The 49236-nt window shown below is 64.5% G+C and carries 46 protein-coding genes, 1 tRNA gene and 1 rRNA gene; 25 read left to right on the top strand and 23 right to left on the bottom strand.

The genetic code is table 11. From position 1 onward, the window contains the following. Positions 1 to 365: 365 nt before the first annotated feature. The 3 genes from leuS to DNA98_RS15015 all read left to right on the top strand — a co-directional run bounded on the left by leuS (position 366) and on the right by DNA98_RS15015 (position 4582). The gene (gene leuS / locus DNA98_RS15025; protein ID WP_110532166.1) at positions 366 to 2984 is read left to right on the top strand and encodes a leucine--tRNA ligase; all 2619 of its coding nucleotides are present in this window, start codon (positions 366 to 368) and stop codon (positions 2982 to 2984) included. A 78-nt stretch (positions 2985 to 3062) separates the two neighbouring features. Continuing rightward, on the top strand, positions 3063 to 3701 hold the full coding sequence (locus DNA98_RS15020) for a hypothetical protein (protein ID WP_110532164.1): 639 nt from the start codon (positions 3063 to 3065) through the stop codon (positions 3699 to 3701). A gap of 44 nt (positions 3702 to 3745) precedes the next feature. Continuing rightward, positions 3746 to 4582, top strand: coding sequence for a MerR family transcriptional regulator (locus DNA98_RS15015; protein WP_110532162.1), 837 nt, complete (start codon positions 3746 to 3748; stop codon positions 4580 to 4582). A gap of 6 nt (positions 4583 to 4588) precedes the next feature. Here DNA98_RS15015 and DNA98_RS15010 read toward each other — a convergent pair whose 3' ends face one another. The 8 genes from DNA98_RS15010 to pstS form a co-directional block, all read right to left on the bottom strand. Next, positions 4589 to 4945, bottom strand: coding sequence for a winged helix-turn-helix domain-containing protein (locus DNA98_RS15010; RefSeq protein WP_110532160.1), 357 nt, complete (start codon positions 4943 to 4945; stop codon positions 4589 to 4591). 31 nt (positions 4946 to 4976) lie between these two features. After that, positions 4977 to 6089, bottom strand: coding sequence for a redox-regulated ATPase YchF (ychF, locus tag DNA98_RS15005; protein ID WP_110532158.1), 1113 nt, complete (start codon positions 6087 to 6089; stop codon positions 4977 to 4979). Positions 6090 to 6142: 53 nt separating this feature from the next. After that, on the bottom strand, positions 6143 to 6685 hold the full coding sequence (locus DNA98_RS15000) for a GNAT family N-acetyltransferase (protein WP_110532156.1): 543 nt from the start codon (positions 6683 to 6685) through the stop codon (positions 6143 to 6145). An 18-nt stretch (positions 6686 to 6703) separates the two neighbouring features. Next, a complete protein-coding gene (locus tag DNA98_RS14995) occupies positions 6704 to 7228 on the bottom strand; it encodes a DJ-1/PfpI family protein (RefSeq protein WP_110532154.1) in 525 nt (174 codons plus the stop codon). A 47-nt stretch (positions 7229 to 7275) separates the two neighbouring features. Continuing rightward, positions 7276 to 8022, bottom strand: coding sequence for a phosphate ABC transporter ATP-binding protein PstB (gene pstB / locus DNA98_RS14990; protein WP_110532180.1), 747 nt, complete (start codon positions 8020 to 8022; stop codon positions 7276 to 7278). Positions 8023 to 8118: 96 nt separating this feature from the next. After that, positions 8119 to 8991 (bottom strand): phosphate ABC transporter permease PstA, encoded by an 873-nt coding sequence (pstA, locus tag DNA98_RS14985; RefSeq protein ID WP_110532152.1) that lies wholly within the window; start codon positions 8989 to 8991, stop codon positions 8119 to 8121. Further along, complete coding sequence (gene pstC, locus DNA98_RS14980; protein WP_110532178.1) at positions 8988 to 9947, bottom strand: phosphate ABC transporter permease subunit PstC; 960 nt, start codon at positions 9945 to 9947, stop codon at positions 8988 to 8990. Before pstC ends, pstA begins: the two co-directional genes overlap by 4 nt. Positions 9948 to 10003: 56 nt before the next feature. After that, complete coding sequence (gene pstS, locus DNA98_RS14975) at positions 10004 to 11062, bottom strand: phosphate ABC transporter substrate-binding protein PstS (RefSeq protein WP_110532176.1); 1059 nt, start codon at positions 11060 to 11062, stop codon at positions 10004 to 10006. Between the two features lie 138 nt (positions 11063 to 11200). On the opposite strand from pstS, the gene DNA98_RS14970 reads away from it, so the two are divergent. The 5 genes from DNA98_RS14970 to DNA98_RS14950 are packed head-to-tail and all read left to right on the top strand — an operon-like array spanning position 11201 to position 14390. After that, positions 11201 to 11941 (top strand): metallophosphoesterase, encoded by a 741-nt coding sequence (locus tag DNA98_RS14970; protein ID WP_110532150.1) that lies wholly within the window; start codon positions 11201 to 11203, stop codon positions 11939 to 11941. Further along, a complete protein-coding gene (locus DNA98_RS14965) occupies positions 11938 to 12831 on the top strand; it encodes a hypothetical protein (protein WP_110532148.1) in 894 nt (297 codons plus the stop codon). The genes DNA98_RS14970 and DNA98_RS14965 overlap by 4 nt, the downstream gene beginning before the upstream one ends. Next, complete coding sequence (locus DNA98_RS14960) at positions 12828 to 13604, top strand: regulatory iron-sulfur-containing complex subunit RicT (protein ID WP_110532145.1); 777 nt, start codon at positions 12828 to 12830, stop codon at positions 13602 to 13604. The genes DNA98_RS14965 and DNA98_RS14960 overlap by 4 nt, the downstream gene beginning before the upstream one ends. A 10-nt stretch (positions 13605 to 13614) precedes the next feature. Next, positions 13615 to 13929, top strand: coding sequence for a hypothetical protein (locus DNA98_RS14955; RefSeq protein ID WP_110532143.1), 315 nt, complete (start codon positions 13615 to 13617; stop codon positions 13927 to 13929). Beyond that, entirely contained in the window at positions 13929 to 14390 is a 462-nt protein-coding gene (locus DNA98_RS14950) for an NUDIX hydrolase (protein WP_110532141.1), read from the top strand. Before DNA98_RS14955 ends, DNA98_RS14950 begins: the two co-directional genes overlap by 1 nt. Here the strand turns inward: DNA98_RS14950 and DNA98_RS14945 are convergent. Together DNA98_RS14945 and DNA98_RS14940 are read right to left on the bottom strand one after the other, a co-directional pair. Beyond that, positions 14387 to 15148 carry a methyltransferase domain-containing protein gene (locus DNA98_RS14945; RefSeq protein ID WP_110532139.1) on the bottom strand — a complete coding sequence of 254 codons (762 nt, stop codon included), beginning with the start codon at positions 15146 to 15148 and terminating at the stop codon, positions 14387 to 14389. The two genes, DNA98_RS14950 and DNA98_RS14945, sit on opposite strands and share 4 nt — an antisense overlap. Positions 15149 to 15171: 23 nt before the next feature. Beyond that, positions 15172 to 16404 carry a cytochrome P450 gene (locus DNA98_RS14940; protein WP_174720025.1) on the bottom strand — a complete coding sequence of 411 codons (1233 nt, stop codon included), beginning with the start codon at positions 16402 to 16404 and terminating at the stop codon, positions 15172 to 15174. A 46-nt stretch (positions 16405 to 16450) separates the two neighbouring features. On the opposite strand from DNA98_RS14940, the gene DNA98_RS14935 reads away from it, so the two are divergent. After that, positions 16451 to 17077: a hypothetical protein gene (locus tag DNA98_RS14935; RefSeq protein ID WP_129865672.1), complete on the top strand. Its 627-nt coding sequence runs from the start codon at positions 16451 to 16453 to the stop codon at positions 17075 to 17077. Between the two features lie 109 nt (positions 17078 to 17186). Here the strand turns inward: DNA98_RS14935 and DNA98_RS14930 are convergent, their stop codons facing one another. After that, complete coding sequence (locus DNA98_RS14930; protein WP_110532172.1) at positions 17187 to 18116, bottom strand: ABC transporter permease; 930 nt, start codon at positions 18114 to 18116, stop codon at positions 17187 to 17189. A gap of 13 nt (positions 18117 to 18129) precedes the next feature. After that, entirely contained in the window at positions 18130 to 19947 is a 1818-nt protein-coding gene (locus DNA98_RS14925) for an ABC transporter permease (RefSeq protein ID WP_233493240.1), read from the bottom strand. A gap of 176 nt (positions 19948 to 20123) precedes the next feature. Between DNA98_RS14925 and ubiE the strand changes: the two genes are divergently transcribed. After that, entirely contained in the window at positions 20124 to 20837 is a 714-nt protein-coding gene (gene ubiE, locus DNA98_RS14920; protein WP_110532135.1) for a bifunctional demethylmenaquinone methyltransferase/2-methoxy-6-polyprenyl-1,4-benzoquinol methylase UbiE, read from the top strand. A 30-nt stretch (positions 20838 to 20867) separates the two neighbouring features. After that, complete coding sequence (locus DNA98_RS14915) at positions 20868 to 21425, top strand: hypothetical protein (protein ID WP_110532133.1); 558 nt, start codon at positions 20868 to 20870, stop codon at positions 21423 to 21425. A gap of 150 nt (positions 21426 to 21575) precedes the next feature. Here DNA98_RS14915 and DNA98_RS14910 read toward each other — a convergent pair whose 3' ends face one another. The 3 genes from DNA98_RS14910 to DNA98_RS14900 all read right to left on the bottom strand — a co-directional run bounded on the left by DNA98_RS14910 (position 21576) and on the right by DNA98_RS14900 (position 24877). Continuing rightward, positions 21576 to 22589, bottom strand: a complete 1014-nt coding sequence (locus DNA98_RS14910) for a 1-aminocyclopropane-1-carboxylate deaminase (protein WP_110532131.1) — start codon at positions 22587 to 22589, stop codon at positions 21576 to 21578. Further along, a complete protein-coding gene (locus tag DNA98_RS14905; protein WP_110532129.1) occupies positions 22586 to 23242 on the bottom strand; it encodes a GntR family transcriptional regulator in 657 nt (218 codons plus the stop codon). The genes DNA98_RS14910 and DNA98_RS14905 overlap by 4 nt, the downstream gene beginning before the upstream one ends. 297 nt (positions 23243 to 23539) lie before the next feature. Further along, entirely contained in the window at positions 23540 to 24877 is a 1338-nt protein-coding gene (locus tag DNA98_RS14900) for a glucose-6-phosphate isomerase (RefSeq protein ID WP_110532127.1), read from the bottom strand. Positions 24878 to 24940: 63 nt separating this feature from the next. Between DNA98_RS14900 and DNA98_RS14895 the strand changes: the two genes are divergently transcribed. The 7 genes from DNA98_RS14895 to tsaE all read left to right on the top strand — a co-directional run bounded on the left by DNA98_RS14895 (position 24941) and on the right by tsaE (position 32026). Continuing rightward, complete coding sequence (locus DNA98_RS14895; protein WP_110532125.1) at positions 24941 to 27259, top strand: GNAT family N-acetyltransferase; 2319 nt, start codon at positions 24941 to 24943, stop codon at positions 27257 to 27259. A gap of 78 nt (positions 27260 to 27337) precedes the next feature. Beyond that, entirely contained in the window at positions 27338 to 27742 is a 405-nt protein-coding gene (locus DNA98_RS14890) for a hypothetical protein (RefSeq protein ID WP_110532123.1), read from the top strand. Between the two features lie 6 nt (positions 27743 to 27748). Continuing rightward, positions 27749 to 28585, top strand: coding sequence for a Fumble domain-containing protein (locus DNA98_RS14885; protein WP_110532121.1), 837 nt, complete (start codon positions 27749 to 27751; stop codon positions 28583 to 28585). 3 nt (positions 28586 to 28588) lie between these two features. Next, positions 28589 to 29410, top strand: coding sequence for an RNA methyltransferase (locus DNA98_RS14880; protein ID WP_110532119.1), 822 nt, complete (start codon positions 28589 to 28591; stop codon positions 29408 to 29410). 100 nt (positions 29411 to 29510) lie between these two features. Continuing rightward, positions 29511 to 29807, top strand: a complete 297-nt coding sequence (groES, locus tag DNA98_RS14875) for a co-chaperone GroES (protein ID WP_110532117.1) — start codon at positions 29511 to 29513, stop codon at positions 29805 to 29807. Positions 29808 to 29861: 54 nt separating this feature from the next. Next, positions 29862 to 31502: a chaperonin GroEL gene (groL, locus tag DNA98_RS14870; RefSeq protein WP_110532116.1), complete on the top strand. Its 1641-nt coding sequence runs from the start codon at positions 29862 to 29864 to the stop codon at positions 31500 to 31502. Positions 31503 to 31597: 95 nt separating this feature from the next. After that, positions 31598 to 32026, top strand: a complete 429-nt coding sequence (tsaE, locus tag DNA98_RS14865) for a tRNA (adenosine(37)-N6)-threonylcarbamoyltransferase complex ATPase subunit type 1 TsaE (RefSeq protein ID WP_110532114.1) — start codon at positions 31598 to 31600, stop codon at positions 32024 to 32026. Positions 32027 to 32044: 18 nt separating this feature from the next. On the opposite strand, the gene DNA98_RS14860 is transcribed toward tsaE, so the two are convergent. The 3 genes from DNA98_RS14860 to DNA98_RS14850 are packed head-to-tail and all read right to left on the bottom strand — an operon-like array spanning position 32045 to position 34621. Further along, positions 32045 to 33208: an MFS transporter gene (locus DNA98_RS14860; protein WP_233493237.1), complete on the bottom strand. Its 1164-nt coding sequence runs from the start codon at positions 33206 to 33208 to the stop codon at positions 32045 to 32047. Between the two features lie 4 nt (positions 33209 to 33212). After that, positions 33213 to 34088, bottom strand: a complete 876-nt coding sequence (locus tag DNA98_RS14855; RefSeq protein ID WP_110532112.1) for a P1 family peptidase — start codon at positions 34086 to 34088, stop codon at positions 33213 to 33215. Positions 34089 to 34114: 26 nt separating this feature from the next. Then, on the bottom strand, positions 34115 to 34621 hold the full coding sequence (locus DNA98_RS14850; protein ID WP_110532110.1) for a metal-binding protein: 507 nt from the start codon (positions 34619 to 34621) through the stop codon (positions 34115 to 34117). A 275-nt stretch (positions 34622 to 34896) separates the two neighbouring features. Here DNA98_RS14850 and DNA98_RS14845 point away from each other — a divergent pair, with 275 nt between their 5' ends. Both DNA98_RS14845 and DNA98_RS14840 read left to right on the top strand, forming a co-directional pair. Then, positions 34897 to 35454: a TetR/AcrR family transcriptional regulator gene (locus DNA98_RS14845; protein ID WP_110532108.1), complete on the top strand. Its 558-nt coding sequence runs from the start codon at positions 34897 to 34899 to the stop codon at positions 35452 to 35454. Then, positions 35451 to 35945: a CarD family transcriptional regulator gene (locus tag DNA98_RS14840; RefSeq protein WP_110532106.1), complete on the top strand. Its 495-nt coding sequence runs from the start codon at positions 35451 to 35453 to the stop codon at positions 35943 to 35945. The genes DNA98_RS14845 and DNA98_RS14840 overlap by 4 nt, the downstream gene beginning before the upstream one ends. A 109-nt stretch (positions 35946 to 36054) precedes the next feature. Here the strand turns inward: DNA98_RS14840 and DNA98_RS14835 are convergent. Then, positions 36055 to 36130 (bottom strand) — tRNA-Asn (locus DNA98_RS14835). A gap of 270 nt (positions 36131 to 36400) precedes the next feature. Here DNA98_RS14835 and DNA98_RS14830 point away from each other — a divergent pair. Further along, positions 36401 to 39025 carry a replicative DNA helicase gene (locus DNA98_RS14830; protein WP_110532104.1) on the top strand — a complete coding sequence of 875 codons (2625 nt, stop codon included), beginning with the start codon at positions 36401 to 36403 and terminating at the stop codon, positions 39023 to 39025. Between the two features lie 56 nt (positions 39026 to 39081). Here the strand turns inward: DNA98_RS14830 and DNA98_RS14825 are convergent, their stop codons facing one another. Then, positions 39082 to 40194, bottom strand: a complete 1113-nt coding sequence (locus DNA98_RS14825; RefSeq protein WP_129865674.1) for a tetratricopeptide repeat protein — start codon at positions 40192 to 40194, stop codon at positions 39082 to 39084. Positions 40195 to 40795: 601 nt separating this feature from the next. Between DNA98_RS14825 and pheS the strand changes: the two genes are divergently transcribed. The 3 genes from pheS (at position 40796) to DNA98_RS14810 (ending at position 44972) form a co-directional block, all read left to right on the top strand. Then, positions 40796 to 41860 carry a phenylalanine--tRNA ligase subunit alpha gene (gene pheS, locus DNA98_RS14820; protein ID WP_110532101.1) on the top strand — a complete coding sequence of 355 codons (1065 nt, stop codon included), beginning with the start codon at positions 40796 to 40798 and terminating at the stop codon, positions 41858 to 41860. 221 nt (positions 41861 to 42081) lie between these two features. After that, entirely contained in the window at positions 42082 to 44430 is a 2349-nt protein-coding gene (gene pheT / locus DNA98_RS14815; protein WP_110532099.1) for a phenylalanine--tRNA ligase subunit beta, read from the top strand. A 59-nt stretch (positions 44431 to 44489) separates the two neighbouring features. Then, on the top strand, positions 44490 to 44972 hold the full coding sequence (locus DNA98_RS14810; protein ID WP_110532097.1) for a hypothetical protein: 483 nt from the start codon (positions 44490 to 44492) through the stop codon (positions 44970 to 44972). A 46-nt stretch (positions 44973 to 45018) separates the two neighbouring features. Here DNA98_RS14810 and msrA read toward each other — a convergent pair whose 3' ends face one another. The 3 genes from msrA to rsmI are packed head-to-tail and all read right to left on the bottom strand — an operon-like array spanning position 45019 to position 47488. Beyond that, positions 45019 to 45573, bottom strand: a complete 555-nt coding sequence (msrA, locus tag DNA98_RS14805; protein WP_110532095.1) for a peptide-methionine (S)-S-oxide reductase MsrA — start codon at positions 45571 to 45573, stop codon at positions 45019 to 45021. A gap of 56 nt (positions 45574 to 45629) precedes the next feature. After that, a complete protein-coding gene (pfkA, locus tag DNA98_RS14800) occupies positions 45630 to 46598 on the bottom strand; it encodes a 6-phosphofructokinase (RefSeq protein ID WP_110532093.1) in 969 nt (322 codons plus the stop codon). Between the two features lie 38 nt (positions 46599 to 46636). After that, complete coding sequence (gene rsmI / locus DNA98_RS14795) at positions 46637 to 47488, bottom strand: 16S rRNA (cytidine(1402)-2'-O)-methyltransferase (protein WP_110532091.1); 852 nt, start codon at positions 47486 to 47488, stop codon at positions 46637 to 46639. A gap of 247 nt (positions 47489 to 47735) precedes the next feature. Here rsmI and DNA98_RS14790 point away from each other — a divergent pair. Continuing rightward, a 16S ribosomal RNA gene (locus tag DNA98_RS14790) occupies positions 47736 to 49228 on the top strand. The last annotated feature ends 8 nt before the right edge of the window (positions 49229 to 49236 follow it).

The raw sequence follows: 49236 nt of genomic DNA, 5'->3' as shown, positions 1-49236 counted from the left end.
CATCATCAGCCGCTGGATCTGTTTGCCAAACTCAATCACCAGCAACTCCTGCTCGGCTATATTCTTCCCCTCTCCCAGCCGCTCGTACTCATCCACCAACTGATGCATCCGTTCCCGTATTTCGCTCATTCCAACAGTTTAGGCTGTTTGCCTATTTTCAGGACACACCCCACCCGCGGCTATTTTTTTCTCGTGCACAAAACCGTGTTATCATGGGCTCATGAGGTTTGTGAAGCGCCTAGCGCTAGGCTAGGGGAGCCCGCGGGTTCGGGAAGCTCCCCCTACGCCCGCGTAGGGGGTTTTTTACTCCCGCGGCCCCCACACCTTCCCATAGAATGACTCGCTAGAGCCGTCTGGAGAGACTCATGAGCGACAAATACAACCCCCACGAACTCGAGCCCAAGTGGCAGAAGTACTGGCAGGAAATCGGGCTGCTCAAAGCAACCGAAGGCGGCGAGAAAAAGTCGTACGTCTTGGTGATGTTCCCCTATCCCTCGGGCGACTTGCACATGGGCCACCTCAAGAACTACACCATGGGCGACGTGCTGGCCCGATGGCGCACCCAGCAGGGCTACTCGGTCTTGCACCCCTTCGGCTGGGATGCCTTCGGCCTGCCCGCCGAGAACGCGGCCTTGAAGTACGGCGTGAGCCCCGCCGACTGGACCTATGGCAACATCCGGCAGTCGAAGGAGTCGCTGGCCCTCATGGGCATCCAGTACGACTGGAGCCGCGAGGTCACCACCTGCACCCCCGAGTACTACAAGTGGAACCAGTGGATCTTCCTCAAGATGTACGAGCGAGGCCTGGCCTACCGCAAGAAGAGCCTGGTCAACTGGGACCCGGTCGAGCAGAGCGTGCTGGCCAACGAGCAGGTCATCGACGGGCGCGGCTGGCGCAGCGGGGCCTTGGTCGAGAAGCGCGAGCTCGAGCAGTGGTACCTCAAGATCACCGACTACGCCGAGCGGCTCTTGGCCGACCTCGACAAGCTCCCGCGCTGGCCCGAGAAGGTCAAGGCCATGCAGCGGGCCTGGATCGGCAAGAGCACCGGGGCCGAGTTCGACTTCTCGGTCAAGGGCCACGACGCCAAGATCCGGGTCTTCTCCACCCGCCCCGACACCATCTTCGGGGCCACCTTCATGGTGCTGGCCCCCGAGCACGAACTGGTGGCCCGGATCACCACCCCCGAGCAGAAGGAGGTGGTGGAAGCCTACGTGGCCGCGGCCAAGATGAAGAGCGAGGTCGAGCGCCAGCGCGAGGACCGCGAGAAGAGCGGGGTGTGGACCGGGGCCTACGCCATCAACCCGGCGAGCGGCAAGGAAATTCCCATCTGGGTCGCCGACTACGTGCTCGCGGGCTACGGCACCGGGGCGATCATGGGGGTGCCGGGGCAGGACCAGCGCGACTGGGAGTTTGCCGAGAAGTTTGGGCTCGAGATCATCCGCACCGTCGAGCCCCCCGCCGGCTGGCAGGGCCAGGCCTACACCGAGGACGGCCCGGCCATCAACTCCGGCTTCCTCAACGGGCTCTCAGTCGAGGAAGCCAAGCAGAAGATCATCGAGTGGATGGAGGAGAAGGGCATCGGGGAGCGCAAGGTCAACTACCGCCTGCGCGACTGGCTCATCAGCCGCCAGCGTTACTGGGGCACCCCCATCCCCATGATCCACTGCGATCGCTGCGGCATCGTCCCGGTGCCCTACGAGCAGCTGCCGGTGGTGCTCCCCACGCTCAAGGACGTGGAGGACATAAGGCCTAAGGGCAAGAGCCCGCTGGCCGCCCACCCCGAGTTCTATGAGGTGGACTGCCCCAAGTGCGGCGGCCAGGCCCGGCGCGACACCGACACCATGGATACGTTTTTTGACTCGTCGTGGTACTTCCTGCGCTACGCCGACCCCCACAACGCGCAGCTGCCCTTCGACCCCGAGCGGGCCAACTTCTGGATGCCGGTAGACCAGTACATCGGCGGGGTGGAGCACGCCATCTTGCACCTGCTCTACTCGCGCTTTTTCACCAAGTTCCTGCACGACATCGGCATGGTGGAGGTCGAAGAACCCTTCGAGGGCCTCTTCACCCAGGGCATGGTGCAGGGCTGGACCGACGTGGGCCCGGTAGAGGTGAAGGGCCAGGAGGTCCGCTTCCTGACCTCCGAGCGCCGGGCCAAGCTGGACCTCCCCGAGACCCTCAGCCTGGAAGAGGTCAGGAAGAGCGGGGCCGAGCTGCGCCCCCACGACGACGGCAGCCTCCACTTCTGGAAGCCCGCCACCATGTCCAAGAGCCTGGGCAACGGGGTGATGGTGGGCCCCTTCGTGAAGGAGCAGGGCGCCGACATCGCCCGCATCACCATCCTCTTCGCCGCCCCACCCGAGAACGAGATGATCTGGACCGAGGAGGGCGTGCAGGGGGCTTGGCGCTACCTCAACCGGGTCTGGCGCTTGGTGGTCGAGAACCTGACCGAACTCAAGGCCCAGGGCGACCTCCATGACCCCAAGGCCCTGGGTGCCGCCGACAAAGCCCTCTACCAGAAGCTGCACCAGACCATCAAAAAGGTGGGCGAGGACATCGAGGCCCTGCGCTTCAACACCGCCGTGGCCGCCTTGATGGAGCTTTTGAACGCGATGTACGACTACCGCAAGGAAAACCCGGTCTCCCCGGTGTTTCGCCTGGCCACGCTCCACTACATCCAGCTCCTGGCTCCCTTCGCCCCTCACCTCGCCGAGGAGCTGTGGCACCGGTTCCACGACACCTCGGTTTTCGCGGCCCGCTGGCCCGCCGTGGACGAAGAGGCCCTGGTGGCCGAGGCCTTCGAGCTGGTGGTGCAGGTCTCGGGCAGGGTGCGCGGCAGGGTCACCGTCCCCGCCGAGGCCAGCGAGGACGAGATCCGGCGTATCGCCCGCGAGATTCCCAACGTGCAAGCCCACCTCGAGGGCAAACAGGTGGTGAAGGAGATCTACGTGCCGGGGAAGCTGCTGAACATCGTGGTGCGCTGACCGCCCTTGCCTTGACCCCCCTCGGTACTGCACGAGGGGGGTAATCCACTACTCAGGCGGGTACGTTATGGTGAAAACATGAAAAAGCTGCTGGCCGGGATGCTGCTTTTGGTGGCCTGCGCCCCGCGCACCCTCAACACCGACCCCGAGTACTTGAGCGCCTACGCCCAGGCCCCGCGGCTCAACGTGGCTTGCGTAGGCGAGTCCAACCGTCCGGGACCCCTGCTCGAGTACGGGTCCAACGTCTGCACCCTGGTGGTCTACCCGACGGTGGCCCGCGACGCGGTACGGGCCGAGTACACCGTGACCCTCTTCTACCGCACCCCGGTGGGAAACCTCCTCTCCCCCCGTTACGAGAACAAAACCCGCGAGATCAAAGGCGAAGCCCCCTTAAGCCCCAATACCCCAGCCACCGCGAGCTTCCCGGTGTATGTGCCGGATCGCAACTTCTTCCGGGTAACAGGCCGCATCCTCGAGGGCACTTTCAAGGTAGTGCTCTCGCTGGCCCCGGCGGCTTTGGGCAATTATCTGGGCCTCCCGATCCCCGCCATAGGCCTGGACAAGACCACCAGCGGGCTCTACGCCCAGGTCAACACCGCGATCAACGACCTGGTCAACAACCGCGACGAGGTATACGCCCTCGAGGTCAGCGCCAGGGTCTGCGGACCTCAGCTGTGCAGCCCCTACCAAACCAGCACCGTGGGCCTGCCGCGGTAGACGCAGCTTGACCTTTCCCCAAGGGCAGGCCCTACCCTGAGCCCGTGAGCGAGCCCCGCAGCAAACCCTCCACCCCCTACCTGAGCATTGGAGAGTTCTCCCGGCGCTCGCGGCTCTCCCTCAAGGCGCTGCGGCTGTACGACGCGCTGGGGTTGCTCCCGCCCGCCTACGTGGACGCGCCTTCGGGCTACCGCTACTACCGCGAAGACCAGCTCGAGCGGGCTCGGCTGATCGGCCTACTGAGGCAGCTCGCGATGCCGCTCGAACGCATCGCCGCGGTGCTCGAGCTGGAAGGGGTGGAGGCCAGGCGCGCGGTGAGGCAGTACTGGGAAGAGGTCGAAGCAGACCTGAAAACCAAGCGGGCGCTCGTTCGCTACCTCGAGGGCTACCTCGGCGGTGAAGGAGGAAGCATGCCGCAGATACAAACCCGAGAAGTGCCCCCACAGAACGTTGCGACGATCCAGAGGAAGGTGAATATCAAAGACCTCAGCCGTTTCATCGAGGAGGCGTTCAGCGAACTCTACGGCCACATCACCGCCTCCGGCCTCGAGGTGCGCGGCGCTCCGCTGGTCATCTACCATGGCCAGGTCAACGAAGACTCCGACGGTCCGGTGGAGATCTGCGTGCCCTTCGCGGGCCGCCTGGAGCCCACGGGGCGAATCCGGGTGCGGCTCGAGCCCGCCCATCATGAAGCCTTTACCCGCATCAACAAGGCCCAGGTCAACTTCCCCGCCATCCTGGAGGCTTACGACGCGGTGGCGAGATGGCTAAAAGACCAGGGCAAGCCGATGAGCGGTCCGGCCCGGGAGGTCTACTTTGCCCGCTGGGATGCCCTGGGCCCCGACGACCCGGCCTGCGACGTGGCTTTCCCCTACGCCTAGGCCCATTCAACGGCTAAGGGTACGGCCCCAGTCGGCGAAGGAGTCTTGGAAGCGGGCCTCGAGGTCGCGTAGGGCGCCCTGGCAGAACCGCTCGTAGCGCTCGAGAAAGTCCAACGCCGCCGGGGTGAGGGTGCTGCCGCCACCCCCCTCCCCGCCCGAGTGCCGTTGCAAGAGGGGAAACCCCAGCGTTGCCTCGGCCTCTTTGAGCTGCGCCCAGGCCTTGCGGTAGCTCATCCCGATCCGCTTGGCGCCGCCTTTGAGACTCCCCGCTTCGGCTACCGCCCGCAGCAGATGTATGGCCCCCGGCCCCATCAGATAGGAGCCGTCCTCGCGCTCGAGCCAGATTTTGGCCTTGGGGCGCATGGCTTTAGTGTACGTTCGACCCGTCGCGGGCTCAAACGTTGAACAAAATCAGCATCACATCGCCGTCTTGGACCACGTACTCTTTGCCTTCGCTGCGCACCCAGCCCCGTTCCTTGGCCTGGGTCCAGCCCCCGGCCTCGACAAGCCGGCGCCAGTCGATGACCTCGGCCCGGATAAAACCCCGCTCGAGGTCCGAGTGGATCTCCCCGGCTGCCTGCGGCGCTTTGGTGCCTTGGCGAATCGTCCAGGCGCGAACCTCTTTTTCTCCGGCGGTAAAAAACGTGATGAGCCCCAGGGTGCGGTAGGCCACCCGCACCAGGCGGTTCAGGCCGGACTCCTCGAGCCCCAAGGCTTTGAGGTACTCGGCGGCTTCCTCCTCGGAGAGTTCGGCCAGTTCGGCCTCGATCTTGGCCGAGACCACCACTACGTCTGCGCTCTCTTGGGCGGCATACTCCTTGACCTGGGCCACGTAGGGGTTACGGGCACCGTCCGGGAGGTCTTCCTCGGCCACGTTGGCCACGTAGATGACCGGCTTGTAGGTGAGGAGGCTCATCTCCCGGGCAGCTTTTTGCAAAAGCTCAGGGTCGGCGGCCTGGAAGGTCCGGGCCGGTTTCCCTGCGGAGAGGTGGGCCAGAAGGGGCTCGAGGACCTCGAGCAGCGCCTTGTCGTCCTTGTCCACCCGGGCGGTCTTGCGCAGCTTGTCCAGGCGCTTCTCCAGCGTGGAAAGGTCGGCCAGCGCCAGCTCGGTGTTGATGGTCTCGAGGTCGTCTAGGGGGTTGACCTGCCCGGCCACGTGCACCACGTTGGGGTCGGCAAAACAGCGCACCACATGGGCAATGGCCGCCACCTCACGAATGTTGGCCAGGAACTGGTTTCCCAACCCCTCCCCCTTGTGCGCCCCCTTTACTAACCCCGCAATGTCCACGAACTCGACGTGGGTGGGAACGATGGGAGGCACCCGCTCCCCTTTGATGAAGAGCTGTTGCAGGGCCTCGAGCCGGGGGTCGGAAAGGGAGACCACCCCTACGTTTTTGTCGATGGTGGCGAAGGGGTAGTTGGCCGCCAAGGCTCCAGCCTTGGTGATGGCGTTGAATAACGTGGATTTGCCCACGTTGGGAAGACCGACGATGCCGACTCCTAACATACCAAGCGGCCATTGTACCGCAGGAAGGCCCCGGTCTTACCCACCCAACGCCTCTAGCCCGTCCTCAAGCGTTCCCACTCCTCGCGCAGAATCCCCATCTGCACCAAGTCTACGTACTGGCCGTTGGTCCAGACCTGGCGGCGCAGCCGGCCCTCCTCCTGAAAACCGCACCCCCGGTAAGCCCGGATGGCCCGTTCGTTGTTGCCGTTGACGCTGAGCCAGACCTTGCGCTGGTTCAAGAGGCGGAAGGCATAGTCTACCAACACCCGCACCGCGTCGCGCCCGTATCCCTTGTCCCAGTAGCCCTTGTCCCCGATGCTGATGCCCAGCTTGCAGGTGCGGCTCACGTGGTCAAACTCAAAAAGAGCGCAGTGACCGATGAACTTGCCGTCTACTTCGATGCCAAAGTTGGTACCGTCCCGCCCCCCCTTGGCCCATTCCCGCTCGAAATCGGCCTTTAGGCGGGCCAAGGACTGAGGGTAGGGTGGACCGCCACCCCCGAAGAGTTCCACCTCGAGGTCGTTGTTGAACTCCCACAGCCGCTCTAGGTCCTCGGGGCGTATCGCCCGCAACATCACTTTCTCGCCTTTGAGCACATGACCAATATACTCCGCCTACCGCTCGTGCAACCCCAGGTGCTGCCGGAGCCCCGGCGGGGCCAATTGCCAGTCCAGCAGCGCCCGGGCCAGATCCAAGTAGCCCCGGGTGCTGCACACCTTGCCGTGCCAGACCAAGGGAGCCTCCACCACCCGAAAACCCCTTTCCGCCAGGGCTTCGCGGGCCAGGGCCTGGGCGGTCACCGTCCCCCCCAGATAACCCGCTTCGGCCAGGAAAAGGCTGGCGTTGGCCCCCAGAAATACCGCTTGCAGGTGCGGCCAGGCCTCCTCGAGCCAGCCCTGCAGCACCGGGTCGCGGCCCATGCGGCGCATGCTGGCCCCACCGGGAACCACCAACACCTCCATTTGGGGTCGGCCGGAGAGGGCGAACCTGGGCGTCCAGACCGCACCGGCCTGGCCCTCCAAGGAGCTTCGGGCCTTGGCGAAGGTGAAAGCCTCCAGGCCCAGCAAACGACAGACCTCGAGCGCCAACGCCGCTTCGGCCTCGAGGAAGCTGGGGGTGAGCAACACTCCTACCCGCACGGCTACATTATCCCGCAACGGCCCGATCCAGGCCGCCCGCCTCGGGCTTACCCGAAGCGTCCGGTGATGTAGGCCTCGGTGCGGGGATCCTTGGGGTTAGTGAAGAGCTGATTGGTGGGGCCGAACTCGATGAGTTCGCCCAGCAGGAAGTACGCGGTAAAATCGGAGACCCGGGCGGCCTGTTGCATGTTGTGGGTGACGATGGCGATGGTGACATGGTTTTTCAGGTCGGCCATAAGGTCTTCGATGGCCTGGGTGGAGATGGGGTCGAGGGCACTGGTCGGCTCGTCCATCAACAGCACCTCGGGCTCTACCGCCAGTGCCCGGGCGATGCACAGCCGCTGCTGCTGCCCTCCCGAGAGGCTCATCCCCGGCGCCCGCAGTCGGTCCTTGACCTCGTCCCACAAGGCAGCCTGGCTCAAAGAACGCTCTACTGCCTCGTCCAGCACCTCCTTGCGCCTCACCCCCAGCAGCCGCAGCCCGGCGACCACGTTGTCGTAGATGGTAAGGGTGGGGAAAGGGTTGGGTTTTTGGAAGACCATCCCGATCTTGCGCCGCACCTCTACCGGGTCCACCCCCGAAGCGTAGATGTTCTTGCCGTCGAGAAGGGCTTCCCCCTCCACCCGAGCCACCGGGGTGAGGTCGTGCATCCGGTTCAAGGCGCGCAAAAAGGTGGTCTTGCCGCAGCCCGAGGGGCCGATCAAAGCGGTGACCTTGTTGGCATAAATGGGCAGGGTGACGTTACCTACCCCCAGTTTTTTGCCGTAATAGACGCTGAGGCCCCGGGTCTCCATGCGAGGTTTCAGCAAGCCTGCCCCCTGAGAGAGGACCCCCGGCTCCCCCTGCCGCAATTCGTTCAGCTTCAATTCGTCCACGTTCGCCTCCACGCGCTAGTTCGTCCAACGGCGGGTAGCCCAGCGGGCCAGCAGGCTCGCCCCCAACACCAGCACCGTAAGCACCAGCGAGGCCGCCCACGCTTGCTCCTGGCGCAAGGGGGAGGGTTCGTTGGCGTACTTGTAGATGGAAAGGGCCAGGCTCTCGACCTGTTGCCCCAGGTTGAGAGTGAGAAGCTGGCTGCCTCCGGCGGTAAAGTATAGCGGGGCGGCCTCCCCGGCCGCGCGAGCAAAGCCCAGCATGAGCCCGGTGATGACCCCCGAGGTGGCGGCGGGCAACACCAGCGATAGAATCACCCGCCAACGCGGCAGACCCAGGGCCAGCCCCGCTTCGCGTACGCTCCAGGGCACCAGCTTCAAGACCCCCTCGGTAGCGCGCAGCACGATGGGCACCATGATCAAAGCCAGCGCCAAAGCCCCGGCGTAGCCGGAGAAGTGCCCGCTGGGGATCACGACCAACGTGTAGATGACCAGACCTTTGAGCAAGGCCGGGAGGCCGTTGAGCAGGTCGGAGATGATCCGCAAGGTGGGGTTGACGGGGTGGTCGGGGTACTCCGAGAGCAAAATGCCCCCGGCCAGCCCCAGGATCCCGCCGATCAAGAGGGCCAACAAGTTCATCAGCAGGGTGCCCACGATAGCATGGGCCAGCCCTCCCCCTCCCTGATCCACCGGGCGGAAGGGCTCGAGGAAAAAAGCCAAATTGATCGCCGCTATCCCCTTGAGCAAAACCGCTCCCAGCACTAGCACCAAAGGCGCGACTACAATCAGGGACCCTAGGACCAGCAGGGCCAGCATGGCCTGGTTCCACAACCGCCTGCGGCGTAGATTCCCGTCCGCCGGTACGTGGCGAGATTGTGCCCAAGCGCTCATAGGCGGCCCTCCACGCTCATGCGCTTGACGATCCAAGCGGCCAGCAAGTTCATAGCTCCACTGAGGACAAAGAGGATGAGGCCCAGCGCCAGGAGGCTCGAGAGCTGCAGGCCTTGTGCCTCGCCAAACTCGTTGACGATGGCCGAGGGGATGGTGGTGGCGCTCCCGAAAACGGTAAAGGGCAGATTTTTGTTGTTGCCGATCACCATCACCACCGCCATGGTCTCCCCCAGAGCCCGAGTAAAGCCTAGGATCACCCCCGCCAGAATCCCACCCCGGGCGTACGGCAACACCGCCATGCGAATCACTTCCCACTTGGTGGCCCCCAGCCCATAAGCGGCTTCCCGCTGGGTGTTGGGCACCAGCGCGATGGAGTCTTTGGCCAGGCTGGCCGCGTAGGGAATGACCATCACCGCCAGCACGATCACCGCGTTGGCCATCCCGATGCCGATGGGGGCTCCCAGGATCTGCGCCAGCCAGTCCGCCTCATGCTCCACCGCCCAGCCCACCACGGCTTGCTCTATCTGCCGGAGTACCGGGGCCAGCACCAGCAGGCCCCATAGGCCATAGATGACGCTGGGGAGCGAGGCCAGGAGCTCGAGCGCGTACTGCAAGGCGCTCCCCAGCCAGCGGGGGGCGTACTCCACCGCGAATATCGCCACCGCCAGCGCCGGAAAGAAAGCTAGGGCTAAGGCCGCTAGGCTGGTGATGAGGGTGCCCAGGATGAAGGGCCAAGCCCCGAAGACGTGAGCCACCGGGTCCCAGGTGGTTCCCCCTAGGAACCCCAGCAGGCCGAACGCGGCGAAGGCCCGGCTCCCGTTGGCGGCCAACTGCCAGCCGATCAAGACCACGATTCCAATGATCAGCAGGCACAAAACCAACACAACACCAGCAAATAGGCGATCCCCCAGGGCTCGGTAGAGGGGGGAGGTTCTGGTCGGAGGTTGAGCGGTCATCTCTGCTCCAACGAAGGGTGAGGCCTCCGGCGGCCCCACCCCATCTTACGCGCTCCTCAGCGGAGGGGCTGGCCGTTGTAGGTCATGGTGTTTACCAGCGCCTGGGCCCGCCTCACTACCTCCGGGGAAAGCCGCACGTAGGAAGCCCCCTCGTTGAGCTTCTGCCCCTCGGTGAGCACCCAGTTGAGGAAGCGCACCAGCGCTTTGGCCTCCTCGAGGCTCTTGGCGGTAACCTCCTGCTTTTGGTAGACGAGGAGCCAGGTCATGCCCACGATGGGGTAGCCTTGCGGGTCTTTGGTGTTGACCACCTGGTTTTGCAGGCGCAGGTCGTCCGGCAGCTCGATTCCCGAAGTGGCTTCCACCGCCGAGGCCAGGCTGGGCTTGATCCAGTTGCCCGCCTGGTTCTTGAGCGTAACCACCGGGAGCTTGTTCTCGAGGGCGTACTTGAGCTCGACGTAGCCGATGGAGCCGGGGGTCTGGGCCACGATCGCGGCCACCCCGGGGTTGCCTCGCCCCCCTAGGCTACTGAACGCAGGCCAGTTCACCGACTGCCCGGCCCCCACCTTGCTCTTCCACTCCGGGGAGATGGCCGAGAGGTAGCTGGTGAAGATAAAGGTGGTACCCGAGCCGTCCGAGCGGTGGGTGGCGGAGATCAGCTGACGGGGAAGCTGTACGCCGGGGTTGAGCGCGGCGATCCTGGGGTCGTTCCAGCGAATGATCTTGCCCAGGAAGATGTCCGCCACCGTAGCCGCGTCTAGGCGAAGCTCTTCAATACCCGGAAGGTTGAAAGTCAGGGCCACCGGGCCCAGGGCGGTGGGGATGTGCAGCACCGGGCTGCCGTTTTTCTCCTGAATTTCCTTGAGCTGGGCGTCGGAAAGCGGAGCATCGGAGGCCCCAAAGTTGACCACCTTGTCGGTGAGCTGCCGAATCCCGGCGCCCGAGCCTACCGCTTGGTAGTTCACCCGGATCCCGGTAGCTTTGGTGAAGTTGGGGATATAGGCCTCGGTGTACAGCGGGGCTGGGAAGGTCGCCCCGGCCCCGCTCAAGGTGACCTGGGCGGAGGCCACTCCGAGGAGGGCAGTAGCGGCAATAGCGCTGCTCAGTAGCTTGTTCATGCGTTCTCCTTTGAGAGGTTGCACCGCAACCTGCACGCTTCACAGCCTGCCTGTGCTTTGTCAGGAGATTGTCAGAGAGGCCGCCTGCCCCGCCAAGCGGTGGGGTTTTACCTGCTTGACAGGTGATATTCTCTTGACGTGCGGTATCTGCTCCTCGCCGACATCCACGGTAACTGGCCGGCCCTGGAGGCCGTGCTGCAAACCGCGCCCCAATACGACCGGGTGATCTTCCTGGGCGACGCGGTGGGCTATTACCCGGACGCCGACCGGGTGCTCTCCTGGCTGCGCTCGGAGGAGGCCATCGGGGTGATGGGCAACCACGACGCCTGGCTATTGCACCTTGACGATATCGACCCCGAGGAGCAGGAGGGGCCCATCTTCGAGATCCTGCGTTGGCAGTCCGAGCGCCTGTCGTTGGAGAACCGGGCCTATTTGGGTAGCCTCCCCTGGACGCGGGAAGTGGACGGGGCCTTGCTGGTGCACGGGAGCGCTTGCGACCCCTTGCAGTACGTGGATGACCTGGACACCGCTCGAGCGCACTTCGGCTGCACCCCAGCCCGCTGGAGCCTGCACGGACATACCCACCTGGCCGGCACCTTTCTGGCGCTGGAAGGCCCTAACGGGCAGTGGGTGCGCTACCAGCGCCAGGTCCACGGCAGCGAGCTATTTTTAGCCCCCAAGGCTCGAGCCCTGGTCAACCCCGGTTCGGTGGGCCAGCCCCGCGACCGCATGCCCGGCGCCGCCTACGCCGTGTGGGACAGCGACGACGGCAGCGTGCAGTTCTTCCGCGTGGAGTTCGACCTCGAGCGCGTCCTCAAGCGCATCCTCGAGGAGGGCTTCCCCCTATGGCTGTACGAGAGGTTGCTGGTGGGTAGATGAACATCCTCGGCCACGAACGCATCCTCGAGCTTCTCCCCGCCCTTAGGGCCCAGAGCTTTCTCTTTACCGGCCCAGAAGGGGTGGGCCGGCGAGCGGTAGCCCGCTGGTATGCCTGGCAGCTCAACGGGGAGCACTACGCCAGCGATTATCTGGAGATCGCCCCCGAGGGCGAGACCAAAGGGGGCAAAAAGGCGCGCAAGCCGCAGATTCTGCTCGAGCAGATCGCCCCCCGCGAAGAAGGAGGGGAGAACCTGCTGGACTGGCTCTCCACCTACCCCCGCCACCGGGCCAAGGTGGCGGTGATCGACGGGGCCCATCTCCTCAACGAACCCGCCGGGAATGCCCTGCTGAAGATCCTGGAAGAGCCCCCGGCCTACGCCCGGATCGTCCTGATCGCCCCCAGCCGGGAGCTGGTGCTGCCTACTCTGACCAGCCGCAGCCTCGAGATCGCTTTTGGCCCCCTTCCCCTCTCAATCCTGCGCCAGCTCTCTACCGACCCCGAGGTTCTGGCCTATGCTGAAGGGGCGGTGGGCCGGGTACGCTGGGCCCTCGAGCACCCGCTGGAGTTCCAAAAGTTGCTCGCGCGGGCCGAGGGGGTAATGGAGAGCCTACGCGGTGCCCGCTCCGGCCCAGCCCAGACTCAACAGGCCTTCAAGGCCTTGGGGGAGCTAGATAACGGCCTGGACTACTTGGCTCGCCGCCTGGGGGAGATCTTCCCCCCTGAATCCCCCCGCCGCCGGGAAGCGCTCGAGGCCTTGGCCCAAGCCCAAGAAGCCCTCAGCGCCTACGCCGGCGAAGAGCTCACCCACACTTGGCTGGCCCTGCGGCTGTGGCGGTTGGCGAATTGGCAAAGCGCCGGGGCTCAAGCCAACCAGGAGGCAACGAAATGAACTGTGTCGGGGTGCGTTTTTCTCACAGCCCCAAACTTTACGACTACACCTTCGACGGTGCGCCACCCCCGCCCGAGTCCTGGGTGGTGGTGCAGAGCAGCCGAGGGCTCGAGTTGGGCAAGGTACGCACCACCCCCCACCCGGGCCAGCCCAAGGGGCGCATCGTGCGCCCCGCCAATTCGGAGGATCTCGACAAAGCCGCTCGGCTTCGTGAGAAGGCGGAAGAGATCAAGTGGTGGATTAAAGCCCGGCTGCGCAAGGAAAAGGTACAGGCCAAGGTGCTGGGCTGCGACTACACCCTGGACGGATCGCACCTGGCGGTGCACTACTCGGCGGAAGAGCGCATTGACCTGCGGCGCTGGGTGGGCGAGATCGCCCGCACCGCGGGGGCCCGGGTGGAGTTCGTGGCCCTGGGGCCGCGTGATCAGACCGCCTACTTGGGAACCCTGGGAGCTTGCGGCATGGAGTCGTGTTGCTCTACCCACCTGCAGGATTTCGCCCAGGTCTCGATCAAGATGGCCCGCGACCAGCAGCTTCCGCTTTCCCCCGAGAAGATCTCCGGACCTTGCGGCAGGTTGCTGTGCTGTTTGCAGTACGAGCACCCGCACTACCAGGAACTCCTTAAGGATCTGCCGCGTAAAAACGCCAAGGTCTGCACCATCCACGACGTTTGCGGCAAGGTCGCCAAGCTCAACCCGCTGGCCGGCACTGTAGACCTCCTCACCGAAGAGGGAAGCTGGGTTACGGTGCACAAAAGCGAGCTACGGCGGTAAGCTTTCACCCATGGGCGCGCGAGACCCTAACCAGGCCTGGGCGGTATCGAACCAGCTCAAGGATTACCGCCTCAACAAGCAGGCCACCGAGGCCCACTTGGTGTTGCAGGACGGATCGATTTTGCACTTTCGTAAAGACGGCTTCAGCAGCTTTGTACAGGCCTCGGGCGGGCAGGCTAAACGCCTCGAGCCCACCATCCTCAACTTCGAGTTCGACCGACGCACCCTCAAGGTCAGCTTCGCGGACGGGAGCGGGCTCGAGGTGGCCTGGCGGGGTGGGTTCCTGGGCGGGCGGAGCCTGGATACCCGGGTTCGGGAGGCCTGATGGTCACCTTCGATATCGGCAACGTCCGGTTCATCCACCGGGTCGCCGCCGTAGTCATAAAGCACGGGCAAATCTTGCTCCACCACGGCCCGGGAGAACCCTTCTGGACCCTACCCGGTGGCCGGGTCGAGGCGGGCGAACCCGCCGAGCAGGCCTTGGTCCGGGAGATGCGGGAAGAGCTGGGCATCGAGGTCAGGGTGGGGCGTTTGATCTGGGTAGTAGAAAACTTCTTCCGGGAGAGGGAGCGCGAGTACCATGGCCTCGAGCTGTATTTTGCGGTGACGGTGTCTCTCGAGCCCTCGAGCCTCGAATTTTACGGCTTCGAGGGCCACCGGCGGCTGACCTTCCGCTGGTTTGCCCTCCAGGAGACCCCTGGTATGGACATCCGCCCGCCTTTTCTAATCCAAGGATTGCGCCGCTTGCCCCTCGCTCCGACCCATATCGTCAATGACCGGCGCTAGCCGGGTTTGGACGCCGAAAAAAGAATGCGTTTGAAGCCGTAGAAGACCGGTTTTCGCGGGAAGAGTTCGCGCAGGCGAGCGCGGTAGCCCTCCAAGAACCTTTCCTGCGCAGAGGGAGGGAGGGGCTCGAGGTAGGCGGTAAGCAAAGTTCCCTTGACCCACTCCACCATAGCCTCAGCGTCGGCCAGGACGTGCGGATAGACCTTGAGCAACACCGTGAGGTTTTCCCCGCCTAACCCGAAGAGCATCCGGGCGTAGTCTTCGGGGGGCAGTACCGGGCTCTGCCGTCCACCCTCGGGGAAATAGGCCGCGAACTCGGCGGATTCGGCCAGTTCGCGGGCCAGCCGGTGCGAGGGGTGGTCGTGGTTGGCGGGCATCTGTACCACCAACTGCCCGCCCGGATTCAGGTGCCGCCAGAGCTTGGGGAAAAGCCTCGGGTGATCGGGGAGCCATTGCAAGGCCGCGTTGGAGAAGATGAGGTCGTAGGTGCCCTCCAACTCCGCGATATCCCCCCGCTCAAAGCGCAAACCCGGACGGGTATACGCTCCGCTCCTGGCGAGCATGGAAGCGGAGTTATCCAAACCCGTCACCTCGCTATCCGGCAGGGCGTCCGCCAGCCTGCGGGTGAGTTCACCGGTTCCGCAGCCTAGATCTATAACCCGTAAGCCGGGCTTGACTTTCACGAGCTTTAATAAATCCTCGAAAGGGGCGGTGCGCTCGGCTTTGAATTTCTCGTATTGATCGGGATTCCATGCCATCCAAAGCTCCCTTTGGGGTAGCGCTAAAACTCGACCGGCATGGCCTTGTGCCCGCGGATCACGAAACCTCCAGTGTACTCCACCGGCTCCACGACCGCGAGGTGCGGCAGGCGTTTGAGCAAAGTCTGGAAGGAAGTTTGCAGCTCGAGCCGGGCTAGCGGCGCCCCGATGCAGTAGTGGATGCCCAGCCCGAAGGTGAGGTGCGGGTTGTCGGGGCGGGTCAGGTCGAGGGTATCGGGGTGGGAAAATTTGCGTGGGTCGCGGTTGCCAGAGGCATACAGCAGGGCTACCTCCTGGCCCCGCCGGAGGGGTATACCCCTCCACTCGAGGTCCTGCAACACCCAGCGCTCGAACATCGGCAGGGGGGTATCGTAGCGGAGCAGCTCTTCCACCGCCCTTTTGAAAAATTCCCCATGGCCAGCTTTGGCAGCTTCCACCGCCAGCCTTTTCTGCTCGGGGTTGCGGTGCAGGGCCAGCATGCCCGCGGTGGTGCCGTTGACGGTAGCCTCGTGCCCAGCGTTGAGGAGCAAGATACAGTTGGCCACCAGCTCGTCCTCGCTGAGCTTGTCCCCCGCCTCCTCGGCCTGCACCAGGGCGGAGATGAGGTCGTCTTGGGGGTGCTTGCGGCGATCCTCGGCCAGCGCTCGAATGTAGCGGGAAAACTCCACCACCGCCTGGTTGGCTTCTCGAGCCTGCTCGTCGGTGTAGCCGAGCTCGTAAAGCTTGACGATCTTGGCCGACCAGGGGCGCAGCAGGTGCCGGTCCTCCTCGGGTACCCCCAGCAGTTCGGCGATCACCGCCACCGGCAGGGGCTCGGCGTAGTCGTGGAGCAAGTCCATGCGGCCTTGGTCTTCGGCCCGGTCGAGCAAAGCGTTCACCATGCTCTGAATCTTGCCGCGCAACCCCTCCACCCGGGCCGGGGTGAAGGCTTTCAAAAATAGCCCCTTGAGCCGGGTGTGCTTGGGGGGCTCGTTATCGAGGATGTGGTTCTCCTGGAAATGGTCGAAGTCACGGGTGAGCGGGTTGGGTGGGGGCCAGCCCAGCTCATCCCGCGAGAGCACGTGCAGGATCGAGCGGCCCAGGCGCTTGTCGCGCAACAACCCGGCGATATCCTCGTAGCGGGTGAAGAACACTTTGTTCCACACCGGATCGTAGAAAGCCGGAGTGGCCTCGCGCAGCTCGGCCAGCCGGGGGTAGGGGTCGTAGACGAAGTCCGGGTCGTTGAGGTTCAGGTGGATCTCAGGCAAGGGGTTCATCTTATCCGTAGTTTATCGCGCAGGGCGTGTTACCCTGAGAGCACCGATGCTGAGCGCCCCCCGAGTCCTTCTGAGAATGCTCGTCGTGCTGCGGCGGCAGCCGCTGGGCATCCTGGGGTGCAGCGCGCTCGCCTTGCTCCTGAGCCTCCTCAGCCTGGGGCTGCTCTTCGGCCCCCTGCAAGTCGGGCTGGCCAAGGTGTTACTGCGGCTGGCTCGCGACGGGGTATGGGAACCCCAGGCCCAGTGGAGCGAGTTCCGCTGGAACACCTGGGTGGCCGGAGTGCTGTTTTTGGGCTTGTTCGTGGCCCCTACCCTGGCGCTGCCCATTCGTGACGATATCTCCGGCCAGATTGCGGCGTTCTTCTACCAGGGGGTGGTGGCGCTGTTTTGGTTTTATACCTTCACCCTCATGGCCGATACAAAGCGGCGCTGGTGGGAGGCGCTGCGCGAGAGCTGGCATCTGGTGCGCGACCACGGGCCTTGGGGGCATGTAGCCTTGGTGCTTTTGGCCATCCTGGGCGGCTATTTTCCTACCGGCCCCGCCCCTGACCTCCTGGGCCTGGTGATCCTGGTGCTCTTCGTGGGGCTCTCGACGCTCGGGCAGGTGGTGGCCTACCTCGAGGTCAGCCGCCCCCGGCTCCAGCCCGGGGTATGGTCGCGCGGCGATGGCTAGGCAATCTACGCCAAGCCCATTCGATGTCCGACGCCCAGCAGCGCAGGAAACCCACCGCGCTTGGCGCTTTGCGTACGACGTTAGGGCCGCACAATGCCCCAAAAATCAGTTACTTGTCGTAGGGCTTCCCCACCGCCGCCGGAGGCCGGCTCCGCCCGATGAACCCTACCAGCACCAGCATGGTGAGGATGAATGGGATGGCCTGCACCACCGGCACCGGCAGGATGTTGCGCCCGGTGAGCTGGATCGAGAGGGCCGAGGCAAAACCGAAGAGCAAGGTGGAACCCAGCACGCCGATGGGGTGCCACTTGCCCACGATCAGGGCAGCCAGGGCGATAAACCCTAGCCCAGCGCTCATCCCCTTGACGAACTGGTTGAGAAAGCCAATCGATAGATAAGCCCCCGCGATACCCGCCAGAAGGCCGGAGATGACCACCGCGACGTAGCGGGTGCGGATCACGTTCACCCCCATGGTCTCGGCGGCCTCGGGGTGTTCGCCCACCGCCCGTAACCGCAGCCCCCAGGGGGTCTTGAACAGCACCCACCAGATCACCGGAACCAGCAAAAACGCGAGAAAGACCAGAGGAGAGAGGTTTTCTGGACCTACCGAGATCAGCGGGAGGCGGTTGACCACCTCCTGCGAGCTGGTGGAGTTGTCGTAGTAGTACTCGAGCACCAAACTGGGCGCCCCCAAGGCCAGCAGGTTGATGGCGGTGCCGCTGATGATCTGGTCGGCCTTGTACTTGATCGAGGCGAGGGCGTGCACCCACGCCACCAAGCCCCCCACCGCCGCCCCGGCCAAGAGCCCGACCCAGGGAATCCACCAGATCTGGGCGTTGGGATCGGAGGCCAAAAAGGGAACCTCGAGCCGTTGGGTGACCACCGCCGCAGCCAGGGCCCCGAAGAGCATGATGCCCTCGAGGCCGATGTTGACCACCCCGCTCCGCTCGGAGAACAGCCCGCCCAGCGCGGTGAGCAGGATCGGCGTGGTCTGACGCAGGGTGGAAAACAGCAAAGCCAGGGTAAAGATTTCGTTCATTTGGCGCCTCCCCTCAACCCGCACGCCGCATCGCGGTACGGGCCGCCTCCTCATCCTTGGCCTCGGTCTCGACCTGAGCTGCTTTCAAGGGATCGGTGAAGTACCGCGGCAGCAACCCGCCCAAGGCGATGGCCAGCACTACCAACGAGATAATCACCGTCACCAGCTCGCGGCTGATGCCCAGTTGCTGGCTCAGGTCCAGCCCGCCGGTGCGGAGCACCCCGAACAAGAACCCGGCCAGAGCCACCCCCAACGAGGTATTCTGCCCCATCAAGGCCACCGCGATCCCGTCGAAGCCGACCCCTACGGGAATGGACTGCTTGAGCCGGTATTCATCCATCACCCCACCCTGCACGTAGTGGGTCGCGGCCAGCCCCGCCAGAGCTCCGCTCACCAGCATAGCCAGCACGATCTTGCGGCCCAGGTTGATCCCGGCGTACTCGGCTGCTCTGGGGGCCAACCCTGCCGCCCGCATCTCGTAGCCGCCCACGGTGCGCAGCAGGTAGTAGTGCACCAGGATCAGCACCCCCAGCGCCAACAAGAACGAGCCGTTGAGCTTGGAGGCCGCCAGGTCACGGACCAAATCGCTGGCGAGGGTGGGGCCAGGGATCAGGCCGCCCAGCGCGTACCCCAGGACGGCTGCCCCTCCGCCGAGCAGCAAGCGGCGGCCCAGATCGGCCCGCCGTAAAAAGAAAAATGTCGCCAGGCCCGCCACCAGGGCCACGGGGATGGCCCAGGAAAACTCCCCCCCAGGGGCCAGCAAGTTGATCATCAAGGGAATCTGGGCTTCGGGGCGCAGCTCGAGGCTCTTGGCCTCGAAGCCCTGGGCCTTGAAGGGCAGGTAAAGGGTATACCCGAAAAAGCGCTGCTGGTTGGAAGCCAAGAAGAACAGCAGCACCGAGGCCGCGATGTAGTTGAGCATGATGGTGTTGACCACCTCGTTGGCCCCGAAGCGGGCTTTGAGCCACCCCGCCAGCCCACCCCACAAAGCCCCGCCCAGGGCTGCCGCCAGGATGCTGAGGGGCAGCACGACCCAGCCCGGCCCGGGCAGGAAGACCCCCACGATCATCACGAAGATAGCCCCCAAAGTGATCTGCCCAGGGCCGCCGATATTGAAAAGGCCAGCCCGGAAGGCAAAAGCCACCGCCAGCCCGGCGAAGATCAGCGGGGTGGTCTGCTGAAGGCTATTGAACCAACCGGAAAGGGTGTAGATCGGAGAAAAGAGCAGCTGAAAGGAAAAGGTGATCAGGTCCAGCTTCAGCGCAACCCATTCCCGGAGGGACAAGCTCGAGCCCTCCACCCCCGGCACTCGGCCCAAGACCAGGATCAGCAACGCCCCTACCAGCACCGAAAGCAGCAGCGAGACCACCGGCACCGCTGCCCCGCGGTAGCGCACCAGGAAGGCTTTCCCCCCAGGGAGTTGCACGCGGGCCAGCAGGAGCAGGGCCAACGCATAAAAGCAGCCCAGGTAGGCCCCCAGCGAGAGGGTGAAGCGGCGCAAAGGCACCCGCGTGGCCCCTCCGGCCAGAGCGGCCTGGTTGGCGGAGTTTACCGCCTGGTAAAACAGCACCGCCTCGAGCGCAAAGAGGGCCACCCCCACAGCCCCTAAAGCGTAAAGGGCCCTCGAGCGCGAGCGGGGGTCGGGCTGCAAAAAGGCCAGCGAGGCCGCCCCCATCAATCCCGCCCAGACCCAGAAGACCGCCCCTACCCACCCCAGCCCCAGCGAGGCAGGCAGCTCGAGGTTTTGTGGATTGACCGTGGTAAAGGGGGTGATCAGGTACCCCACCCCGCCGAACTCTCGCTTGGGGACCATCCAAGGCGCCAGGGCCATGAGCCCCAGCAACCCCAAGCTCACAAGAAAAAGCCAGGAACGGGCCAAGTTTCGCACGCAAAAATTGTACTCCGCCGTCGCCCCGGCTTATAGCCTCCCTCGCAGGGGCTCCGCTTAGCCTCTTGGAATGTCTCGTAGCTCCTGCTCTTCGCCTCCTGCTGTGCTAAACTTCCCCGGTGGTGAAGGACTCGAGCGAAAAGCCAGAGGAAAAAGCCCGGGCCGTCCAGCGGATGTTCAGCCAGATCGCCCCGCGCTATGACCTTTTGAACCGGCTCCTCTCCGCGGGGATAGACCGGCGCTGGCGGTTTATCGCCGCCCAGGCCGCGCTCGAGAAAAAACCCCAGCGCATCCTGGACTTGGCCACCGGAACGGGCGATATGGCCCTCCTGCTCAAACGCCTGGCCCCCCAGGCCGAGGTGATCGGGGCCGACTTCGCCCTCCCGATGCTCGAGGTCGCCCGACAGAAAGCGCGCAGGCTGGGGCGGGAGGTCCCCTTCCAGCAGGCCGACGCGCTGGCCCTTCCCTTCCCCGACGCCCGCTTCGACGCCGTGACCATCGCCTTCGGTTTTCGTAACTTCGCCGACTACGATCACGCCCTGGCCGAACTCTACCGGGTGCTGGCCCCCGGCGGGCGGCTGTGCATCCTCGAGTTTCCCCCACCCCCCAAGGGCGGCTTCGGTGAGCTGTATCGCCTGTACTTTCAGAAGGTGCTGCCCTGGATCGGCGGGCTGGTCTCGGGAAATCCCTCCGCCTACCGCTACCTGCCGGAGTCGGTGGAGCGCTTCCCCGAGCCCCGGACCCTCCAAGCCAAGATGGAGCAGGCTGGCTTCCAGACCCGCTACCGCATCTTCAGCGGGGGTATCGTGGCGCTGCACATCGGAGACAGGTAGCCCTGCTTTTCAGCCTATAATGGAGTCAAGTTGATCGAATTCGATCCTTACCGGCACTTGGTGGAAACCCTCGAGCTAGGAAGCGACCGCCAGGCCCTCGAGGGGCCGTTCGCGCTGGCCCGGGACTACGCTAGGGAACGGCTGGGCGAACACGCGGTGGAGAACGCGGTGGCGCGGCTATGGCACGGCCCAGGCGGGCTCTACTACGAACTCAAAGCCGCCCCCGATGCTTTCTACGCCCGGCTGGGCCCAATCTTCGGCGAGTACCTGAGCCAACCCGACGCCCAGATGGTCATGTGGGACGCAGTGCTGCAAATCGAGCGCCAGGAAGCCGACGTGGTGGCGCTGTACGCTCCGGATTACCTCGAGCGCGACGAATCGGTATTTCTCTCCTATACCTTGGAAGGAATCCGCTACGAACGCGGTGAGCCGCGCTATGCTCCTCCGCTGTTCTTGCGGGTAGAAGGACGTATCGAGAGCCTGGTGATGATGCAGCTCGAGCCTACCCCCACCCGACCCGCCAGCCAGGAATACCTGATGTTCCGTCTGCCCAAAGGCCAGCCCTTGCTACCTGGCCTGCGCGACTGAGCAGCCCCCTGTGACCTTCCAAAGCCCCACCGCAGGGCGCTTTGGGCGGAGTCTCCACCAGAGCTTCGAAGGCGTTTTGCAAACCCAATAAGCCCGGTTCCCACCGCCTGGCGCTTTTCTCGGACTTTCGGGGGACGGCCTCGAGCCTTTTTATGCGCTAGGCTGGTACAGGCCGGCGTAAGCGTTCATCGCCGGGGCTCCGCCCAGGTGCACGTAGAGCACCCGAGAGCCCTTTTCGAACCTGCCCTTGCGGGCCAGGTCGATGAGCGCGTGCATGGACTTGCCCTCGTAGACCACGTCGGTGATCATGCCCTCCAGATGGGCCGCTAGCCGGATGGCCTCGAGGGTCCCCTGGTTGGGCAGGCCGTACTCCGGTCCCGCGTAGTCCTCGAGCAGGATCACGTCCTCATCGAGGATTTCGCGCCCCAACTCGACGGCCTCGGCGGTGAAGCGGGCGATCTTGAGCACCGCGGCGCGGGTTTCGGCCGGCTTGGCCGAGGCGTCGATGCCCACCACCTTGCGCGGCCTGTCCTGCGCCGCAAAACCCACGATCATTCCGGCCTGGGTGCTGCCGGTCACCGAGCAGACGATGACGTAGTCGAAGAAGACGCCCAGTTCCTTTTCCTGTTGCGCGACCTCCTCGGCGAAGCGGGCGAAGCCCAGCCCACCAAGCGGGTGATCGGAGGCTCCAGCGGGGATCGCGTAGGGCTTGCCCCCCCGCTGCCGCACCTTATCCAAAGCCCGCTGCCAGCTTTCGCGCAGGCCAATGCTGAAGCCCGCCGGGCTGAGCTCGACCTCGGCGCCCAGGATGCGCGAGAGGAGGATATTGCCCACCTGGTCGTAGATGGGGTCCTCGTAGTTGACCCAGTGCTCCTGCACCAGCAGGGCTTTGAGGCCCAGATGGGCGGCTACCGCGGCCACTTGGCGGGTGTGGTTGGACTGCACCCCGCCAATGGAGACCAGGGTGTCGCAGCCTTGAGCCAGGGCATCGGGGATCAGGTACTCCAGCTTGCGCACTTTATTGCCGCCGAAGGCCAGCCCGCTGTTGCAGTCTTCGCGTTTGGCCCAGATTTCCACCCCCAGGTGCTCGGAGAGCCTTCTGAGGGGATGGATCGGCGAAGGGCCAAACATCAGCGGATAACGGGGAAACTTCTCCAGCTTCATGGCTTCTCCTGCAAAAACCGCACCAGGCGTTGCCCGGCTTCGACGATGTGCCGCTGCAGCAGGTTGGAGGCTTGTTCAACCTCCCGCCTCCGGCAGGCCTCGAGCAGAGCGCGGTGCTCGCGGTCGGACTGTTCGCGGTGGTGCACTACCGTAAGGATCATCCGCATGTAGCGGTCTACGTTGAGGTGAAGCAGCTCGATGGTCGAAAGCAGGCGGGGGCGGTCTGCGGGCCGGTACAAGGCAGCGTGGAACTTCCAGTTGAGCTCGCTCAGGCGCCGCCCGTCGCGTTCTTGCTCGGCCTCGTCCAGGGCGTCCTCGGCTTGGCCTAGCTGGCCCTTGCCCAGCCTGGGGATGGCCAGGCGCAGGGCCAGGGGCTCGAGCACCGCGCGCATCTCGTAGACTTCCTCGAGCTCAGGTATCGAAAGCTCGGCTACCACCGCACCCCGATGCGGCTGGAGGATTAGCAGCCCTTCCGCCGCCAGTTGTCGCAGGGCCTCACGCACGGGCATCCGGCTCACCCCCAGCTCCGCGGCCAGCTCTTCCTGCCGCAAGGTCGTGCCGCCGGGGTATTGGCCTCCCAGAATGCGCTCGCGCAACTGCTGAGCAACCCGATCGGGCGAGGTGGCGGGTGGCCTGTTGGGGTTGGCGGTCATGATCAAAGTGTATCCAATGGATCCAATTTGGTCAAAGCCCTCTCGAGCCCGTCGCCGCTCCAACCTCGACGATACCTGCGGCGAGGAGCAGCGAAGCCAGCCCCAGGCTGTCTCGCCCTCGAGGAGTGGCGCGACTCGGGGTTGGTGTTCCCCTCGAGCACCGGCCACCTTGTCTGCCCCAAAGACCGCTGGAGGGGGCTTTGGTCTGGGGGTCGTCCTTGTGGCCCGTGGTCACGGGCGGTTGATCCGTGTCTTGTGGGGCAGGAGGTCGTCGGACAGGGGGCAACCTGGGTTATTTTACTCGACCTCTTCCGCCTTCAACTCCTCGGCCAACTGCTCGTACCCCTTGCGGCCCATCAAGGCGTAGGTGTACTCCTTGCCCAGCTCCACCCCCGGCTGGTCGAAGGCGTTGATGTTCCAGAGTTCGCCCAGGAAGGCGGTCTGCCACATCAGGTGTTGCAGGAGCCAGCCCAGGTGGTAAGCATCGAGCTTTTCTAAGAGGATGGTGTAATTCGGTTGCCCGGCTTTAGCGAGGGCATGGGCGGTGGCCTTGGCCTCGGCGGTGAGGAGGTCGAAGAACTTCTTCCCAAATAGGTAGTCGAGGCCCTCGAGCCCGGCCACGGCGGGGATCTCCAGGTCTTCGCTGGGGTGCTCGAGGCGCACCAAGGTAATCAGCTTATCGTGCGGTCCTTCACGGAAAAGCTGCACTTGGGCGTGCTGATCGGTGGTACCGATGGCCCGCACGGCAGTGGTGCCGCTGCGGACTGCCCGGCCCTGCCGGTCTAGCATCTTGCCCAACGACTCGTCGTGGAGCTGGACGAACCAGTCCGGCAAAAAGCGCAGCCGGGTCGAGTAGGGCATGAACACGGTGATATTCAGCCCCTTGGCGGCAGCCAGGTACTGGACGAGCGCGGTCTGGGCGGGGAGGTTTTGCTCCAGGGCGTCACGGGCGGTATGGTTGGCCTTACGGGCCCCGGCCAGCAGGTTTTCCAGGTCCACCCCCGCGAAGGCCAGCGGTAGCGTACCCACCGGGCAGGTCACGCTGAAGCGCCCGCCCACCGCCGGAGGGACGTCGAAGGCGGTGAGCCCCTCGCTCTTGGCGTAGGGGCGCAGGATACCCTTAGCCGGGTCGGTGGTGACGACCACGTGCTCCTTCCAGCCGCTGCCCAGGGCGTCCTCGAGCCACTTGCGGAAGGCCAGAAAGGCGGCCATGGTCTCGGCGGTGGAGCCCGACTTGCTGATGACGTTGACCAGCGTCTTGCGCGGCTCGAGCGAGCGCAGCAGCTCGAGGATGGGCTCGGGCTCGACGTTGTCCACGAAGTGCAGGCGCACCGGCCCCTTGCCCAAGGCCGCGTTCACGGCCTGCGCTCCCAGCGCCGAGCCACCGATGCCCAACACCACCAAATCCTCCACCCAAGGGTTGGCCTCGCGGTAGCGCAGCACCTCGCGCAGGGTCTGGGTGTCTTCGGGCACCTCGATCCAACCCAAAAACTCGGCAGGGTCGTCCTTGCGGCCCCAGAGGGCGTCGCGGGCAGCCTCGAGCTGGACGGCGTGCGCCTCCAACGCCGCCGCCAGGTCAAAGCCGTACTCTCCCACCCGCCTTGGGTGGAGGTTATGTAGCTCGAGTCTCAGCATGGCTTTATGCTACCAGGTGACCCATGGCCCTTTGGGGTTTCCGCCGTGCACAATAGGCTTATCATGCCTGAGCGCTACTATCCCGCTCCACTGCCGCAATACGGCCTCGAGCAGGGCCCCATCCTGCTCAAGGACGGGCGTACCGCCCTGCTACGGCCCGCTACCCCCGCCGACCGGCCCCTGCTGGTCGAGCTGCTCTCGCGCCTATCCCCCCAAGCCCGCAGCTTCCGCTTCTTCTCCGAGGTAAGTCCCGAGACCGGGGCCGACCTCCTGCTCAAACAGACCCCCGGTGAGGACAAGGTCGCGCTGCTGGTGCTGACGGGAGAGCCCCCTCGGGTGATCGCCACCGGGGAGTATGTACAAGAAGGCCCCGGCGCGGACTCGGCGGAGGTGGCTTTTTTGGTGGACGATTGGTTCCAGGGCAAGGGTCTAGGAACCCTGCTTTTGGAGCGCCTGGCGCTGATCGCAGCGCGGAGGGGAATTCGCCGCTTTCACGCGTTTACCCTGGCGGAAAACCGCCAGATGCTCGAGGTCTTCCGCTCCTCGGGGTTCAACGTCAAAACCGAGAGCGAATCCGGCGAGGTGGAGGTGGAGTTTGAAATCGAGCCCAACGCCACCATGGTCGAGCGCTTTGAGCTGCGCGAGCGCATCGCCACGATAGCCTCGCTGCAACCCTTCTTCCGGCCCCGGGGCGTGGCGGTGGTGGGGGCCAGCCGCGACCCCCAAAGCGTGGGCTACCGGGTGCTGGAGAACCTGGTGGGAAACCGCTTCGACGGACCGGTCTACCCGGTGAACCCGGCCGCTTCCCACGCAGCCGGGGAGGTGCTGGTGGTGGGTTCGATCCTGGCCTACCCCTCGGTGAAAGCCATACCTGGGCCGGTGGACCTGGCGGTGATCACGGTCCCGCCCGACCAGGTCATCTCCGCAGCCGAAGCCTGCGGCCAGCGCGGGGTACGGGCTCTGATCGTGATCACGGTGGGGCTCTCCGAAAGGGAGATCCAAAGCCTGGGGGAGGTTTGTCAGCGCTACGGGATGCGGCTGGTAGGGCCAGGCTCGCTCGGGATGGTACACACCCACCCCGAGGTGCGCCTGGCTGCTGGGCTGGCCGAGATGCCCCCTCGTGGCCGGCTAGCCCTCTCCTCGCAAAGCGGGGCCCTGGGGCTGGCGGTGCTGGAGTACGCCCGCGAGATGGGCCTCGGCATCTCGAGCTTTGTCAGCTTGGGGGCTAAAGCCGACGTGAGCTCAAACGACCTCATCCAGTTTTGGGAAGACGACCCCGAGACCGGGGTCATCCTGCTATACATCGAAAACTTCGGTAACCCGCGCCGCTTCGCCCGGCTGGCGCGGCGGGTGGGGCGGCAAAAACCCATCCTGGTGGTGCGCCCCGGGCGCGATCCGCGGGTGGAGGCCCTCTTCCGCCAGACCGGGGTGATCCGGGCCGACAGCCTGGAGGAGGTCTTCGATACCGCCGCCCTGCTCACCTTCCAACCCTTACCCGCCGGCCCCCGCGTGGCCCTGGTCTCCAACGCCAGCGGCCCCGGCAGCCTAGCCCTGGAAGCGCTGCGCTCGAGCGGGCTCGAGGCCACCCACTTCGACTTGGGGAGCGCGGCCACCCCCCTTCAGTACCGCGAAACCGCCGCCAAGGTGCTGGCTGATCCGGCCTATGACTGTGCGATGGCCTTGTTCGTACCCATGGGCTTCACCTCCGCCGAGGCCGTAGCCGAGGCGTTGCGGCAGGCGCTGGCCGAGGCCCGGGCCGCCGGTCTCAACAAAACCGTGCTGGCTTGCTTCATGACCGGGGGGCGGCCTCGGGTATTCGTCGGAAACGAACGAGTCCCGGTGTACCGCTTCCCGGAGTCGGCAGCCCGGGCGCTCTCGCTGGCGGTGCAGTACGCCCGCTGGCGCATGGAGCCGCCCGGCGAGATCCCGGATTTCGCCCCAAGGGAGGAGCTAGCCCGGGAGCTGGTGCGCCAGGCCGGAAAGGGGAAGCTCAACCCCGCAATGGCCCAATCCCTGCTCCAGGCTTTCGGCATTCCCGCACCACAACCCTCCCCCGCTGACGCCCCGCCTACGGCACGGCTAAACCTCGAGCTCTCGGTGCGCTGCGACCCCCTTTTCGGACCCGTCCTTTCGCTCGAGCTGGTGGACCTGCCCCTAGGCCCCCAGCTCCTCGACACCCGCATCACCCCGCTCACCGACAAGGACGCCCGGGAGATGCTGCGCGCCCTCGAGGGGCACGCCGACCTCAGCGCCTTGCAAGAACTGTTGTTGCGGGTATCGCGGTTGGTGGAAGAACTTCCCGAGGTGGGCGAGATCCGCCTCAAGCTGGGAGCCAAAGAGAACGGTTACCGCCTGGAGAAGGCCGAGGTGGTGCTGGGGTAGCCCCCGACCGATTGCAAACTCCTCCGGGGCCGCTTAGTCTCGGGGAGTCGGGCTCCGCAGGGGCCAAAGGAGGCTGAGATGGAAGGCTTGAGTGCGAAGATACTCGAGGACGAAGAGACCCTCGAGCTGATCCTGGACGACGGAAGCGAGGAACGGCTGTTGATCGAGGCGCTCGCGCTGGCCGAGGCCTTCGCCCGGCTCGAAGAAGGAGAAATTATCGATCCCGACGAGTTCGAGCTGGACGGCGAGGAACCCGAGGAGATCGAGGGCGGCCAGTCCTGGACTCAAGGAGCCCATGTCCCGGAGGAGGGTTCATACACCGCAGCCGAAGTCGAGCTGATCGAACCCAAAGGGTTGCTGGTCCTGCGGCGGCTCCTCTATCCGGGGGAAGACACCTTGGAGATGAGCCTTCCCAACGGGGCGGTTTACACCTTCGACTACCCCGAAGTGCTCGAGTACCTGCGCCCTCTCCTGCCCCGCTAGTCCCGCATGGCTGGCCTGCGAATCGGTATCGACTTCGGCCTCACCAACACCGACGTAGTGCTGGTGCACAAAGGAAAATTGCTCCAGCACTGGGTCCTGCCCCACGCTGGCCCGGCCAGCGAAGCCTTGGTGCATAAAGCCCTGGCGGCGGGAAAGCAGGAGATCAGCGAGCTCGAGGCCATCGCCACCACCGGCGGGCTCCACCGCACCCTACCCGACGAGATCGAGGGGGTTCCCCTCTACAAAGCAGGGGAAGCCGAGGCGGTGGGGCGCGGGGGGCTGGCCCTGGCGGGGCTAGAAGAAGCCCTGGTGGTCTCGGCGGGCACCGGAACCGCCATGATCGCCGCTTGGGGCAAGAAGACCCAGCACCTCACCGGGAGCGCGGTGGGCGGGGGAACCCTGCTGGGGCTCGCCAAGCTCTTGATCGGGACCAGCCATCCGCTGGAGATCGCCCACCTGGCCGCGCGGGGAGATCCCGCCGGGGTAGACTCCACCCTCCAAGACGCCATCGGTGGGGGGATCGGCCACCTGCCCCCTTCGGCCACCGCGGTCAACTTTGGCAAGGTGGGAAGCCTCCCAGGCCCACCCAAGCGCGAGGACATCGCCGCCGGGCTGGTGGTGATGGTCGGTCAGGTGATCGGGGTGGTGGCCCTGGGCGCGGCCAAGGCGGCCGGGCTGCGCGAGGTGGTGGTAGTAGGCCACCTGCCCGATTTGGAGCCGATCCGCAAAGCGATCCTAGCCGTGTGGGAGTTTTACCAGGTCGAACCCAAACCGCTCATCCCCCAGGAGGCAGGAGCGGCCACTGCGCTGGGGGCGGTGCTGGTAACCGCCGACCGGGGCTGAGCTATGCGCATCACCAGTCCGGCCAACCCTCGCATCAAGGCGCTCGCCCGTCTCCTCGAGCGCAGACACCGCACTAGCGAGCAGCGCTTCCTGATCGAAGGGGCCCGCGAGATCGAGCGGGCTTTGCAAGCGGGGATCGAACTCGAGCAGGCCCTGGTTTGGGAGGGGGGATTGAACCCCGAGGAGCAGCGGGTATACGCCGCGCTGCGGCGGGAGGGGTTAGCCCTGCTCGAGGTCTCCGAGGCGGTACTGAAGAGACTCAGCCCGCGGGAAAACCCGGCGGGGATCATCGCCTCGGCGCGAAGTCCCCGGCAGACCTTGAAGGACTACCCACCCTCCTCCAGCGCCCTCATCCTGGTGGCGGTGGGGCTGGAGAAGCCCGGCAACTTGGGGGCCCTACTGCGCTCGGCGGACGCCGCCGGGGCGGAGGCGGTGCTGGTGGCGGGCGGGGTGGACCTCTACAGCCCCCAGGTGATCCACAACAGCACCGGGGTGGTCTTCTCCCTCCGGACGCTGGCCGCCTCCGAATCCGAGGTCTTGGACTGGATCCAGCAGCATAACCTACCCCTCGTCGCCGCCACCCCCCACACCCACACCCTGTACTGGGAGGCCGACCTGCGCCCTCCCGTGGCCATCGCCGTAGGGCCAGAGCACGAGGGGCTAAGCGCGCTCTGGCTCAAGGCCGCCCAGACCAAGGTGCGCATCCCCATGCGGGGCCAGGCCGATAGCCTCAACGTCTCGGTTTCAGCGGCACTCTTGCTTTATGAAGCGCTTAGGCAGCGGCTCCTGCGGGATGGCTTGACTAAGATGCACTCAACTTTATAGTCCAGACCCTTGACAATCTGGCGGGGTCTACAAAATACTATGGTCTTGGGTTGACACTCTAAACCCACGACTGTCAATCAGCCTTAGAGGAGGACAAGTTATGGCAACCGCAACCATGCTCAAACCCCTCGGCGACCGCGTGGTGGTCAAGCGCATCGAGGAAGAGGCCAAGACCAAGGGGGGAATCGTCCTCCCCGACACCGCCAAGGAAAAGCCCCAGAAGGGCAAGGTCATCGCCGTGGGCTCGGGCCGCGTGCTGGATAACGGCACCAAGCTGCCCCTGGAGGTCAAGGAGGGCGACACCGTGGTGTTTGCCAAGTACGGCGGTACCGAGATCGAAATCGACGGCGAGGAGTACATCATCCTCTCCGAGCGCGACCTGCTGGCTGTGCTGTAAAAAGCACTGTACGTTGCCCTAAACGACGCAAGACGCAACTGAAAGGAGCACATTATGGCTAAAATGCTGGTGTTTGACGAAGCTGCCCGTCGCGCCCTGGAGCGCGGGGCCAACGCTGTGGCCAACGCGGTGAAGGTGACCCTCGGCCCCCGGGGCCGCAACGTGGTGCTGGAGAAGAAGTTTGGCTCTCCCACCATCACCAAAGACGGGGTATCGGTGGCCAAGGAAGTGGAGCTGGAAGACCACCTGGAAAACATCGGGGCCAAGCTCCTGATCGAGATCGCCACCAAGACCAACGACATCACCGGTGACGGCACCACCACCGCCACCGTGCTGGGTCAGGCCATCGTGCGCGAAGGCCTGCGCAACGTAGCCGCCGGGGCCAACCCCCTCGAGCTCAAACGCGGCATCGAGAAGGCGGTAGCGGTAGCGGTAGAGGAAGTGAAGAAGATGGCGGTGCCGGTCAACGACCGCAAGGCCATCTACGAGGTGGCCAGCGTCTCGGCCAACAACGACGCCGAGATCGGTAACCTCATCGCCGACGCGATGGACAAGGTCGGCAAGGAGGGGATCATCACCGTCGAGGAGTCCAAGACCCTCGAGACCGAGCTGAACTTCGTGGAGGGGTACCAGTTCGACAAGGGCTACATCTCGCCCTACTTCGTCAACAACCCCGACGCCATGGAGGCCAGCCTCGATGATCCGTACATCCTGATCACCGAGAAGAAGATCTCCAACGTGCGTGAGCTGCTGCCGGTGCTCGAGCAGGTGGCCCAGACCGGCAAGCCCCTCTTGATCATCGCCGAGGATGTGGAGGGCGAAGCCCTGGCCACGCTGGTGGTCAACAAGCTGCGCGGCACCCTCAACGTGGCCGCGGTGAAGGCCCCCGGCTTCGGCGACCGCCGCAAGGAGATGCTCAAGGACCTGGCCGCGGTGACCGGCGGGACGGTGATCAGCGAGGAGCTGGGCTTCAAGCTCGAGAACGCCACCCTCTCCATGTTGGGCCGCGCCGAGCGGGTGCGCATCAACAAGGATGAGACCACCGTGGTGGGCGGCAAGGGCAAGAAGGAGGACATCGACGCCCGCATCAACGGCATCAAGAAGGAGCTCGAGACCTCCGACTCGGAGTACGCCAAGGAGAAGCTGCAGGAGCGCCTGGCCAAGCTGGCCGGTGGCGTGGCGGTCATCCGCGTGGGCGCCGCTACCGAGACCGAGCTCAAGGAGAAGAAGCACCGCTACGAGGATGCCCTCTCCACGGCCCGCGCTGCGGTGGAAGAAGGCATCGTACCGGGCGGTGGCGTGGCCCTCTTGCGCGCCGTGCCTGCGGTGAAGAACCTGGTCAAGGAGCTCGAGGGCGATGAGGCCACCGGCGCCAAGATCGTGCTGCGCGCCCTGGAGGAACCCGCCCGCCAGATCGCCGCGAACGCTGGCTACGAGGGTAGCGTGGTGGTGAACCAGATCCTCTCCAAGAAGGAGAAGAACTACGGCTTCAACGCCGCTAACGGCGAGTACGGCGACATGATGGAGTTCGGCATCGTAGACCCCGCCAAGGTCACCCGTACCGCCTTGCAGAACGCCGCCTCCATCGGCTCGCTGATCCTCATGACCGAGGCCGTGGTGGCCGAGAAGCCCGAGAAGGAGAAGGCCCCCGCCACTCCCGCCGGAGGCGGTATGGGCGGAGACATGGACTTCTAAGCCCAGAGCGATGATCCCCTTCCCGACTGGGAAGGGGATTTTTTCGTCCAAGCCGGCACCCCGCCTAGTCTGCTGAAGCGAGATAAGCTAGGAGAGTGTTGCTGGCAAACCTGGAAGCCACCCGCCGCTTGGCTCACAAACTGGCCCAAGCCTTGCCTAGCGGATCGCTGCTGCTTCTCACCGGGCCAATGGGGGTAGGCAAAACCACGCTGGTCAAATTCATCGCAGAGGCATTGGGGTTCACAGGGGAAGTAACCAGCCCCACCTACACCCTCATCCACGAGTACCCTTCCCCCCAGGGCCTTATCCTCCACATTGACGCCTATCGGCTAGCCAACCAAGAGGAACTCTTCGGCCTGGGGTTGGAGGACTACCTCTCCGAAGCCCGCTTGGTGCTCATCGAGTGGGGTAATCCCGAGCTCTTCCCCAATAGCCTCGAGGTGCGCCTGGCCCCGCAGGGCGAGGCCCGCACGGTCGAACTCATCGCCCACGGGAATGCGCTTCTTCCCTTTACGGGAGAATGAGGAAAGGGGCTTTATTCTTCACCGCCCCTGGCCTCCAGTCTGGGCTGTCCGCAGCAGTCCGGCCAACGCCGCAATAAGGAGGGCCAATACCGCGACCATCCCCAAAGAAGCCGGCAAGGAGATGGCCTCGGCCATCAGGCCGATCAGCGGCGGTCCTACCAGAAAACCGGCATACCCCAAGGTCGCCACCGAGGCCAAGGCTATTCCCGGATGCACCCCCGGCACCTTGCCCGCCGCGCTAAAGACCAGCGGAAACAGGGTGCAGTAGCCAAACCCCACCAGCACGAAGCCCAGCAAAGCCAGATAGGGCCTGCTCGAGCCCACCGCCAACCCCAGCCCCGTCGCCGCTAAAAGACCCCCTACCCGGGCCAACCGCACCGGGCCAAAGCGGTGGTGTAGGGCATCACCGCCAAGCCGCCCGATCACCATGGCTACCGAGAAAGCCGAGAAGGCTAGAGCTGCCAAGGCCTCCCCGGCGCCTAGGCTTTGTTTCATGAACACCGCACTCCAGTCGGCCACCGCTCCCTCTCCCAGCCCGGTACAAAAGAGGATCAGCCCCAAACCCAACAGAACCCCCCGAGGCCAGACGAAACGTGTCCCTGCTGGCTGGCTGGGGGTGAGGATCAGCCAGCGGAACCCCCCCAGTATCACCCCCAGGGCAAACAGGCTCACCAGGGCGAAAAAGGGCAGCGGAGCGACCTCGAGCCCCGCCGCCGCCCCACCCAGGGCCGCCCCTACCAGTCCCCCTAAGCTAAAAAGGGCATGGAAGCTGGACATGATCGGCCTGGCATAGCGCTTTTCCACCTCCACGGCCTGAGCGTTCATGCTGATGTCCATAGCGGCCTGGGTAAAGCCAAAAAAGAAAAGCGCCAGGAAAAGAACAGCCCCGCTGGGGGCCAAGGCTAGCAAGGGTAGGATTAGGCCGTTCAAAAGCGCCGCAACCGTCACTACCCAGCGGCTCCCCAACCTCGAGATGGCCCAGCCGGTGAGGGGCATCGCCACCATCAATCCCGCCGGCACCCCGAAAAGCACCAACCCCAACTCGCCATCCTCCAATGCCAGCTTGTCTTTGATAGCGGGAATCCGTGACACCCAGGCGGCAAAGACCAAGCCGCAGACAAAAAAATAGGTGTAGACGGCGAGGCGGGCCGCCATGAGGGAACGGGAGAGGGAGGCGTTCACTCGCCTAAGCTACCGCATCCACGATAGCCTGCGCCACCGCCTCCTGCACCAAAGCGGTGAGGAGCATCGGGTCAGCCGCCGGACGGCAGGTCGTGGAGAGCACGAACACCGAGTCCCCGTCCACCGGGGTGTGCGAGGGGCGGATCACCCGGGCCAGGCCGGTCTGGGCCGCCTCGGCTAACATCCGGGCCTCCGCCTTGGAGAGGGCGACCTCGAGCCCCACCGCCACCAAAGTGGTACTCTGCCCATAGAGGTCCATCGGGCGGTACTCCCTAAAACGCCCCGGCCCAGCCCGTAAGCGCCCCTCGAGGTCGTAGACGTCCCCTGCCGGGTTTACCACCGCCAAAGCTCCTACCCGCACCCCTGATTGCTCGACCAGGGCACTCCCCAAACCGCCCGGGCTGGACAACTCGTAGCCCAGGTATTTTCCCACCGTGGCCCCGGTCCCGGCCCCCACCCGCCCCCTCGGCACCGGATCACGGCTGGCCAGCCGAGCCGCCGCGTACCCGTGCTCCGGCCCAGGGCGGGCCTTGGGATCGCCGGTCATCAGGTCAAAGATCACCGCCGCCGGGACAATAGGAACCCGCCCGGCGGGGGTGGGGTAGCCGACGCCCCGCTCCTCGAGGTAACGCACCACTCCCTCCGCTGCCCCCAACCCAAAGGCCGATCCCCCCGTGAATAGCAGGGCGTGGACCCGCTCCACCCGCTTTTCCGGCGAGAGCAGAATCCCCTCTCGGTTGCCCGGAGAGGGCCCCAAGAAGGAAGCCGAGGCCAAAAACCCCTCCGCCGGCCCCAGGATGACCGTGCAGCCGGTCCGCCCCACCGGATCGGTCCAGTGCCCCACGCAGAACCCCTCGAGCGCGGTGAGGGTCTGGTTCATGGCCATAGCCTACCGCAACGGGCGAACTAACGCCGCGCCCGGCGCAGCCCGGCATCTGGCCAGATCCCATCCGCGAGCAAGTGCATCCACTGGGAGACGAAATACCCCACCACGGCGCTGTAGCACACCGGCTCCGGCGGAAGCCGCACCTGGCCCCGTAGGTCGAGCCGGACCCCTAGGTAATGAAGCAGCGCCTCCCCTCCAAACCACAGCAACGTCCCCATCAGCGCCATATAGGCCAACCGGGTTAGCGGCCCCACGATCCAGGTATGCGACCAACCCCGGTGGGAAAAGATGAGCCCATAGGGGACCCACAGCCAGCCCAGGATTCCCCAGTTTCCCTTGGCCCTTACCCGTTGCTCGGCCAAATCCAGGTCTGGGGTGACCAAGAAAGTCCCGATCAAATAAGCCACAACAAATCCAAAGGCTGCGGGCTCGCTCACCCCGAGGTGGTTCTGTTGATACACATAGCCCGCGGAAAGCAACCCTAAGGTTCCCAAGTTGATAGCTTCGTGCGTCCGTCCAGCCGGCATCCGTTCTAGTCTACCCCGAGCGGTGTTTGTCGTAAACATAATCCTTGCCCCAAATTTTGTCTTTTGGCCGATTTCTCCTTGATTTTCCGTAACTAGCCCACTATGCATTTCATAGCCCAAGCGGAAAATACCCTCTGTAGCCGAATTCTGCCGTGCAACAATGGCTAGCCCTTTAGCGTACAGAAAGGGCATCTTGCCGGGCTTTGGGGTGACTTTTGGGGGCAAAAGCTGGGGTTCTCACGCAGCGAGGGCTCCTTCATGATATAGTCAAACGCGTGACGCCGGAGGCCAAGGTTGCCGATAAGCGAGAAGCGATCCTCGAGGCAACCATCAAGGTCTTACAACAGCGTGGTCTCTCAGGGTTGAAGGTGGAAGAAGTTGCCCGCGAGGCCGAGGTGGGCAAGGGTACTGTTTACTTATACTTCCAGGACAAACGGGATCTGCTCAAAGCGCTGGTAGAGCACCACGCGATTTCCTTTTACCGCGACGTGGAGCAAGTCGTCGTGCAAGACCGCCCTTTCGCGGAAAGGTTGCGGGAGGTGCTGGCCCTCAGGCTCGAGTTCGCCTCACAGTGGCGGGGTTCGTGGGCCTCGGTAGCCAGGGAAGCTCACCCGGGCGATCCCTCGGGCTGGCTGAAGGGCTTGCGCGAAACCTATCTAAGGCTTCTGGAAGTACTGGTACGAAGCGGTCAGGATCGCGGCGAAGTTCGCCGCGATCTAGACCCTAGCCTCACCGCAGCGGTGTTGGACGCCATCAACCCGCAGTTTGAGCTACCCCGGCAGGCGTACCTCGAGCACTTCATGGAGGTGCTCATGAAAGGAGTGGGCCAGTGAAAGAGTACCGTCCAGGCGACAAGGTGGTTCTGCCACCCTATGGGGTTGGCGTGGTGGCGAGCATCATGCAGCGCACGATCTCTGGCAACCAACGGGCCTACTATCAAGTGGAGTTTCCCAATACCCGTTCGAAAGCCTATGTGCCCGTAGAGTCCCCCCAGAGCGCACGGATGCGGCCCGCTTTGTGCCGTGAAGAGATCAAGGAGATCCTCCATCTCCTGCGCAATGGGCGTCTCTCACTACCGCGCCAATGGGCTGCCCGGCACCGTAAGACCAGCGAGATCCTGGCCGAAGGTGATCCCTACCGCATCGCCACCCTCGCTGGGCAACTGCGGGCTTGGGAACTCGAGCGGGGCCTGCCCGACCTGGACCGCCAGGCCTTTCGCCGCGCCATCCACCTACTAGCCGAGGAAGTCTGCCAGGCCCTAGAGGTGAGCCTGGAGGAAGCCCGCGCCATGTTTGAAAACGCCTGGGGGGAGGAGCTGAATTAGCCAAGGCCTCCAGTCGGAGGCTTTTACTTTTGGCCACCCCAGCGGCCAAGCTGGCTCCCGGTGGCCCCCAAGAGCAAAGCCCGAGGAACACTTCCTCGGGCTTCTTTCCTGGCTCCGCGGGCAGGACTCGAACCTGCGACCAATCGGTTAACAGCCGACCGCTCTACCGACTGAGCTACCGCGGAATGTTCTGGGCCCACGCCTCAGGGCGTCAGGGCAAGGGCTAATATAGCAAAGCCCCTCCACCTTGGCAAGAGCAAAAAGGCAATGCTTCACCCTCAAGGGCTTTCAGGCTTAGACTTGGATGCGCTACGCATGAGGCGCAGCGGGGCTTGCACCTGGCTCTGGTTTCGCGCCTGCCCTGGCTTAGTTTATGTACTGCGCCGGGGCGGAGAGCCTAGAGGGAACCAGCAAGCCCCTGTTAGATTAGACCATCACGGAGACCCAAAGTAGCTATGGAAGGTCGCATCCCTCCTCACAACCTTGAAGCCGAGGCCAGCGTGCTGGGCTCGGTGTTGCTGGACAGCGAGGTGCTGGACCGGCTCGAGGGCATCCTCACCGCTGAGTCTTTTTACAAGGAGGGCCACCGCAAGATCTGGAGCTGCATGGAGCAACTTCGCCTGCGGGGCGAACCGGTAGATCTGGTGACGCTCTCCAACGAACTCGCCACCCGGGGAGAGCTCGATGTAGCCGGAGGCCTCTCGTATCTGGTAGGGCTCTCGGAGAATACCCCCACCGCAGCCTATGCCGAATACTACGCGCGCATCGTGGCAGAGAAGTGGACCCTGCGCCGCCTGATCGAAGCCGCCGGGGAAGCCATGAAGATGGCCTACGAGGAGTCGGGTAGCCTGGAGGAGATCCTGGATGGCGCCGGGCGAAGGGTGCTCGAGGTGGCCCTGGCGGGCAGCAAAACCGAGTTCCAAAGCATGCGCGAGCTGGTGCACGAGACCTTCGAGCACATCCAGCAGCTTTATGAAAACCAAGGGGCTACCACCGGGCTACGCAGCGGGTTCCGTGAGCTCGACCTGATGATCGGGGGGTTCACGCCGGGATCCTTGAATATCATCGCTGCCAGGCCCTCCATGGGTAAGACTGCCTTCGCCCTAACCATCGCGCAAAACGTGGCCCTGCGCGAGAACATCGGGGTAGCGATCTTCTCCCTGGAGATGCCCGCCGTGCAGCTCGTCACCCGCATGATGTGCTCGGAGGCGCGTATCGACATGAACCGGCTGCGGCAGGGCCAGCTCACCGACCGGGACTTCTCGCGCTTGGTAGACGTAGCCGGGCGTATCGCCGAGGCCCCCATCCTCATCGACGACACCTCCGACATGACCCTGATGGAGCTAAGGAGCCGGGCGCGGCGTTTGATGAGCCAGCAAAAGCTGGGGCTGATCGTGATCGACTACCTGCAATTGATGTCCGGCCCCACCTCGAGCCGCAACGGAGGTGGAGAGAACCGCCAACAGGAAATCGCAGCGATTTCGCGTGGCCTCAAGGGGCTGGCCCGCGAACTCAACGTGCCGGTAATCGCCCTCTCCCAGCTCTCGCGGGCGGTGGAAGCCCGCCCCAACAAACGCCCCATGCTCTCCGACCTGAGGGAGTCGGGCTGCCTCACCGGCGACACCCTGGTGCAATTGGCCGACGGCTCGAGGCAGCCCATCCGTGAACTCATTGGGAAGAGCGGTTTCGAGGTGCTCGCGCTCGACGAGACCACCCAAAGGCTCAAGCCCGCCTGGGTGAGCCGGGCCTTCTCCACCGGCGTAAAGCCGGTGTTCGCCCTCACCACCCGGCTCGGACGCCGCGTCCGCGCGACGGCCAACCACCAGTTCCTCACCCCGCAGGGCTGGAAGCGGCTGGACCAGCTCGCCGTGGGTGATTACCTGGCTCTGCCGCGGAAACTGGCCTCCTCCCAGGGGCAACGCCTCCGCGACGAGGAGCTAGCCCTGCTGGGGCACCTGATCGGTGATGGCTGCACCCTGCCACGCCATGCCCTGCAGTACACCACCCGCGAGCCCGACCTGGCGCAAACCGTGGCCGACTTGGCTCGAGCGGTGTTCAACGAAGCCATCGTCCCTAGGGTCAAGCCCGAGCGGAGGTGGTTGCAGGTCTACCTGAGCGCGGCGCAGCGGCTGGGGCGGAGCAGGCGCAACCCGGTCGCAGAGTGGCTCGAGGCGTTAGGGGTGTGGGGCTTGCGTTCTCACGAGAAGCGAGTCCCCGAGTTGGTGTTCACCCAGCCTGCTCCCGCGATCGCCCGCTTTCTGCGGCACCTGTGGTCCACAGACGGCTGCGTCCTCCTGCGGCAGGGCAAGTCCCCCTACCCCGCCATCTACTACGCCAGCAGCAGCGAGCGGTTAGCTCTGGACGTGCAAACCCTGCTGCTGCACCTGGGGATCAACTCCCGGCTCAAGCGCCTGCCGCAGAAGGGCAGGGGGCGCGACCAGTTCCACGTCATCGTCAGCGGCCGCTCCAGCCTGTTGCGCTTCGCGCGCGAGGTCGGGGCTGTGGGCAGCTACAAGCGCCAGGCCTTATCGCAGGTCGAGGCTTACCTAGAGGCCCGCCCGGAAAACACCAACCGGGACGTGATCCCGCTCGAGCTGTGGCTGCACCCCACGCGGGCCGACCTGGCGGTCTCGGGCCTTTCCCACCGGGAATTACACCGGGCCCTGGGCACGGCCTACTCAGGCACGACCCTCTTCAAGCAAAACCCGAGCCGCGAGCGCGCCCTGCGGATGGCGAAGGCCCCGGGGTCGCAAGCGCTCGAGCGCATTGCCAGCAGTGACATCTACTGGGACAAAGTGGTGTCCGTCGAGGCGGCCGGGGAGGAAGAGGTCTTCGACCTCACGGTCCCCGGCCCGCACAACTTCGTCGCCAACAACATCGTCGTACACAACTCTATCGAGCAAGACGCCGACTTGGTGATGTTCATCTACCGCGACGACTACTACAACCCCCACTCCGAGAAGGCTGGGATTGCCGAGATCATCGTGGGCAAACAACGCAACGGTCCCACCGGCGTGGCCGAACTCCAGTTCCACGCCCAGCACGTGCGCTTCAACGACCTAGCCAAAGACGAGGTGTAATGTGATTGCCCCCACCCGAAGCGGAACACTTCGGGTGGGGTTCGGCCCCATGGGATCTAGCGGGCCGCTTTTTGCGCTTGCCCGAGCCAGTATTTAGCCTCTGCGTTGTCGGGCTGAAGGGCTACCACCTGGCGGTAAGCCTGAACCGCCAGAGCATAGTTCTTCCCTTCGTAGGCAGTGCGGCCCAACCAGTACCAGGCGTCGGCAAACTGGGGGTTGGCCTGGGTGGCGGCCTGAAAACGAGCTAGGGCCTGTAGGCGGTCGCCGGCTTGGTAAGCCTGCACGCCCTCGAAGTAGGCGCGGGCTGCATCGGCCCCGTATTGGGCTGAGAGCTGGGCGACCCGCAGGAAGTACTTGTCCGAAGCGGTAGCCTGGGGCGAGGCCACGATCTGCTGCCAAGTGGCCAAAGCCGCTTGTGCCTGGTTGGTCTCGAGCTGGGTCCGGGCCAACCAGCGCTTGGCCTCGAGCCAGTTGGGAGCAGCTTGGACGGCCGCCTGGAACTGGCTCAGGGCAGTCGCTTTATCCCCGGTCTGGTAGGCGTTATAACCCGTAGTAAAAGCCCGCACCGCGGCCCGGCCATAGGTGGCTACGTCCTGGGAACGGGCCAGGAAGTAAGTGTTGGTAGGGGTGGGCCGGATCTGGTTGGCCCGCTGGTAAGCTTGGCGGGCCTGGGTAGCATTACCCTGCTCGAGGTAGATGCGGCCAATCCACTCGTAGGGCTGAGGATCGCCCGGCAAAAAGTCGGCAGCCGCCTGGAAGTACTCCAGCGCTTGGGCGATATCGCCCCGGTTATAAGCCTCGTAGCCGAGGTTGAGGTCGGTATCCCCAATGGCCTTAGCCACTTCAGGCTCAGCTTGCCCGCCTGTGAGGCGGAGGTACTGGTTGAAACGGTCGTGGGCTCGAGCCCAAAACTTGACGTCGTGGTAGAGCATTCCCAACAGCTTCCAAGCCTCCGCCGACTGAGGGTCGGCCTGGGCGGCGGCCTCAGCCCGCTGGATAGCCTGCTTCCAGGGGGTGGCGTCCACCGAGGGTGCCACCCCGCTCGCCCTAGCCTGCTGGGCCAAGGCCTGGGCCTCCTGGAGAAGCTGCTGAGCCGAGGGGCTTGGTGCAGCCTGTTGCGCAACAGCCAACCCAAACGACAGCGCGATAACAAGCAAAGCTGAACGCATCTTCACCTCCTGGCGCGCCACGGCGCGCGGCAGTTCTCAGGGGTAAGCTTAGGAAGCCGGGCTGAGTCCAAGCTGAAGGCTAGGGCTAAAAAGGACGGAAGCGGGGGGTGCTCGCCCCCCGCTCGCCCTACCCTAAGGCCCTTGGTTCCGATAAAAAGCTGTTTGCATAAAGATGAGAGGTTCCGAAACGCCTGCTTAGGGTAGCTTGACCATAGCACCTTCCACGTTTCACGCCGGTGACGTTTGCCCACCCTCGGAGCCATACGGCAAAATCCCCACCCCGTGACCCAGGTCCAATCGGCCCAGGGAGTGCGAAATGAAGGGTTTACGCTTGCGCGTAACGCCGGCTGCAAACGCGCCCGCTGGAGCCCTAGAGGTTAGATGATCCACCGCCTTTCGCGTATGGCTTGAGCTTTAGGGGGCTCGCCGGTAAACTATGGCCAATATGCGCGGGAGGTGGTTTTTTAGGTAGCCTGCGGGAGTGCCCTTTGGCTCTCGCGGGCGGCCCTGTGCCGCCCGTAGCTTTTGCGAAGAGCGTAGGAGGCGGCTTACTTGATAGTCTAAACCCGGCGATCGGGACCCCGCACGTAACGGAGGAATAATGGACCTAGACCGAGCATTGAGCGAGATCACTGCCGCAGCAAGCCTCGAGGCCCTGCATAGCCTCAAGGTGCAGTACCTGGGCAAGAACGGCCTGCTGACCCAGCAGATGAAGACGCTGGGTAGCCTCACCCCCGAGGAGCGCAAGGAACGGGGACGGCAACTCAACGAGGCCAAGGGGCGGCTGGAGGCGGCCATAGAGGCCCGCGAAGCCGTTTTGCGCGAGAGGGCCTTGCAGGAGCAGCTCGAGAAAGAGGCCCTCGACGTTTCCCTGCCCGGCTATGCTTTCCCCACCGGCGGGCTGCACCTTACCAGCCAGATCCTGCAGGAACTGCTGGATATCTTTCGCCGCATGGGTCACAGCGTGGTCGAGGGTCCCGAGGTCGAGAGCGAGTTCTTCAACTTCGACGGGGTCAACATGCCCGAGTGGCACCCCGCGCGGGACATGCAGGACACCTTCTGGCTGGAGAAGCCCGAGCACTTCACCATCCAAGGGCCCTTCGGCGAGAGCGTCAACGACTTAGGAGGGGCGCTGCTGCGCACCCACACCTCGCCCATGCAGGTGCGCTACATGATCCAGCACAACCCGCCCTTCAAGATCGTGGTGCCGGGGCGGGTGTTCCGCTATGAGCAGACCGACGCTTCCCACGAGGCCATGTTCTTCCAGCTCGAGGGCTTGGTGGTGGGGCCCACCATCACCATGGCCGACCTCAAGGGAGCCATCACCGAACTGGCCAGAGGGCTCTTCGGCCCCGAGGCCAAAGTTCGCTTCCAGCCCACCTTTTTCCCCTTCGTCGAACCGGGAGCCCAGTTCGCCATGTGGTGGGCCGAACGGGAGAAGTGGCTCGAGCTCGGCGGAGCCGGCATGGTGCACCCCAACGTCTTCAAGGCCGTGGACGACTACCGCCAGAAGATGGGCCTGCCCCGCGCCTACGAGGGCATGCGGGGCTGGGCCTTCGGCTTCGGCATCGAGCGGCTGGCCCTGCTGCGCTACGGCATCCCGGACATCCGCTACTTCTATCAGCAAAACCGGCTTTCGTTCTTAAGGCAGTTCAGAAACCAGTAACTTGATTTGTGCTGATCGCATGTCCTACGTCCTACGTCGTACGCCGAACGAAGGGGGCCGACCCGTCGGGTGTATAGGCGTAGCCCGTCCCGACAGGGGATCGTCCCCTAGGTGTACGAGCTTTGCTCGTCCCGATAGGGGATCGTCCTCAGCGTTTAGCGTACGACGTACGACGCAAGTCGCGTTTTGCGCCGGGCGTTCAGCGCAACCGGAGGTTGCAAATGCGAATCGTCTATAGCTGGCTCAAAGAGTTCTTGCCCGACGCACCCAAACCCGAGCGGCTGGAGGAATTGCTCGCCGGGCTGGGGCACGAGACCGAGGCCATCGAGCGCCTAAGCGCTCCTCACCGTAGGGTGGTGTTCGCCAGGGTGCTCTCGGTGGAGGAGATTCCCGGCCTCGAGGTGAGAAAGCTCATCCTCGACGCGGGGCGAGAGGTGCAGGTGATCTCGGGCGCGCCCAACGCCAGGGCGGGGATGGGGGTGGCGCTGGCCCTGCCGGGAGCGGTATTGCCGGGAGGCCTCGAGATTGCGGTGAGGAAGATCCAGGGCCGCGAGTCTTACGGCATGGCCCTTTCGGCCAAGGAACTGGCGGTGGGCGAGTATGCCGCCGGGCTGATGGAACTCCCCGCCGGCGCGCTGCCCCCCGGCACGTCCCTGGCCGAGGCCTGGTCCGAGGATTGGGTGATCGAGCTCGAGATCACCCCCAACCGCGCCGACATGCTCTCGGTTTATGGCACGGCCCGCGACCTGGCTGCGCTGGGCATGACGCTGATCCACCCCGACCCCAGACCCAAAACCGCTTCCATCCCTCTCCCCTTCCGGGTCTGGATCGACGATCCTACAGGCTGCGACCGCTTCACGCTCTGGTACGCCCAAGGGATTCGGAACACCCCCTCCCCCCTCGTCGTCCAGCGCCGCCTGTATGCCGCCGGGATGCGCCCCATCAGCCTGGTGGTGGACGCGACCAACTACACCATGCTCGAGCTGGGCAATCCCCTTCACGCCTACGACGCCCGCTTCATCGGCGAGGGCATCCGGGTGCGGCGGGCCCGGAGAGGCGAAAAGCTGGTCACGCTCGACGGGGTGGAGCGCGAGTTCGACGAGCGCGACCTGCTCATCACCGTCGAGCAGGGGGGTCAGAGCCTCCCCGAGGGCATCGCGGGCGTGATGGGCGGGGCGCGCAGCGAGGTGCGCGAGGACACCACCGAGGTCGCGCTCGAGGTCGCCCACTTCGACCCGGTCTCCATCCGGCGCACCGCCAAGCGCCAGGGGCTCAAGACCGAAGCCAGCTACCGCTTCGAGCGCGGGGTGGACCCCGACGGACAGGTGCGCTCCGCCCTGCGCTTCATGGAGCTGGTACAGCAGTGGCAAGGCGAGGGAGCTCTGGTGGCCGAGGAACACCTCGACCTCAACCACACCCAGCCCCCCAGGCCCATCGCCTTCCGTCCCAGTCAGGCCAACCAACTGATCGGCGCGAGCTTCGCCGAGGACGAACAGTTGGCTGCCCTCAAGCGCCTGGGCTTCCAGGTGGTAGGCGAGGCGGAGCCCTACCAGGTCACGCCTCCCAGCTACCGCATGGACATCGAGATCGCGGAGGACCTGGTCGAGGAAGTGGCCCGGATCATCGGCTACGACAAGATTCCCGTCACCCTTCCCGCCTTCTTCCCCGCCCCCGACAACCTGGGCGTGGACGAGCCTTATGAGGCCAAGGAGCAACTCAAGCGCGTGCTGGTAGGCCTGGGCTTTCAGGAAGTGGTCAACTACTCCTGGAGCAGTCCGGAAGAGCTGGCCAAGTACCGAGCCCCCGCGCCCACCGTGGCCCTGGCCAACCCCCAGGCTTCAGACCGAACCCATTTGCGCACCGCCATCTATCCGGGCCTGCTGCGCAACCTCGAGCTCAACCTCGCCCAGGGCGAGGAAGGCCCCTTCCTGCTCTTCGAGATCGGTAACGTATTCAACCAGACCGAGACCGCCCGGCTGGGGATGCTGCTCTCGGGCGAGGCGGTGCCGGGGTTGTGGCAGCCGGGGCTCGCGGGCAGCTTCTACGCGCTCAAGGGGCTGTTGGAGAGCACCGCCGCGCACCTGGGGGCCACGCTACGGGTCGAGCAGGAGGGCTTTGCCCACCTGCACCCGGGCGTCTCGGGCGCGGTGTACTGGAACGGGCGGAAGGTGGGCTCCATCGGGCAGTTGCACCCGGCCATCGCGGCCCAGGCCGAGCTGCCTACGACCTATCTGGTCGAGCTCGAGCTGCCCCTCCCCAAGGCCAAGACAGCCTTCAAGGACGTGGCCAAGTACCCGGCTTCCCTGCGTGACCTGGCGGTGGTGGTGCCCGAGGCGGTGCCCTACGGCGAGGTCGAGCGCATCCTGCGCGAGAGCGCCGGCGAGTACCTCGAGGCCCTGCAGGTCTTCGACGTGTACCGGGGCAGCCCGCTCGAGCCCGGCCAGAAGAGCCTGGCCTTCCACCTCAGCTTCCGCCACCCGGAGCGCACCCTCACCGACGCCGAGACCGACGGCTACATGCAGAACGTGATCCGGGCCGTCGAGGCAGCGGGGTACGCGATCCGCAGGTGACGCCGATGTTCATCTGCCTCCGCCCTTGCTGAGGCGCCTCCGTATACTGTTTTCCAGGCATGCTAACCTGGCTCGACCTGCTCTCCCTGCTCACGTTGGCCCTGGCCATCGCCGTGGGCGCGCGGCAGGGGCTGCCCTTCACCATCGCGGTGCTGGTCGCCATTTTGGGGTATACCCTGGTTGCTTTAGTGATGCCGGTGGGCGCTCTTCCGCTAGCCATACCGCTCGTGATCGCCCTTTTGGTGGGGTTTGGCGGGGCCTACTTGACCGGTGGCCTCTCCTTACCCCGGCTCAACCCGCTATTAGAGGGCATCGCCGGGAGCGCCGGGGGGCTGCTGTGGGGTGCGTTGCTGGCCTTGGCGATCTGGGTGAGCTTCCCCGCTGAGTTCGTAGCCTCCTCAGGAACCTTGCGCTACCCCTCCGCCCAGCTACCCCTGACCATCCAGCGGGGTGTCATCGAGAGCCCTTTTGCCAATCCCCTCTTCAATTGGGTCAACAGCCAGCCGTTGATGCGCAAGATCCTGCTGCCTCACCTGCGCTGAGGTGAGCCCACCAAGGGGCGCTGCCCTGCCGGCCCCTCTGGCTTGATTAGGGGGTCGTACTCCGCTTGAGCTTGTCGAAAAAGCGCTTGCGGAACTTGGCGACCTTGGGGGCTACCACAAAGGAGCAATAGGGCTGGTGGGGGTTCTTCTTAAAATACTCCTGGTGGTAGTCCTCGGCGGGATAGAACTTCTCGAAGGGCACTACCTCGGTCACGATGGGGTCATCCCAGACCTTGGCCTGCTCGAGCCCGCGAATTACCTGAAAAGCGATGTCTTTCTGCTCGGGGGAGTGGTAGAAGATCACCGAGCGGTACTGCGGCCCCACGTCGTTGCCCTGGCGGTTCAGGGTGGTGGGGTCGTGAATGGTGAAAAAAACCTCTAGTAGTTCACGATACGAGACCACTTGGGGGTCGAAGGTTATCTGTACCACCTCGGCGTGCCCGGTCCTTTTGCCGCAGACCTCCTCGTAGGTGGGATTCTCCACGTGCCCACCCGAGTAGCCCGAAACCACATCGACCACGCCCCGAAGCTCGTCATAGACGGCTTCCAAGCACCAAAAGCACCCACCGCCCAACGTAGCAACCTCAAGAGGCTGGCCCATGCGGCCATTCTGCCAGCGATCTGCGCCCGGCAAGGTGAGCCAGCCGACCGGCCTGGCTAGAGGGCCAAGACCTTCGCCAGCTCGTATTTCTTGCGGTGGATATCCTTGCGTCTTTCTACCGCTTCCCTAAAGGGGGTAAGGCGGATCTCGCCGTCCACCTCGCCCACCGCCACCCCACTGGCCCCGCTCAGGAGGGCATCCACACACCCCGCCCCCAGGCGGCTCGCCAGCACCCGGTCTATGGCGGTAGGGCTACCGCCCCGTTGGATGTGGCCCAGTACCGTGACCCGCGCCTCGATACCCGAACAGGCTTTTACGTCTCGGGCCAAGGCCTCTGCTCCCCCCTCATACCCGCCTTCGGCCACCACCACGATCGAGGAGCGCTTGCCCTTAGCGCTGGATTGGCTGATGACTTCCGCGCAAGCCGAGGCCGGAATGGGATCCTCAGGGAGGACGATGACCTCCGCACCCCCCGCGATGCCTACCTCGAGGGCGATGAACCCGGCGTGCCGCCCCATCACCTCGATGAAAAAAACCCGCTCGTGGCTGGCCGCAGTGTCGCGGATGCGGTCGATGGCCTCGAGGGCGGTGTTCACTGCCGTATCGAAGCCGATGGTAAAGTCGGTACCGTAGAGGTCGTTGTCAATGGTGCCGGGAGCCCCCACTACTGGGATGTGGTGTTCCTCGAGGAGCTTGAGGGCCCCCCGGTAGCTGCCATCCCCCCCGATGCAGACCAGACCGTCGATCCCGGCCTTACGGAGGTTCTCCGCCGCTTTGGCCCGACCCTCAGGGGTCTTGAACTCCGCGCTGCGGGCGGTGAGTAGGATGGTCCCACCGCGTTGCAGGGTGTTGGCTACATCGCGGGGCCCAAGCGGGACAAAATCCCCCTCGATCATCCCCGCATAGCCCCGGCGAATCCCGATCACCTCGAGCCCATATGCGGCCCCCATACGCACCACCGCCCGAATAGCTGCATTCATACCGGGGGCATCTCCCCCGCTAGTGAACACTCCGATTCGCTTCATCCCAACCCTCCCGCTCGCGCAGCCCAGCACCGCTACCTCTACGGCTGCGCCTTTTCATCGTCCTCCGCTGAGGTCAGGAATCCTCGCCGGAGGACCGACTCACCATGAGCCAAAGTATACGCTTGATTGCGCGGAACCCCAGCTTCGACTAGCGCCCTAACCAACGCCTTACCGCGCAACCCTTGGTGCTTGAGGCGCTCGAGCAACTCCTCCGCATTCTGCGTCTCGTGTTTAGGGTCATGCACCTTCGGCGCCAGCACGATCACGAACTCCCCCCTAGGCTCTTGGAAGTGCTCCTGCGCCGCCTCGAGGCTTCCCCTCCATACCTCCTCGTGTAGCTTGGAGAGTTCACGCACCAAGGCCACTGGATGCTCAGGGCCATACAGCTCGATCAGGTCGTCCAAGGTCTTCCGCAGGCGATGGGGGGCTTCATAAAGTACCACGGTGCGACCTCGGGCTATCTGCTCGAGCCGGGCTTTGCGCTCAGAGGATCTTTGCGGCAAGAACCCCTCAAAGGCGAAGCGGGCGGTAGGCATCCCCGAAGCCACCAGGGCTGGGATGAGCGCCGTGGGGCCGGGCAAGACCTCCACCTGCCAGCCCTCTCGCAACGCCAAGGCCACCAGTTCCGCTCCGGGGTCGGAGATACCGGGGGTCCCAGCGTCGGTAGCGTAGGCCACGTAGCCGTATCCCCCGAGCAAATCCTTGGCCCGGCCTATGGTGTGCTGGTCAAGCCGCACCATCTTTTTGTGGAGGCCGTAGTGCTGGAGCAGCACCCCGGTGCGGCGGGTATCCTCGCAAGCCACGACCTCGGCCTCCCTGAGCACTCGTAGGGCCCGCAGGGTGATGTCCTCGAGGTTGCCGATGGGGGTAGGTACCAGCACCAGCCGCATAAGCCCTATCTTACGGGCTCGAGGCCCCCGGGCCAGCCGAAGCCTACGGCTCCTCGCCCGCCCTCAAAAATCTCGCGTGCAGCAGCCAATTCCTCTGGAGGAGTCAAGAGGCTTGACAATGGGTAGGGGGGTTGCTACACTACTTCGTGCTGCTTGAGGGAAACCGAGAGCGGGCGAACCTTGAAAAGGAAGATCAGCAAGCCACAAAACCCTTACCTTTGAACTACACAGGTAATCCTGTGAGCCACTATCGGAGAGTTTGATCCTGGCTCAGGGTGAACGCTGGCGGCGTGCCTAAGACATGCAAGTCGAACGGGCCTGATTTCGGTCAGGCTAGTGGCGGACGGGTGAGTAACACGTGGGTGATCTACCCCAAAGTCTGGGACAACTAGGGGAAACCTTAGCTAATCCCGGATGGTGAGGCTTCTCCTGTGAAGTCTCTAAAGATTTATCGCTTTGGGATGAGCCCGCGGCGCATCAGCTAGTTGGTGGGGTAATGGCCTACCAAGGCGACGACGCGTAGCTGGTCTGAGAGGACGACCAGCCACAGGAGCACTGAGACACGGGCTCCACTCCTACGGGAGGCAGCAGTTAGGAATCTTCGTCAATGGGCGAAAGCCTGAACGAGCGACGCCGCTTGAGGGATGAAGCCCTTCGGGGTGTAAACCTCTGAACAGGGGACGATCATGACGGTACCCTGCTAATAGCACCGGCTAACTCCGTGCCAGCAGCCGCGGTAATACGGAGGGTGCGAGCGTTACCCGGATTTACTGGGCGTAAAGGGCGTGTAGGCGGTTTTCTAAGTCCGGGGCTAAAGACCAGGGCTCAACCCTGGATGTGCCTTGGATACTGGAAAGCTCGACGGCTGGAGGGGGCAGCGGAATTTCCGGAGTAGCGGTGAAATGCGCAGATACCGGAAGGAACGCCAATAGCGAAGGCAGCTGCCTGGACAGTTCGTGACGCTGAGGCGCGAAAGCGTGGGGAGCAAACCGGATTAGATACCCGGGTAGTCCACGCCCTAAACGATGAGTGCTGGGTGTCCGGCTTTCGCTGGGTGCCGAAGCTAACGCGTTAAGCACTCCGCCTGGGAAGTACGGTCGCAAGACTGAAACTCAAAGGAATTGACGGGGGCCCGCACAAGCGGTGGAGCATGTGGTTTAATTCGAAGGAACGCGAAGAACCTTACCAGGCCTTGACATCCTAGGAACCCTGATGAAAGTCGGGGGTGCCCGCAAGGGAACCTAGTGACAGGTGCTGCATGGCTGTCGTCAGCTCGTGTCGTGAGATGTTGGGTTAAGTCCCGCAACGAGCGCAACCCTTGTCCTTAGTTGCTAACGGGTAAGCCGAGCTCTCTAGGGAGACTGCCCGCGAAAGCGGGAGGAAGGCGGGGATGACGTCTAGTCCGCATGGCCCTTACGGCCTGGGCGACACACGTGCTACAATGCCCGGCACAAAGCGCTGCCACATCGCAAGATGGAGCGAATCGCCTAAATCCGGGCTCAGTTCGGATTGGGGTCTGCAACTCGACCCCATGAAGCTGGAATCGCTAGTAATCGCGGATCAGCCATGCCGCGGTGAATACGTTCCCGGGCCTTGTACACACCGCCCGTCACGCCATGGGAGTGGGTTTCACCTGAAGTCGCCGGTAGCCACAGGCAGGCGCCGAGGGTGGGGCTCATGACTGGGGCGAAGTCGTAACAAGGTAGGTGTACCGGAAGGTGCGCCTGGATCACCTCCTTTCTAAGGAG

Origin of the sequence: Meiothermus sp. Pnk-1, from assembly GCF_003226535.1 — a bacterium.
In the GTDB taxonomy this organism is placed as follows: Bacteria; Deinococcota; Deinococci; order Deinococcales; family Thermaceae; genus Allomeiothermus.
Note: the sequence above shows the minus strand (reverse complement) of the source record. Positions and strands in the feature narration are given on the sequence as shown.

Bases quoted from the DNA above. Each gene is read 5' to 3' on its own strand.
- leuS (WP_110532166.1), top strand. From the start codon at position 366: ATGAGCGACAAATACAACCCCCACGAACTCGAGCCCAAGTGGCAGAAG.
- DNA98_RS15020 (WP_110532164.1), top strand. From the start codon at position 3,063: ATGAAAAAGCTGCTGGCCGGGATGCTGCTTTTGGTGGCCTGCGCCCCG.
- DNA98_RS15010 (WP_110532160.1), bottom strand. From the start codon at position 4,945: ATGCGCCCCAAGGCCAAAATCTGGCTCGAGCGCGAGGACGGCTCCTAT.
- ychF (WP_110532158.1), bottom strand. From the start codon at position 6,089: ATGTTAGGAGTCGGCATCGTCGGTCTTCCCAACGTGGGCAAATCCACG.
- pstB (WP_110532180.1), bottom strand. From the start codon at position 8,022: ATGGAGACCCGGGGCCTCAGCGTCTATTACGGCAAAAAACTGGGGGTA.
- pstA (WP_110532152.1), bottom strand. From the start codon at position 8,991: ATGAGCGCTTGGGCACAATCTCGCCACGTACCGGCGGACGGGAATCTA.
- pstC (WP_110532178.1), bottom strand. From the start codon at position 9,947: ATGACCGCTCAACCTCCGACCAGAACCTCCCCCCTCTACCGAGCCCTG.
- pstS (WP_110532176.1), bottom strand. From the start codon at position 11,062: ATGAACAAGCTACTGAGCAGCGCTATTGCCGCTACTGCCCTCCTCGGA.
- DNA98_RS14965 (WP_110532148.1), top strand. From the start codon at position 11,938: ATGAACATCCTCGGCCACGAACGCATCCTCGAGCTTCTCCCCGCCCTT.
- DNA98_RS14960 (WP_110532145.1), top strand. From the start codon at position 12,828: ATGAACTGTGTCGGGGTGCGTTTTTCTCACAGCCCCAAACTTTACGAC.
- DNA98_RS14955 (WP_110532143.1), top strand. From the start codon at position 13,615: ATGGGCGCGCGAGACCCTAACCAGGCCTGGGCGGTATCGAACCAGCTC.
- DNA98_RS14950 (WP_110532141.1), top strand. From the start codon at position 13,929: ATGGTCACCTTCGATATCGGCAACGTCCGGTTCATCCACCGGGTCGCC.
- DNA98_RS14945 (WP_110532139.1), bottom strand. From the start codon at position 15,148: ATGGCATGGAATCCCGATCAATACGAGAAATTCAAAGCCGAGCGCACC.
- DNA98_RS14940 (WP_174720025.1), bottom strand. From the start codon at position 16,404: ATGAACCCCTTGCCTGAGATCCACCTGAACCTCAACGACCCGGACTTC.
- DNA98_RS14935 (WP_129865672.1), top strand. From the start codon at position 16,451: ATGCTGAGCGCCCCCCGAGTCCTTCTGAGAATGCTCGTCGTGCTGCGG.
- DNA98_RS14930 (WP_110532172.1), bottom strand. From the start codon at position 18,116: ATGAACGAAATCTTTACCCTGGCTTTGCTGTTTTCCACCCTGCGTCAG.
- DNA98_RS14925 (WP_233493240.1), bottom strand. From the start codon at position 19,947: ATGGCCCTGGCGCCTTGGATGGTCCCCAAGCGAGAGTTCGGCGGGGTG.
- DNA98_RS14910 (WP_110532131.1), bottom strand. From the start codon at position 22,589: ATGAAGCTGGAGAAGTTTCCCCGTTATCCGCTGATGTTTGGCCCTTCG.
- DNA98_RS14905 (WP_110532129.1), bottom strand. From the start codon at position 23,242: ATGACCGCCAACCCCAACAGGCCACCCGCCACCTCGCCCGATCGGGTT.
- DNA98_RS14900 (WP_110532127.1), bottom strand. From the start codon at position 24,877: ATGCTGAGACTCGAGCTACATAACCTCCACCCAAGGCGGGTGGGAGAG.
- DNA98_RS14895 (WP_110532125.1), top strand. From the start codon at position 24,941: ATGCCTGAGCGCTACTATCCCGCTCCACTGCCGCAATACGGCCTCGAG.
- DNA98_RS14890 (WP_110532123.1), top strand. From the start codon at position 27,338: ATGGAAGGCTTGAGTGCGAAGATACTCGAGGACGAAGAGACCCTCGAG.
- DNA98_RS14885 (WP_110532121.1), top strand. From the start codon at position 27,749: ATGGCTGGCCTGCGAATCGGTATCGACTTCGGCCTCACCAACACCGAC.
- DNA98_RS14880 (WP_110532119.1), top strand. From the start codon at position 28,589: ATGCGCATCACCAGTCCGGCCAACCCTCGCATCAAGGCGCTCGCCCGT.
- groES (WP_110532117.1), top strand. From the start codon at position 29,511: ATGGCAACCGCAACCATGCTCAAACCCCTCGGCGACCGCGTGGTGGTC.
- groL (WP_110532116.1), top strand. From the start codon at position 29,862: ATGGCTAAAATGCTGGTGTTTGACGAAGCTGCCCGTCGCGCCCTGGAG.
- DNA98_RS14855 (WP_110532112.1), bottom strand. From the start codon at position 34,088: ATGAACCAGACCCTCACCGCGCTCGAGGGGTTCTGCGTGGGGCACTGG.
- DNA98_RS14850 (WP_110532110.1), bottom strand. From the start codon at position 34,621: ATGCCGGCTGGACGGACGCACGAAGCTATCAACTTGGGAACCTTAGGG.
- DNA98_RS14830 (WP_110532104.1), top strand. From the start codon at position 36,401: ATGGAAGGTCGCATCCCTCCTCACAACCTTGAAGCCGAGGCCAGCGTG.
- DNA98_RS14825 (WP_129865674.1), bottom strand. From the start codon at position 40,194: ATGCGTTCAGCTTTGCTTGTTATCGCGCTGTCGTTTGGGTTGGCTGTT.
- pheS (WP_110532101.1), top strand. From the start codon at position 40,796: ATGGACCTAGACCGAGCATTGAGCGAGATCACTGCCGCAGCAAGCCTC.
- pheT (WP_110532099.1), top strand. From the start codon at position 42,082: ATGCGAATCGTCTATAGCTGGCTCAAAGAGTTCTTGCCCGACGCACCC.
- DNA98_RS14810 (WP_110532097.1), top strand. From the start codon at position 44,490: ATGCTAACCTGGCTCGACCTGCTCTCCCTGCTCACGTTGGCCCTGGCC.
- msrA (WP_110532095.1), bottom strand. From the start codon at position 45,573: ATGGGCCAGCCTCTTGAGGTTGCTACGTTGGGCGGTGGGTGCTTTTGG.
- pfkA (WP_110532093.1), bottom strand. From the start codon at position 46,598: ATGAAGCGAATCGGAGTGTTCACTAGCGGGGGAGATGCCCCCGGTATG.
- rsmI (WP_110532091.1), bottom strand. From the start codon at position 47,488: ATGCGGCTGGTGCTGGTACCTACCCCCATCGGCAACCTCGAGGACATC.